Origin of the sequence: Paenibacillus xerothermodurans, from assembly GCF_002220865.2 — a bacterium.
Classification (GTDB): Bacteria; Bacillota; Bacilli; order Paenibacillales; family NBRC-103111; genus Paenibacillus_S; species Paenibacillus_S xerothermodurans.
The window spans coordinates 1-57,671 of record NZ_NHRJ02000007.1 but is presented as its reverse complement, the minus strand read 5'-3'; the positions used below and the strand labels follow the sequence as shown (position 1 = coordinate 57,671).

The following is a 57,671-nucleotide window of genomic DNA, read 5'->3' as shown; positions in this document are numbered from 1 at the left end:
CCTTTTTGGGATCATTCATCTCGCTAATGGTGGCGTCGTCCAAAGGAGTCGTCAATGAAATTGTTTTTTGGATGATGGGAAGCTTATCGCTGCGAGGCTGGACCTATTCACTCGTGCTGCTGCCGTATCTCGCGGTGGGAGTCGTGGTCCTGCTGACATTCGGCCGAGCAATGAACTTATTCGCCTTAGGAGAATCGCAGGCTGCTCATCTGGGCGTGCGCGTGGAGCGTACGAAACTGGTTGTACTCACCGCCGCCACGTTGATAACGGCTGCCGCCGTGTCGGTGTCCGGGGTGGTGGCTTTCGTTGGACTGATCGTTCCGCACCTGCTGAGAATATTGATGGGACCGGATTACCGACTGCTGCTGCCGCTGTCGCTGCTCGGTGGCGCTGTGTATGTGCTGTGGGCCGACACACTGGCACGCACAATGCTGGGCGCAGCGGAAATCCCTCTAGGCGTAGTAACGGCATTCTTGGGGGCGCCGTTTTTCGCTTACTTATTGCGTCGGAACAAGCGGGCGCTATGATTCGGCATCACCCATAGAGAGGGCGCAGGATGATGCGTGGCTTGGATTGCCTAGATAAAAGGTGGGGAAAGCGATTGACATTGATTGAACTGAAAGAAGCCGGCAAAGCGTATGGAGCGCAATCGGTGCTCGAGCAGGTCAGCTTCCGTGTGGACGCCGGTGAATGCTTTGGTATCATTGGCCCCAACGGCAGCGGTAAGTCCACGCTGCTGAAATTGATCTCCGGCGTCGAATCGCCCACCTTTGGCAGTGTGATGCTCCAAGGTCGTGAGGCGGCAGCCTATCCACGCAAACAGCTTGCCCGATGGACAGCTGTGCTGCAGCAGGATGCGCTGCCCCCGCTCAGCTTCACTGTGCGTGAGGTGATCGGCATGGGGCGTTACCCGTTTCAGAGCTGGCTTGGGGATGAACTGGGAGACGTGGATGCGGACGCATTGGTGGATGATATCATCGAACGTCTGCAATTACAGCCGTTACAGGATCGAGCCGTTGACCGGTTAAGCGGCGGGGAGCGCCAGCGGGTCGCTCTCGGAAAAGTGATGGTGCAGCAGCCGAAACTGCTGCTGTTGGATGAGCCGACCACGTTCTTGGACATTGGTTACCAGGTACAGATGATGGAATGGATTCGCAGTTGGCAGCGGGAATCTGGACTCACGGTAGTGGCAGTGCTGCACGATTTGAATCTGGCAGCGCAATATTGTGGGCGGCTCTTAATGCTTCAGCGCGGCCGGGTGGTGCGCTGCGGCAGGCCGGACGAGGTCGTCCGACCGGCTCTCCTCGAGCAGGTGTATGGCACGCGTCCAATTGTGGTGGAACATCCGTCTGCCGGCGTGCCGCAGATTTTGCTTGAGGCGAATGGGCTCGGGCGTATGGAGTGAGTAGTGGGTTCTACATTGGATTTATTGCAACATTCGCTTTTTCACAGGAGAGAGGGGGACGGCTATGCTGCAAGCTCTTGCTGAATTCATAACTGAAATTCAACCGCCGGACAAGGCCGCAATGGCAGCTGCGCGTAGGCATCTCGATCAACTGACTAAACCGCCCGGCAGCTTAGGCAAGCTGGAAGACATCGCTTGCCAACTGGCCGCCATCACAGGGGAAACTATGCCTGATCTGGGCAAAAAAGCCATCGTCGTCATGGCCGGCGATCATGGCGTGTGCGAAGAGGGAGTCAGTGCTTACCCGGCAGAGGTCACGCCACAGATGGTGCTGAATTTCCTGCACGGCGGAGCGGCGGTCAACGTGCTGGCCGGACAGGCGGGAGCGGACGTTATCTGCGTGGACATTGGCGTGAACGCGGATTTGGAGCATCCTCGGCTGTATGCGCGGAAGGTCCGCAAAGGCACGCGCAACATGATGCGGGAGGCGGCAATGACGAAGCAGGAAGCTGTCGATGCGATCGTAACCGGCATCCAACTGGTCGAGGAGCTGACTATGCAGGGCTATCGGCTGTTTGCCACGGGAGACATGGGCATCGGCAACACCACGGCCAGCTCGGCCGTGCTGGCTGTGTTGACCGGTGCGGACCTGGCGGGCACGGTAGGCCGAGGCACGGGCATCTGCGGCGAACTGCTTCTGCACAAACGCAGCGTGATTGAGCGAGCCATAGCGCTGAATAAACCTAATGCGAACGACCCGTTGGATGTGTTAGCCAAAGTCGGCGGTCTGGAAATCGCCGGCCTTACCGGTGTGATTTTGGGTGCTGCACGGCATCGTTGCCCCGTCGTCATCGACGGGTTTATCTCGTCTGCCGCAGCGCTAGTTGCAAGCCGGATGGCAGAGCTCAGTACCGCCTACATGCTGGCATCCCATCTCTCGCAGGAGCCGGGACATGCATTCATATTGCAGGCTTTGGAGCTGGCCCCGATGCTGCATATGGATATGCGGCTCGGAGAGGGCACGGGCGCAGCGTTGGCCTTGCCTTTGATAGACGCTTCAGGGCGCATCATGAAGGAGATGGCTACTTTCGCTGAAGCAGGGATATCTCAATCTGATAAATGAATGAGAAGGAAAGGAGCTGGCTTGATTGCTGACATTGGTAACTGGCGGTGCCCGTAGCGGCAAGAGCGGGTTTGCTGAAGCCTATTGCTCCCGACTGTCGGACCAAGGCGTGTACGTAGCAACAGCTCAAGCGCTCGATGCTGAAATGCAGGCAAGAATCGAGCATCATCGGCAGCAGCGGGATAGTCGGCAGTTTGCCTGGAAGACGTTAGAGGAGCCGTTGGAATTGGCCGGTCTGATAGAGGGGCTGCGAAACAAAATGCATCTCGGCCCGGATAGCGCCGATCAGACGGACCGTCACAGGGCTCGGCCAGTTGGCGTTGCAGCTGCTGGACAGGAGCGGACTGCAAACCGGCAACCGCCGGTGGGAGGCGGGGATAAGCACCCCGTCATACTGGTCGATTGTCTCACGCTTTGGCTTTCCAACTGGCTGCTTCAGTACGAGCAGGATCCGGACATAGAAGAACGTGTATCGGAAAAGCTCGATCAATTGGCAGTAGGCTGCAGTAAATTCGCCGGCGATTCAGCGAAGCATCTCGTACTCGTAACGAATGAGGTAGGTTATGGGCTTGTGCCGGAATATAAATTAGGAAGACACTTCCGTGATCTGTCAGGAGTTATGAATCAACGATTTGCTCACGCCGCAGATCACGTGTTTTTGGTAACGGCAGGTATTCCAATGGAGTTGAAAAGTCGACGCTATGATTTTTAGCATCAGAGCTCACAGCTGCCACTAGCAGCTTGCATTTGTGCTGCCACTAACAGCTTGCATTGATGCTGCCACCAACACGTGCTTACATAAACGTAATTACTACTATAGGCGGTGGGGATACGATTTGTTGTTCTATACATGGCAGGAAACGCTGCTCATGGTTGCTGCGGCCATCATGACGGATTTGTTGATCGGTGATCCCCGTTGGCCGACCCATCCGGTGATACGCATGGGGCAGTGGATCAATTGGGCTGTGAGCAAACTGTATGGGAAGCGAAGCCGGTTACGCTCGCGGTTCTCACTGCGCTGGCGGGGCATCGTGCTAACCGTGTCGACTCTTTTTCTCGTATTCGTCACCATGTGGCTGCTGCTGTGGTTGGCGGCGGAGATACATCCGTGGCTTGGCTATGCGGCGAATACGTGGTTTATTGCAACCACCATTGCTGTGAAGGGGTTAAAGGATGCAGCATTGCAGGTCTATCGGCCTCTCAGTGCGGGGAAATTAGACGAGGCGCGAAAATACGTCGGCTATATCGTTGGCAGAGATACCACGCAGCTGAATGAATCCGAGATCACCCGGGCTACTGTTGAAACTGTGGCTGAGAACACGGTGGATGCGGTGGTTTCCCCGTTATTTTACGCGCTGCTGGGCGCAGCTCCGCTGGCTTTGACTTACCGGGCGGCGAACACGCTGGACTCCATGGTAGGCTACAAAAACGATAAGTATCTGCATTTTGGGTGGGCCTCTGCGCGCTGGGACGATATTATGAACTGGCTTCCCGCCAGGATCACGGGCGTCTTGCTCGTCTCCGCCGCCGTGCTGCTGAGAGGCTGCTCGCCTGTTAAAGCGGTCACAGCGATATTCCGATTCGCGGCACTGCATCCGAGCCCCAACGGCGGCATTCCGGAATCGGCGGTCGCGGGTGCCTTGGGCATCGAGCTGGGCGGAGTGAATGTATACCATGGCCAGATCAGTGATCGCGCCAGGATGGGCTGGCCGCTGCGCGAACGGCAACCTGGAGACATCCTGCTCACCATTCGTTTGTTGTACACGGTTAGCTATCTGGTTGCAGGAGGGCTGCTATGCGCACTATGCTGGATTTGGCTGTAAAAGGCTTAGCTGCATGTGCGGCGGCCTTTCAATTTCTTACGCGGCTGCCGGTACCGGTGCAGCTCGTGTATAGTGATGCCTTGTTTCGGCGCAGCGTGGTATTTTATCCGCTGGTCGGCGTGGTACTGGGTCTGCTGCTGTCTGCCGCCGCAGCCTTACTCGAAGGGCGAATTTTTCTCGCAGCCTGGCTCGAAGGCATGGGCTCGGGTGTGACGGCAGCGCTGCTGCTGGCGGCTTGGATTGGCATGACCGGCGCGCTCCATCTCGACGGTCTGATGGATACAGCCGACGGCGTGCTCAGCCAGCGCTCCCGGGAGCGGATGCTGGAAATTATGAAAGACAGCAGCGTCGGAGCGATGGGGGTGGTGGCGTGCGCAATCATGCTTCTGTGCAAATGGGCACTGCTGGAACAGTGGCTAACGATGCCGTATCGAGCATCTGCATATGCACTGCCGCTTGTGCTGCTATGGAGTCGCTGGTTCATGGTTGTGGCGATCGCACTGTGGCCGTACGCTCGCACAGGAGAGCACCGGGGCAATGGCTCGCACGCAGACGCGCAGCGAGGGCTCGGCTCCTTTTTTCGGGGCTTGGGCGTGAGGCATTTGCTATTGCATACGATGCTGGCCGTGATGTTGTCTGTGGGGCTGCTGTGGCTGGCAGGGACGGGACCGGCGGTATGGGTTCGGGTGATCGGTGTCATTGCCACGGCAACTGTGGCTCTCGGCACATGGATGAGCTTCCGTTTAAGCCGCACATTGGGCGGGCTGACTGGAGATACATACGGCGCGATGAATGAGATATTGGAAGCGGCGTTGCTCTTGATTTTATATATCGTGCTTCAGCAATAATTGATAACTTTGAAAAGGGGGCGGCTGCATGCTGGAACGGTACGGTCATGGCGGTGATTTGTGGACTGCAGCGGAGACTTATGGCAAAAGCAAAGATTCGTTCCTCGATTTCAGTTCGAACATGAATCCGTTGGGCCCGCCAGCGGTGGTCGGACACATTTTGCGTGAAAGATGGCGGGATTTGGCTGCTTATCCGGACCCCGCGGTCAGGGAACTTCGGCGAAATCTCGCAAGTAAGTATGATATACCGGTGGAATCTATTCTCGTCGGCAACGGTGCGGCAGAGTTGATTGATTTGGCAGTGCGCGTGCTGAAACCGACTGTTACCGCACTAGCAAGGCCGTCATTTTCGGAATACGAGGAAGCTGCACTGAAAGCAGGCGGTGCCATCTACGATATTCCGCTCAGTCAGCGGCACGGTTTCGTCTTGCAGGAGTCTGCTGTACATCAAGCGATTGAACATTCCGACCTGGTGTTCCTCGGATCGCCGAACAATCCGACCGGCCGGATCATTCCATCGCCTGTGCTGAAGCTGCTGCCGGCTGCCGGAAAACCCGTCATTGTGGACGAGGCGTTCCTCGATTTCCATCCGGACCAGGCGAACATTACGCTGCTAAAACAGGCCGCACAATCACCGCACCTCATGGTTATTCGCTCGATGACAAAGTTTTACTCGATCCCCGGCGTGAGGCTCGGTTTCATCGTGGCGCATCCGGATCGCATCCAGCTAATGCAGAGACAGCAGGTGCAGTGGAGCGTGAATACGATGGCTCAGTTGATCGGTACTGCAGTGCTGGATGATGAAGAGTATGAACAGCGCTCACGAGCTTGGTTGGCAGAAGAAAGACCATGGTTAATCCGCCGTCTGCAGGAGTTGGGAGTCGCTGTTACACCGAGTGAGACGAACTACGTTTTGTTTTCATTGAAGCCGTTAGGGCAAAAGGTGCAAGATTTACAGGGAGAAATGGGGCGCAGGGGAGTTCTAATCAGGGATGCCTCACGATTTGCGGGGTTGGACGATTCATATGTACGGGTGGCCATTAAGCTGCGTGAACACAATATCCAGCTGATTAAGCATCTGCGAGACGCGTTCGAATCGATGAAATCGTGGGCGATCGGCCTCGCATTAAACTCTCCGCGTCCGGTAGTATCGGCTCCCACGTCGGAAAGGCGGGCCTGCGCTCGTAAATCCGCTGCCACACTGATGGTACAGGGTACTTCGTCAGATGCAGGGAAGAGCCTTGTGGTCACTGCTATCTGCCGCATTTTATCGCAGGATGGGCTGCGTGTCGCGCCGTTCAAATCTCAGAACATGTCACTGAATTCCTACGTTACGCCTGACGGAAAGGAGATAGGTCGTGCGCAAGGCATGCAGGCGGATGCGTGCCGCGTCCCGGCTACAACGGATATGAATCCGATCCTACTCAAGCCTACGAAGGACATGGTTTCACAAGTGGTAGTCCACGGCAGACCTTACCGTGACCTCGACGCCCGAACCTATCGCGAACAATACTTGCCTGAGGCGGAAACGATCGTAAAGGACGCATTAAACCGGCTGCGTGAGACATACCAGGTCGTTGTGCTGGAAGGCGCCGGAAGTCCTGCGGAAGTCAACCTGAAGCACCGGGACATCGTGAACATGCGACTTGCGGGCTGGGCGGATGCCCCGGTAGTGTTGGTCGCAGACATCGACCGTGGCGGAGTTTTCGCGTCACTGGTAGGCACGATGGAGATTTTCACACCGGAGGAACGTGCCCGCGTGAAAGGTTTCATCATCAACAAATTCCGTGGAGATGTCACACTGCTAACGCCGGGATTGGAGTGGCTGGAACAACGCACCGGTAAGCCCGTGCTTGGCGTCATACCTTATCTGCCTGACCTGGAGCTGGAGGATGAAGATTCCGCATCTTTGGACCACAGGCTCGTGCAAAGAACCGGCCACGGCACACGCGACAGCAGGCGGACTGGCACCAGCAGCATCAGCGGCACGAGCAGCACGGTGCACGTCACAGCAGACGTAGACAGCGTCGCAGAACAGCTGGATATTGTGGTGATCCGGCTGCCCCGTATATCCAACTTCACCGACGTCGACCCGCTTTTCTTCGAGCAGGACGTGGCCCTGCGTTTCGTAAGCACGCCGGAGGAGCTGGGCTGCCCGGACACCATCATCATACCGGGAAGCAAGAACACGGTCGAAGACTTGCGGTTTTTGCGTGAAACAGGCTTGGCTGAAGAGCTCATTAGGCATGCGGAGGCCGGCGGCCGAATAGTCGGAATCTGTGCTGGTTACCAAATGATGGGTGAACGGCTGCTCGATCCGCAACGAGTCGAATCTGAGTATCCTGTAACGGCAGGCCTGAGATTGTTTCCAACCGAAACCATGTTCACGGCAGAGAAGAGAACTGTGAGGGTGGAAGGGCACTCCACTGTGTACCACGAACTAGCAGAAGAAGCTCCCATCAGCGGATATGAAATTCATATGGGACGAACACGCTTTTTAGAGCAGGTCAAGCACCCTTTTTACATCCAAGAGGACGGCATCGCGCATTCCATTCATCCCGATGGTGTGGTGTCAGAGGACGGCAGGCTGTGGGGCACTTATGTGCACGGCATTTTGCATAACGACGATTTTCGCAGAGCTTGGTTGAATATAATTCGCCTCAGCCGTGGATGGAATCCGCTTCCAGCCGAGCTTCGATTTCAAGAACGGAGAGAAGCGGCGTTTGACCGGCTGGCGGACCATGTACGCGCTCATTTGGATATGAAGCGGTTGTATGAGATGATTGGTAATACGATTTAGGAGGCGATGGCGATGAGAATCTATACGCGAACCGGCGATGCCGGGCAGACTGGGGTCATCGGGGGCCGAGTGGACAAGGACGACGTGCGTGTGGAAGCGTATGGTACGGTAGATGAATTGAATTGTTTTGTCGGCCAGGCGATGGCGCTGTTGGACGGGGAACGCTTTCCCGACTTGCTCGCGGACCTGCTTGAAGTGCAAAATGAACTGTTCGATTGCGGCTCCGACCTCGCTTTGCTGAAGCAGGAGCTGCGCCCGTATAAGGTCACCTCCGACATGGTTGACCGGCTGGAGACATGGATTGATAAATACGATGGCGAGACCCCTGACATTAAAAGGTTTATTTTACCGGGAGGTACCCATGCCTCGTCCGTGCTGCATGTGTGCAGAACTGTTTGCCGGCGTGCTGAGCGTAGAGTTGTGACACTTGGGCGCGAGCAGCCGATCAATGAGCAAGTACGGCGTTATTTGAATCGGCTGTCGGATTTCTTTTTCACTGCCGCGCGTGCAGTCAACAGCCGCAGCAGCGTGCCGGATGTTGAATATGTACGCAGCGCCGAGGTGTTTCGCCGCAAATGAGCCTGTACTATGAGCCTTTAGTTTATACCGTTCCAGAGAAAGAAGACGGATTTTACCTGAAAACCATTTTGCAGAATCGGATGAACATTTCGCGTAAGCTGCTATCACGCTTAAAATTGACTGAGCAGGGAATTACCGTGAACGGAGAGCGGAAATACATCAGTGTGCGTGTTCATGCCGGAGACGTGGTCGAGGTTCGTATGCTGCAGGAGGAATCTGACGATATTTTACCACAGCCGCTTCCGCTGGACATTCTGTATGAAGATGAGCATCTGCTTGTGGTGAACAAGGCAGCAGGCATGATCGTACATCCGACGCATGGTCACTATGTGAACACGTTGGCAAACGGCGTCGTGTATTACTGGCGGCAGCAGGGCAAAACCTACCGATTTCGCCCGATCCACAGGCTCGATCAAGAAACGTCGGGTGCACTCGCAATCGCCAAAAATCCGTTCGTCCACCAGCAGGTGTCGGAGCAGATGCAGGCGCACCAGGTGAAAAAGGAGTACATCGCTCTAGTGCATGGTTTGCTGCCTATCGACGAGGGTACGATCAACGAGCCGATCGACCGAGATCCGGGCGATCCCCACGTTCGTATTGTCACACCGTCGGGATATCCGGCGGTGACACATTATAAGGTGGAACGGAGATTTCGAGAGGCCACGATGGTACGCTTGTGGCTGGAGACCGGGCGAACCCACCAGATACGCGTTCATATGAAGCACATAGGGCATCCTCTGCTGGGAGATAAGCTCTATCAGTTAGAGCAGTTTGTGCCTGCAGACAGTGAGAGCTGCATTGGCGCAGCGGCAGCCGCCTGTGGGTTGGAGCGGCATGCACTCCATGCTTGTACGCTAGGTTTTACTCATCCCGTAACGAAGCAGTGGATTGAGTTTAACGCCGCAATGCCTGCGGATTTGGAGCGGTGCGCGGCGCTTCTGCATAGTCTCGATTAACGGATCCTACGGACCACCGTGGGATCTTTTCTTTTGCATCCAAGCATCGGTCCGGTAATTGCAGATGCAGCTCAATTTTATATCGGAGTCAGATTCTGTATAATAAGATGGACATGTCACGCAGATAATAGTGCAGACTAGGATTTTTCTTTCATGTATAAATTACTAAGACGAGGAATGATTCAATGAGTTCACAGAAAACAGTAATATGTTACCAATATCCACAGTGCGGTACATGCCGGAACGCAATGAAGTGGCTGAAGCAAAAAGGTCTTAACGTAGAAGCCATTCATATTTTCGACAATCCCCCTAGTGCAGAGCAGCTTCAAAAGATGATTGAACAAAGCGGCCTGGAAATCAAAAAATGGTTTAACACTTCAGGCGAAGTGTATAAGGCAATGAACTTGAAAGACAAGCTCCCGGAGATGACCGACGAGCAAAAGATCGAACTCCTGGCCGCTAACGGCAGATTGATTAAACGGCCGATTGTGACGGATGGAACGAAGGTAACCGTCGGGTACAAAGAAGAGACGTTCGAGCAGGTATGGGGCAGCTGACGCCATTATTGAAGGAGAGTGAAAGTTGTTGCAGCAAAGAAAACGAACCAAAAAAAATCCGCTCTGGATTATCGGTGCTGCCGGAGCATTTCTGCTGACGCAAGGGAAGCTGTTGTTTTCCTTATTAAAGTTTGGTAAATTTGGCGGTTTGTTTATTTCGATGCTTGTATCAATCTGGGCCTACGCCATTGTGTTTCCATGGACGTTTGCTATTGGCTTCGTGCTGTTAATCCTCGTGCACGAGTTTGGCCATGTGTTCGCGGCGAGGCAAAAAGGACTGCCCGTGACAGCCCCTCTGTTTATACCGTTTTTGGGCGCGCTGATCAACCTGAAGCGTCATCCACGGGACGCTGCCACGGAGGCGTATGTGGCGATTGGCGGTCCCATGCTGGGGACCGTCGGCGCTTTGGTCGTGTTTGGCATAGCTGTTTATGTTGACCATCCAATGTGGTACAGCTTAGCTATGACAGGCTTTCTTATTAATCTGTTTAACTTGCTCCCGATTCACCCCTTAGACGGAGGCAGAATTGTCACCGCCGTATCGAGGTGGCTGTGGTTGGTCGGATTAATCGGCGGGTTGGTTTTGATTATTTACAATTTCAACGTGATTCTGCTGCTGATCTGGGCGATGTTCGCGTATGATTTGTATAAGAAATATGTGGTGCGTCGCAAGCTGGGGGCAGACAAACGCGCGTTGGCCGCGAGTTTTTTGGTGCCTGCTCAGCCTCTGATCGAGCAGGGCTACATCATTCCGGGACAGGAGCACAAAAGAGAGCTGGACTTTGTCACCTATTCCGATCTTGAAGGACAACAGTTTGTACGGGTGATGTGGGAAGGCCTGAACTTCCAAGGCACCATTCCGCTGACGCAGCAGGCGCTCATTCGCAGAGCACATGTGACCCGGCTGGATCGTATACAAAAGGAAGACGGGCTGCATCTGATGATACACTGTCAGGTGGATTACGACCCGTTCGAGAATGACCGATATTATGAAGTACCGACTGCCGCCCGCTGGAAGTATGGCATTGCTTATTTCGGGCTGGCTGGGTTCTTGTTCGGGATGATGGCGCTGGTGCGCAGAGTAGGAGAGTTGTGAATATAACTTCCGCCGCTCATTCACAGAATAGGTGATTTGTAATTATCACAATGGATGGTACACTTATGTTATTAAATTTTTTATCCTATAAGGCAGAAGAGGTTATCATCCTATGGAAAAATATAAATCCAAGCGGCTATCCTCACTGGGTTCCGCTATTTTTTCTGACATGGCACAATGGAAGGAAGAGGTGCGCCGCAGAGGTGTGGACGTGATCGATCTTGGTATCGGAAGTCCCGACCGTCCTCCATCCGAGCGTGTGATTAAAGCTATGGAGCAGGCTGTTCGTCAGCCGCATGTATACGGCTACCCGACATCCGAGGGCAGTCCGGCCTTTCGTGCCGCGGTGGCAAAATGGTATCAACATCGCTTCAGTGTGACGCTGGATCCCGCAAACGAGATTGTTACACTGATGGGATCTCAAGACGGCCTGGCCCATTTGGCGATGGCGATCACCGATCCAGGCGATGTCGTGATGGTGCCGGATCCCGGCTATCCGATTTATGGCGCGAGTCTCGTATTGGCAGGCGTGACTCCTTACTTCGTGCCTTTGCGGGAAGAAAACGGCTATCTTCCGAATTTGGCTGACATTCCGGAGCAAACTGCACGTGAGGCCAAGTTCATTTTACTCAATTATCCAAGCAATCCGCTGTCGACGGTGGCCTCAAAAAGCTTTTTTGAGCAATTGATAGCATATGCCAACAAGTACGATCTTCTCGTTGTCCACGATTTGGCCTATTCTGAGATGGCGTTCGACGGGTGCCGTCCGATGAGCATTTTAGAAGTCGCTGGTGCTAAAGACGTGGCAGTGGAGTTTCATTCGATGTCCAAAAGCTTCAACATGGCAGGATGCCGCTTAGCTTTCATGGTAGGGCAGCCGGAGGTGGTCAAAGCGCTGCGCGTGCTAAAGTCCAACATCGACTATGGGGTGTTCTTGGCGGTACAGGAGGCAGGCATTGCAGCGCTCGAGGAAGACATGGAGCAAGGACAATCCGTCGCGGCTTTGTATCAGAGGAGACGGGATGTTGTGATCGATGGCCTTGCCGCCGCCGGCTGGATTATTCCTAAACCGAAGGCCACCATGTTCATTTGGGCGTGTATACCGCACGGTTGGACGTCCCGCCAAATTTCCCGGGAAATTTTGTATGAAACTGGGGTAGTGGTAATACCGGGGGATGCCTTTGGCGAGGAGGGCGAGGGCTACATACGAATTGCGCTCGTACAGGAAGAGGAGAGGCTGCGTGAAGCCGTGAGCCGCATTGCCGGCTTTCTGCGCAGCCATGGTAAGTCTACCTCAGCCTGACGCTAGGAGAAGGCATCTGCACCATTTGGCGCGTCAAGCCGGAGCATATTTAGGTGTGATCGGGGCCACCGCCTGCTCGCTTATTGAGTTGTGTCAAGCCTCATGCTTATTCGCATAGGCTACCTTGTCTTCGTCCAGCTGGCTACGAATACCAGCGGGCGTACGACAGATATAGTCCAGAGCAGGTTGCGCTCGGCGATGCAGAAGCATGTGCACGCTGCGTTCACAGCTGAACGCAGGCAGAAGCGACAACCCGTCATTGTAGTCACCGAGAGCTGAATCCTAAACCATCACTGGACGGTCAGCGCTCCTCTGAGATTCCCGCTATCCATATCTTGCGCCATATTCTAGACAACGAAAGCCGATCCGCCATAGGATCGGCTTTCGCTTTAGTATCTTATATAACCGGCAAGGCCAGGGCTCGGGCTTTACCGCGCGTTCTTGTTACTGTTGTTTTGTTCCCCGCTCATCGCTGCCGTTGGCGCCGGGTGCGGCGGTCTTGGGCGCCGATGTGCTCGTAGGTTGCGCTGTCCCGGTTCCGCTGCTTTTTACCTCAGCGTCAACCCGCTTGTCGCCCTTTATTGTCGTATTGCCCGCCGGTGTGCTGGCGTTTGATTCGGTCGGCTTCACATCGTCTGCCGAACCGCCTGCGTCGGCCGCTCGCTTTCCTTGAGGCGTGGCGGCCGACGCCGGAGCGGATCCCTTGCTTGGCCGCCCTTCCACAGCTTTGCTGTCTGTGCCGTCAGGCTTATTGTCCGTCGGCGCTGCTCGCGAACCATCGTTTTTCGAATCAGGCGAGGTTTGTTCGTTGGCCGAAGTCCCCGCGGTCCGAGCATCACCGCTGTCATTAGGATCTGCGGGCTTGCTGGCATCACTGCCCGGCGCCGTGCCAGGCTTCGCACCTGCTTCTGCGACCCCTTCAGTGGCGGACGCTCCCGGAACAGCCTTTTGTTCAGACTCCTCGGGAGGTTTTTTGTTCCTGTTTACGTACGCAAGCCAGCTTTTTCTGTCGCTGTTGACGAACTTGTTCCCTCCGTACACGGGACGGTAAGCTTTAGGCTTTGCGAATGTCGTGACCGGCCGACCGGCCAAGGCGCGCGTGACGACTTCCTTAAACAATGTCGCAGGATATTTGCCTCCGGTAGTTGTCAGGTAATGATCCTTGTTCGTTTTCTCATAGCCCAGCCAGATGGCTGCAACGATTTCCGGAGTATAGCCCACAAACCAGGCGTCTTTAGAGCCATCAAGCGGCTTGCCGCGTTTATCTTGAAATTCGGGTATGTCGGGAAGCTCGGTCGTACCCGTTTTTCCCGCCACAGGCCTGTGCATACGGGCACCGCGCTCAGTGCCTTCGGTGACGACTTTTTCCAGCATTTTCGTCATGGTATAAGCCTGGCTTGCATCCATCATCGGTTGAACGTCGGGTACGGCTTCTGCCACCAGCTTGCCTTGCTGATCTACAATCTTCGTGATCGCATAAGCTTGAGCCATGTTTCCACCATTGGCAAACATGGTGTACGCCTGCGCCATCACAAGAGGGGACGTGCCCTGCTGCATACCTCCAAGCGCGATACCGAGTGTCCTGTCCGCGTCCTCCAGCGGCAAGCCTGCCTGTTTACCAAATTCGATCGCTTTGTCCATGCCGACTTCCTTCAGCAGAGCAACTGCAGGTATGTTATATGATTCGACTAATGATTTTTCCAGCGTCACCCAACCATTGAGTTTTTTCATGTAATTCATCGGCTTGTATCCGCCGCCGAAATCCGTCTCGACATCATGGATGTGATCGCGCGGGCCGAAACCCGCCAGCAGCGCAGGCGCGTACACCAAGACAGGCTTGATGGTGGAGCCGGGTTGACGTTTGTTTTGCGTAGCGTAATTGAAGCCGCGGAAATCCTTCACCGCATTTCTGGAGCCTACGATGCCCCACAGCGCCCCGGTCTTAGGATCCATTAAAACTATCCCGCTTTGCAGACCGCCTTTATCCTCCGGAAAAAACGAAGCATTCTTATATACTTCTTCCGCTGCGGCTTGAACTTTAGGATCCATATTGGTGTGTATGTGTAAACCCTGCGACAAAATCTGTTCTTCCGTCATTCCGAATTTGTCAATCGCCTCGTTGATGACATGGTCGATATAGGAGGAGGGGTAGCTGTCCGTTGTTTTCAGAGCCGTCTGGCCGACAATGCGGATTTCTTCCTGTTTGGCGGCATCCCTTGCTTCTGCCGTAATTTTCCCCTGTTCTGCCATCAGGTTCAGCACCAGGTTTCGGCGCGCCTTCGACTGTTCCGGCTTTTTCACGGGTGAGTAATTAATGGGAGACTTCGGAAGCCCGGCCATAAGGGCGCTTTCAGCCAGTGTTAATTCGGAAGCTTTTTTGCCAAAATAGACCTGCGCCGCCCGCTGTAGTCCCCAAGCTCCCTCGCCGAAGTAGATGTGATTTAAGTACAGCTCCAAAATTTGATCCTTGGTATAGGAATGTTCGATTTTAATTGAAGCGACTGCTTCATTTAATTTTCTGGAGTAGGTTTGTTCCTCGGAGAATAGCATAGTTTTGGCGAGCTGTTGGGTGATCGTGCTGCCGCCCTGTACGGTTTCGCCCGATTTCAGATTCGTGTAAAAAGCACGCGCTATGGCGTAAAAATCAATACCGTTGTGCTCATAAAATCGGGCATCCTCGACCGCGATCACCGCGTCAAGCAGCGTCTGCGGGAATTGGTCCAGCGTCGTATACTGCATACGGGCATTGGTCAACTCGGTAATCACGCCGCCGTTTCTGTCATAAAAAAACGCCGCACGAGGAGGCTCTTTGCTTAGCACGGTAATATCTAGATTGCGATACATCGACTGATACAGGGACCAACACCAGAGGCATCCAATGAGGCCTATGACAATCACGAAAGAAACGATGACGAGAAAATATAGCCTTTTTTTGGACGCCGCGACTGATTGTTGCTCAGTTTGATGTGAATTATCCATTTGGACACTCCCCCAAAATTTGCGGTTTTTTACATACTTACCCATAACGAAGCCACAATGAAACAACTATATTGTCGAAAGCCTGTCACCCTATCAAAAAATTCGCGGCATACGCACATTTTGTTGCCGTGGGGTTTGTGCAACAGCGGGGTGGGCGTCTTTGCCGCGCACGGTTACAATGTCCGCAGCGTGGCAGTTGTCCAGCTTGCCGCACACAGGAGTTTACACGATATTGGCAGTGTCAGGTGGGCAGTTGACTGGGGCGGTCGCCTCGTAAGAAGTCACGGAGACGCCCCGGTGTGTTGGCGTTGGGCTTGGCGTGCAGCGATAGGTTGGGCGGCAGGGCAGAGGGTGTGGTATAATAATGATAAAATTATTTTTTGGAGTGATCAACTGTAGTATGGAAAAGAAACCCACGTTGATGCTCGTTGACGGGATGGCACTGTTGTTTCGCGCTTATTACGCGAATTCATACGGCGGCTACATTCGCAGGACGGCTTCAGGTATACCGACCAACGCTATTTACGGCTTCATCAAATATTTTCTCGACGCGATTCGCACATTTGCCCCATCTCATGTTGTCTGCTGTTGGGACATGGGGAGCAAAACGTTCCGCTCAGATAAGCTGCCCAGCTACAAAGCCCACCGGCCGGAACCCCCTCTGGATCTCATTCCCCAGTTCTCGCTGATCAAAGAAGTCGTCGAAAGCTTCGGCGTTCCGAATATCGGTTTCGAAGGCTTCGAGGCAGATGACTGCATCGGCACGTTGGCCCACCGGTTCAGCACAGAGATGGATGTGTATGTACTCACCGGAGACCATGATATGCTGCAACTGGTGGCCGACCGAGTGAAGGTAATTATTATGAAAAAAGGCGCATCAAACTATGCTGTGTATGACCCGGAATTCCTCTTGTCCGAGAAGCAATTGACAGCCGCCCAATTCATTGATTTAAAAGGCTTAACCGGTGACACGAGCGACAATTATCCCGGAGTCAAGGGGATTGGCGAAAAGACGGCTGTCAAACTACTGCTCGAGTTTGAGTCCATCGAAGGTATATTGGCGAACCTGCCGGCCCTGCCGAGAGGTGTGAGAGCGAAGATCGAAGCCGATCTGGAGATGCTCCATCTATGTAGAGAGCTTGCTACGATAAGACTGGACGCTCCTATAGATTGTGTGCTCGATGATTGCCTGTGGTGTCCCGACCCTCAAGTATTGAGAAATCAGTTTGAACACCTGGAATTCCAAAGCTTATTGAAAGAAATAGCTAAAATCGCCAGCGCATCCTGACCGTGCGGTACGTTCATGGGTGCCGCGCATGATAAGACATGGCGTCGGATGGGGTAACTTCGCCGGTGCAACGTCTGCCCTGGCATCACGCGGCCTTGTCGGAACTCCTCCGGAAGGGCTTTTTTTTATGCGGAAAATGCCTGAGCTGCATAAAGCTGGCGTGGTAGAGCACATAATAGTTGCAGGACTGGGAGGCTGTTGCTGCGAAATCCTCGCACCGGATCACGGTACTAGGTTACCTTCTCACAGAAACGAGGTCTGAGATGATGGCACGATTTCTAGTAAAGCTGCTGCTGGGCAGTGTGGTGTTGATTCCGCTTTTGTATTATTTAACGGCGGCGGACGTATCGGAGATTGTTACAGCGGTCGTTTTGTTTCTTCTGATTGATTTTTTTGTCGGTGATCAATTCATTCTGAGGCTGACCAACAACATGGTGGCCACCGTGGCTGATGCCGGTGCGGCCGGTATATATTTTTGGCTGGTCGCATATTGGAATGAATGGGATTTAACGGCCTCAGAGCTGCTGGCTGTCGTTGTCGTCGTCGGACTGTTCGAGGCCATCTTTCACCGTATATTGGGTATGTGGGATGCCGGCCGCGGAGCGATTTAATCAGGTACCGGGTGTTTTCGGTTACACCGGGATGCGGCGGAAAGCCCGAGACTGACACCCGGACCCGGCGCTTGGTACACATGCAATTAACATCCGAACTCCTCATGTCAGCCTGTGTTTATAAGGGAGGACGAGCGCGAGAGGGCAAGCGGGTGTTATTTGTCGTCCAGCGGAGGATGATAGCGTTTCCGACCGGGATAATATATAATGAAATGTGCGTGAAAACGCAAACGGTAGGAGTTATCAAATTATTTTATATGCCGGGAGGAGCATTGCAAATGAGCAATATTGGAGTATGGGAAAATGCGGAGCCGGGTGTCAAGCGGAAGATTTTCGAGCCTGGGAAATCCATGATGATGATGGAGGTTCATTTCGAAGCAGACGCCGAAGGATATGAGCACAGCCATCCGCATGAACAAATGTCTTATGTGCTCAAAGGGAGATTCGAATTTACGATCGACGGGCAGACGCATGTGATCAGTCAGGGCGACACCATCTACATACCAAGCGGCGCGAAGCACGGGGCCAAAGCGCTTGAAGCAGGCGTATTATTGGATGCGTTTACACCTGTGAGAGAAGACTTGGTGAAACGGTAACTTCAACGTAGTTAGGCGGAATGAGCTGCAGTATCGGCGAACTGCCGCGCATTAGTTAGCATAAGTGATTGTCACAAAAAACAGAGATCATCCGGCCTGCGAAAGCGGACCTGCGAGATCTCTGTTTTTTTAGGAATGGTGAAATTTGAATTGCGGCTAGATATCGGTGAAATTGATTGCGCCGACTACCTGCTGCAGGAACGTGGTTAATTCAGCGGCCTCTTGCTCAGTGATCTTGTATACATGCTCGAGGTAGCCTTCCTCTTCCAGATCGTCCGGCCCGATTACCGCGGTCCGTCCCGACTGCAGATCCGTGACTAATTTTTTGCCATAAAAACGGTTCGTATTTGTGATCGCGAGATCAAAACGGCGAAGACTTTCGCCTACGAAACAGACGAAACGGGTGGTTGTTTCCTCGGTCGAATCATATAAATAATCGAAATCATGCATAAATGTCTTTCACTCCGTTCTTCTCATGATTAGCGCTGTAAAACCGATTATACATGAAGTGAGGTGTCGGGCGAAAGGCCGTGATACTATTTCACATCGGTCATTTTCATTTTGGGTTAAACATGATAGAATTTATAGAATACTAGTCATCTGCAAGAGAACTTATACATGAATCGGAGGCTGTGCCTTATATGTCCAAACCAAAAATGAGAAGCGATATGATAAAAAAAGGCTTCGACCGTGCGCCGCACCGCAGTTTGCTGCGCGCGACGGGCGTTAAAGAGGAAGATTTCGATAAACCGTTTATTGCTGTGTGTAATTCTTACGTTGACATCATCCCCGGTCACGTTCATTTGCAGGAATTTGGTAAAATCGTGAAGGAAGCAATCCGCGAAGCGGGCGGCGTACCTTTTGAATTTAATACGATCGGTGTGGATGACGGCATCGCGATGGGCCACATCGGAATGCGCTATTCGCTGCCCAGCCGCGAAATCATTGCGGATTCTTTGGAAACTGTAGTGTCTGCGCATTGGTTCGACGGTATGGTCTGTATTCCGAACTGCGACAAAATCACACCGGGCATGATGATGGGCGCACTTCGCGTGAATATTCCGACGGTGTTTGTGAGCGGCGGCCCGATGAAAGCCGGCAAGGACAAGAACGGCAGATCTATTTCGCTGTCATCCGTGTTTGAAGGCGTGGGCGCTTACCAAGCGGGTAAAATCGACGACGCGGGATTGGAAGAATTGGAGCAATTCGGTTGTCCTACTTGCGGCTCCTGTTCCGGTATGTTCACAGCTAACTCGATGAACTGTTTAGCTGAAGGCCTCGGTTTGGCTCTTCCGGGCAATGGCACAATTCTGGCGGTAGCGGAAGAGCGCAAAGAGTTTGTTAAACGCTCCGCGAAACAATTGATGGAGCTGATTCAAAAAGATATTAAGCCGCGTGATATCGTCACGATGGAAGCAATCGATAACGCGTTCGCACTGGATATGGCAATGGGCGGTTCTACGAACACAGTATTGCACACGTTGGCATTGGCTCATGAAGCGGGCTTTGAATATCCGATCGAACGCATCAATGAAGTAGCGAAGCGCGTTCCTCATCTGGCTAAAATTGCACCTGCGTCCGATTATCACATTGAGGACGTGCATAACGCGGGCGGCGTGAGCGCGATCATCAATGAGCTGCTCAAGAAACCGGGCGCTTTGAACGGTGACTGCATCACGGTAACAGGGAACACGCTGCGTGAAAATGTCGCAGGCTGCGAGATCGTCGACAAGAATGTCATCCGGCCGCTCGACAACCCACATAGCCAGGAAGGCGGTTTGGCCGTACTGTTTGGTAATCTCGCGCCCAACGGCAGCATTATCAAAGTCGGCGCGGTCGACAAAGAAGTGGGAGGATACCACAAGGGACCGGCGATTTGCTTCGATTCGCAAGAGGATGCCTTGTACGGTATTGCCAACGGCAAAGTCAAAGAAGGACACGTAGTTGTTATCCGGTACGAGGGTCCAAAGGGTGGTCCGGGTATGCCGGAAATGTTGGCACCGACTTCTCAAATTGTTGGTATGGGACTTGGGGCTAAAGTTGGTCTGATCACTGACGGCCGATTCTCCGGTGCTTCCCGCGGTATCAGTATTGGTCACATTTCACCGGAAGCAGCGGAGGGCGGTCCGATTGCATTCGTGGAAGACGGTGACATCATCGAACTGGATTTGAAAAACCGTACCATCCAGCTTCAGATCTCCGATGAAGAGATGGAGCGCCGTAAAGCGAATTGGAAAGGCTTCGAGCTCAAGGTAAAAACAGGCTACCTGGCCCGCTATTCCAAGTTAGTTACAAACGCGAGCACCGGCGGCGTGATGAAAGTATAAGTTTTTGCAGCGTTGTGCAGTTGCAAAATCAACCGAGTGCATGAGTATGTGCTCGTGCCCTGATGCATGTGGCAATGCCAGCACTGTGCTCGTGGCCTGATGCATGTGGCAATGCCGACACTGTGAGCGTGTCCTGAGCCGCTGGCAATGATGTGGCCTTACCGAGACTGTGCGCCGGCGCCGGCTGATAGATTCTATTGCAATGTGTGTGCAGCTATGATATTATGGTAATAATTTCAAATCATCTGAGGAAGCACCTCTCTTACCATGTGTAGGAGTGGTGCTTTTTTGCGTTTGAAAACACTAGAATGGAGGAATGCAGTTTGCAAATCATGTTCTTAAACAGCTTGGAGAAAAAAGTGGGAGAGGAGCAGCTACTAACTGCACAAGTCTCGATCAGCGGCAGCGAGGGCGAATGGATTGTATTGTGGCAGGAAAGCGAAGCCGCTGGGCAGTCATCAGTTAAAACCTGGTACGAAGGAGCGAGCGTGGAGGAGATGTTGTCAGCCTTCCGCACAAACATTTTTAATAAACAAACCGAAGGCTTCAAGCCAGTGCTGGATGTCTCCATACAGCCCGAGCCTTTGTCGCTGGATAAGCGTTCCGTACAAATTCGGCTGCTGCACTATTACAGTGAGCTCAATGTGAACCGTGAACTGTACGAGCAGCTTAGGCAGTGGCGATTGAAACAAGCGAACAAAGAGGCGAAAGCACCTTTCCTTGTCGCAACCAACCGTATGCTGCAAATGATCACCGCCTTCTTGCCACACACGCCTGAGGAGCTGCAGCAGCTGCCGGGCATGGGCGCAGGCAAGGTCGCGGCCTATGGCGGTGAGCTGCTGGCAATGGTGCAGAGCTATGAGCGCTCCACTTCGTTTCCGTTGAATTGGGTGGAAAGCATGATCAATCCTTCCGAGTTTCACGCTTGGCTGCAGTCGGAAAAAGACCGCAAAACGAGAGCTGAACAAAACAAGCAGGAGATCAAGCGCAAGCTGCTGGAAGCGATCACGCGCGGCGACGATCTGGAAGCAGTGCGCGAACAGATGCAGCTCCATCGCAGAGAGCTGCTGCTGCGGATTGAGGAGCTTGACCGCGATGGCTATGATCTGGAAGCATACGTTGAGCAAATGCTGCAGAACATACCTGACGATCAGCAAAGCCTGGCATGGTCTGCCTTCCAATTGCAAGGAGACCGTTATTTGAAGCCAATTTTGCACTCTCTGTACACTGAGGACGAGCTGGCGGGTAAAGAAGTGGATCGTATCTACGAATGGCTGAGGCTGCTGCGAATCAAATTCCGCCGTGCTCAGTCCTCCGATCAAGCTGCAGCAGTATAAACGCTTGATAGTTGTACTGTCGATTAAGGGCATGCTGGTCCGATTGGGCAGTGACTGAAAAGCGCCCACATGTCAATTGGGATCGGCACTGCTGCCGGTCTCTGAACTAATCATATTATCTACTCAGTCATACATAGCACATCAGTATCATAGACAACCCAATCCACGCATTCATTTTACAACTAGCACAGGTATGTTGGCACGCTGGACGATCTCGTGGCTCACACTGCCTAGGACAAGTTCTTTCAATGCTCCCATGCCCCGGCTGCCTATTACAACGAGATCAAATTGATGTTCGTCCGCATAATCTAAAATAACCGGTGCAGGCGCTCCACCGTCCAACAGTGTTGCTGTTGAGAACGGCAGATGCGAAATACGCTGCCTGGCTTGTTCTACAATTGCTTCAGATGCCTGATACAGCTCGGCTTGAACCGGCGCAGGACCTGTCACGATTGTATCGCTGATAACGAGGTTGGCTATCTGAAACACATGCACCACTTCCAACGTGGCTTGAGTAAATACTTGCTTCAAAGAGATTGCTTTATCTAAAGCGATCTTGGCAGTCTCCGATCCGTCATAAGCGACCAGAATTTTCTGAAACACCGCAATCACCCCATTTTTAAGTGCATATCAGGCCGCACCACCGTACCACAGGATCGGCTTCTGATATTGCAGTATTGCAAGGTATTACCCTGCACGGCTGAGATTGACCCATAGAAAAAGCCCCTGCCTGCGGCGGATGCCGAGCAGAGGCTGTGATGTGCGGCTGCTCAGAGCCAGTCTTTTTTGCGGAACAAAATTAACATCGAGATGCCGATTAACAGCATGAAAATAACAGTTGCTACACCGCCGTACTCCCACTCGAAGCCTGGTACATAGTCGAAATTCATACCATACATCCCGGTGATAAAAGTGAGCGGCATGAAAATTGTAGTTATCGCGGTGAATACCCGCATGATTTCATTCGCCCGATTGGCCACGCTGGATTGGTAAGCCTCCCGCAAGTTGCCCATCAAATCGCGGAACGTGTCGAACGTTTCGGAAATCTTGACCGCATTTTCGTAAATGTCGCCGAAATATTTCTTCAGCGGTTCACTAATCAGCTTAAGTTCACGTTTGCTCAAGGTAGCGATCACCTCTTTTTGCGGTACGAGCACTTTCTTAAGCCATAATATTTCACTGCGTAATCCAACGATTTCATTTAAATGTGACTTTTTGGTATGAAGTAGTATATCCTCTTCGAGCGTCTCGATTTTCGCTTCGATTCGATCGCCGACATTCGTGTAGTTATCAACGACCAAGTCGACCAAGTGGTACAAAAACCGGTCTGGAACAGCGACCTCCTCCTGCCATAGAATCGGCTTTAGCGCCCGAAGTTCATTGATCTTTTGCCGCGTGACGGTGATGATGTAATGTTTGCCGAGAAAAATATTCAAAGCACGCAGAAATATTTCTTCATCGTCGAAACGTATACTGTTAATCACAATGAAATAATTATTGTCATACAATTCAATCTTTGGCCGCTGTTCTTCTTCCATTAAGCAGTCTTCCACTGCCAATTCATGAAGATTAAATAATGGCTGCAAAATTTCCAGATCGTCCGTGCCGGCGTCAATCCAATAAAAACCGTGTTCGGGTGGTTCAGCCGCAACGGTTATATCATCAATTAATGTAAAAACGCCGTCCTGCACTAAGCGTGTCTTCATCTGTCTCACCTCGGGTCATAATGATGCATCGTGAGGAACACAGACGGAACTAACGTCGCCAATTCGAGCAAAACGGCTGTAGCCTGTTGTATGGGTTGCGTGGTCATGTCACGCGGTGTATGCTAGAGGCTGCTCGGCGCATGCGAATCGGTGGTTGCCCGCTGGCGTTCCCAACGAAGTTATTCGGTTGTTGAAGTTATTCGGTTGTTGTTGAACGTAGATGGTACTCCTCGGGTCTCCGTCCATTCGGCTGCTGCACCCCTTTGCTATTATTGTCGAATACTTGTCTAGTATAACGCGCCATTTTCCACACATCAAGGAGAAAACGCACGGTGCTGCGGCTGCGCCTGAGCGATTGGGGCACCAGCCGGGTTGCTGTCCATTTGTGATATTGTATGCGTACATGCGGCAGGTTGCGATGATTAATCCAAACTTTCAATCATGCTCGAAGCACGCTTCTTGACGGGGCCGAATTTTTCGTTTAAAGTATTGCTATATACACAACTGAATATAACTGGTTTTAAACTCTTATCAAGAGCAGGTGGAGGGACTAGCCCGATGACACCCGGCAACCGACAGACCTTATGCAGCGCAGCAGCGCGAAGTAAGGAACGCACGGTGCTAATTCTTGCGGAAGCGATGCGCTTCTGAGAGATGAGAGAGGACATTTGTTGATAACAAGGCCTTTCTCGTTTGCGCGATGAAGGCCTTTTTCATTTGCCTTTTTTGCGGGAACTGGATTTTTTCTACATACAAAAAGGAGTGATGATGCATGCCTATCAAGATTCCAGATCATCTGCCCGCCAGAGAAATACTTCAGAACGAGAACATATTTGTGATGGATGAAACCGTCGCGTTCCACCAAGACATTCGGCCGCTCCGAATCGCTATATTGAATTTGATGCCCACCAAAGAAACCACGGAGACGCAGATTTTGCGCGTTATCGGCAACACGCCGCTGCAGTTGGAGTTTGTACTCCTTCATCCGGGCACCCATACATCCAAGAATACCTCGGCCGAGCACCTTAATCAGTTTTACAAAACATTCGCGGATGTCAGGGATCAACGGTTTGACGGGCTCATTATCACCGGTGCTCCGGTAGAGCAGCTGGAATTCGAAGAAGTGAACTATTGGAATGAGCTGACTCAGATTCTGGACTGGAGCCGAACCAACGTCACATCCACTTTTCATATTTGTTGGGCGGCGCAGGCGGGCCTGTACCATCACTTTGGAATCCCGAAGTATCAGCTGGATGAGAAGGTATTCGGAGTATTCCCCCATTTGATCACTAAGCAAAATGTCAAGCTTCTGCGGGGCTTCGATGAAACGTTCACTGTACCGCAATCACGCCACACGGAGGTACGCAAGGAAGACATTGAGAAGGTTCAGGAGCTGGAGATCCTGTCCGACTCGCCTGAATCCGGAGTGTACATTGTCGCCACGAAGGATGGCAGGCAAATCTTCGTCACAGGGCATTCGGAGTACGATGCATGTACGTTGAAGGCCGAGTATGACCGCGATGTGCAGAAAGGCTTGGACGTTCCGGTGCCGAAAAACTATTATCCCAACGATGACCCGACCAAGCAGCCGCTCGTTTCATGGAGAGCTCATGCGAACCTGTTGTTTTCAAATTGGTTGAATTACTATGTGTATCAGGAAACCCCGTATGATCTTCACAAGGAGGAGTATTCCATATGAACGAGCAACACGCTCATCTAAGGATAGAGAGCCAGCTGGCACAAATCGGCTCTCTCGAGGAGCCCGTCACGGGTGCGATCAGCTTTCCGATTTATCAATCGACGGCGTTCCGCCATCCCAGGCTAGGGCAAAGCACGGGCTTCGATTATGCCCGCACGAAGAGTCCGACCCGTAAGGTACTGGAAGATGCGATCGCTGGACTGGAGTCCGGCGACGCCGGTTTCGCCTGTAGTTCCGGCATGGCGGCATTGCAGACCATCTTCGCCCTATTCAGCCAGGGTGATCATCTGATCGTTTCGCTGGACTTATACGGCGGGACCTACCGTCTGTTGGAAAAAATCATGTCCCGATTCGGGGTCACCGCGACTTACGTGGACACGAACGACCTCGACGCACTCGAATCGAGCTGCAACCCCAACACCAAGGCGGTACTAATTGAGACGCCGACGAACCCGCTCATGATGATAACCGATCTGGAGCTCGTGTGCGGCTGGGCGAAGAAGAAGGGCATCCTATCCATTGTTGACAACACGCTGCTCACGCCATTTTTCCAGCGTCCGATCGAACTGGGGGCCGATATCGTCATTCACAGCGCTACCAAATATTTAGGCGGACACAATGACGTGCTTGCCGGCTTAATCGTGACCAAAGGCAACGAGCTGTCCGAGCAGATGGCGTTTCTGCATAATTCCATTGGCGCCGTGCTTAGTCCGCAAGACAGTTGGCTTCTGGTGCGCGGTATGAAAACGCTCGCTATCCGTATGGAACGGCACCAGCACAATGCCGCCCAAGTGGCGAATTTCCTTTTGCAGCATCCGCAGGTTGAATCGGTCTATTATCCGGGACTCGAGAGCCACCCGGGCTATGAGATTCAGAAGCGCCAATCCTCGGGTAACACAGGCATCTTTTCTTTTAAGTTAAGGGATGCCCGATACGTTGAACCAATATTGCGGCACATCAAGTTAATTGCATTCGCAGAAAGCTTGGGCGGTGTTGAATCCCTGATGACGTATCCGGCGGTGCAAACTCATGCTGACATTCCTGAGGAAATACGACGCCAGATTGGCGTGGACCACCGGCTTCTGCGCTACTCGGTAGGCATTGAGCATGCCGATGACCTGATAGCGGACCTAGCGAGGGCGATTGATCTTGCGCATGCCGAAATCGAAGGAGCATAGCGGCCATTTTCAGCTGTCTGAGGCAGCTTCGATAGTTATATCATATCTACAGAGCCGATGGCATCTATTCCAGTGCTATCGGTTTTTGCTGCGGCCGACCAGCTTGTGCAGCCCTACTGCTCGTTTTACCGGCGCCGCCCAACTCGCCTTCCGCGCGCAGCAGAAGTCAGCGAATACTGGCGATTTGACACCCAACAAAGCACGCTTCGAGTGACTGTCGGCCCGTTTTTAATGACGTGGACTGTGGTTTATGGTACGATAGTTCAAATAAGAGTCTTTTTACATAACATAGAGCCTGACAAAAAGGAGTGAGCAGGATGAGTTCAGTTGACCGCATCCTTGATAGTGCATTAGCCGGTAACCGAATCAGTCTCGAAGACTGCATTGAACTATATGAATCAGACCAGATTGAAAAAATGGGGCATGTCGCGAATCAAATTATGCTTAAGCGTCATCCGGATCCTATTACTACGTTTGTTATTGGCCGCAACATCAATTACACGAATATATGCGATGTTTATTGCCGATTCTGCGCATTTTACCGCGCTCCTGGTTCCGCCGAAGGCTATGTGCTGCCGAATGAAACAATATTCACAAAAATACAGGAAACGTTGGACGTTGGCGGTACCGAAATTTTAATGCAGGGCGGGACGAACCCGAATCTGCCGTTCACCTATTATACAGACATTTTGCGTGAGATTAAGAAGCGCTTTTCTATCCAAATGCACTCTTTTTCCCCGGCTGAAATTATGAAAATGAAGGAAGTGTCGGACGGCCTCACTTTAGAGGAAGTAATGCGCGAGCTGCATGCTGCCGGACTGGATTCCTTGCCGGGCGGCGGCGCCGAGATTTTGGACGACCGCACACGCAAAAAGATCAGCCGCTTGAAAGGCTCGTGGCGCGATTGGATGGACGTTATGCAAACCGCGCACAAAATCGGCATGCACACAACCGCAACGATGGTTATTGGCTTCGGCGAGACGATGGAGGAGCGGGCCCTTCACCTTCTTCGAATCCGTGATGCGCAGGATGAATGCATCGCTAATGGATATAAAACTCCGGGTTTCCTTGCATTCATCTCATGGTTGTTTCAGCCCGACAACACCAATTTGAAAGCGGAGAAGCTGGGTCCTCAGGATTATTTGAAAAATGTCGCGATCAGCCGCATAATGCTTGACAACATTCCGAATTTCCAATCCTCGTGGGTGACAATGGGACCTGAGGTGGGGAAACAGTCGCTGCATTTCGGCTGCAACGATTTCGGCAGCACGATGATTGAAGAAAACGTCGTTTCCGCCGCAGGAACAACTCATAAGGTTAATATCTCTTCAACATTGGATATTATCCGTGGGGCTGGCAAAATTCCGGCGCAGCGGAATACCCGCTACGAAATTTTGCGAGTATTTGATAATGAAAATGAGAAGATTGAGAACGACTTTGTAATGCAAAACTAGTCGACAGTGTCCGGCGGCCGAAGCTCCACCGAGCTGCTCCCGGCAGCGCTTGTCTATCACGAATCCGTTAGCGTGGATTTGTGGTAGCAAGCGTTTTTTATTGAGACAACCGTTTGTGCATACCAAGCCTCGTAATTATTGTTGATCACGTTGTGGCATCTAATTTATTTTCGAAAAGGGAGCATTGGTTATGAATCAAGGAATCATTTACGGATTGCTGGCTTATTTGGCTTGGGGGCTGCTGCCGCTGTATTGGCGCCTATTCCAAACCATGCCGGCATGGGAAATCCTCGCGCACCGCATGGTTTGGTCGTTCGTGTTCGTTGCGCTGCTTGTTACTGTCGCCCGCAGATGGAGGCAGCTAATAGGTGTGATTTCTAGCGGGAAAAGTAAATTGGCTGTGTGTTTGTGCGCGTTTTTTATAAGTATCAACTGGTTTCTGTTCATTTGGGCGGTGAACAACGGTCACGTGATAGAAACAAGTTTGGGTTACTATATGAACCCGCTTATAAGCGTGTTCTTCGCGGTCATTTTTTTGAAAGAAAGATTGAGGCTGGGGCAATGGGCGGCCATTATTCTTGCAGCAGCGGGTGTTGTCATTATGGCGGTACAATATGGCCACATTCCGTGGGTGGCGATTGCCCTCGCAGTTTCGTTTGCATTCTACGGACTTGCGAAAAAAATGGCTAACTTAGATACGCTTCTCGGTTTAACTTGGGAGACTCTCGTGGTAGTACCCATTTCACTGTGCTACTTACTCTATTTGCAGACGCAGGGCACAGCTGCGGTGCTTCAGCTGTCGGGCTTTTCCTTGGTGCTGTTGCTTCTGTCTGGCGCGGCTACGGCTTTGCCTTTGTTTTGGTTTGCCCAAGCCGCGAAACTTCTGCCTCTCTCAATGGTAGGCTTCATTCAATATATCGCCCCGACAACAAGTTTATTGCTGGCGATTTTTGTCTTCCATGAGCCGTTCACCGAGGGGCAGTTGATTAGTTTTTCATTCATTTGGTTCGCACTGATCGTATACTCCATCGCTACATTCACCAAGACGAAGTCGCAGAAAAGTTTAAAAAAAGCCGCTTAGCGCAACACTCCCTAACCTTCACGATGGCGCGTTGCACTCATGCTATGATCGAGCGATGCCGCGGCCTCGACAGCGCGATATGCGGCATTAAGTTGGCACACACCCTCTGTGGCGTTGTAGGTGTGGGCGCTTCACTCTGGATCTACGCGGTAGCAGAGCCGAGGCGCTGTACGTGCCCGCTAGCCATCTGTTCGATTTAAAAAAACGAACGATCCGGTAACTTTCGTCCGGATCGTTCGTTTTTTCTGTTAATCAAGCATTCTCGCAGCCAGTGCTTGTGCGTAAGGGTGAATGGGCAATATGTGTGGATTCACGTCTACGTGCGTCAGGCGAGACAGCCGCCCGGCGTGAGTCACCGCGGCTTTCCGCGGGTTATAATACCTAACACGGTTTTGCTCTGACCACAGCGCACAGGCGATTTTTTGCACGGCTGGGAGTCGGATTACGCCAACATTACATGGGAAATTGTTGTTTGTATATATGCTCTGGGGCGACCATATACTTTAAAAGAGAAGCGGGTACGAAAGGAGTGAATCGGATGAAGCTGTTGACTTTAACGATCATGAGAGCTGCAGATGAAGCGGTGGAACGTTTTTATCAAGCGGTCGCCGCTGCAGTACATGAGGTTCACAAAAACCATGCTGTAACCGAGCTGCAGGATAATGCCGGTTATTCCGTAATTCAAGTCTCCGGGGTGTTGCCCCGTTTTCAATTGGACAAACGTATGGACGCAATGCATGTTAAGATTGCAGGAGCTGTGGCCGATTGGATTATCGCCAATGAGGAAGACGACCTGCTGGTTAGCCTGATAGCAAAGGAATTTCACTATGAACACCCGGACGACATCCGGTGCATTCTTAAATATTGTCATCAAAACAACAGAATTGACGCAGAGGAAGCACCACAAGTGCAGCAGAAGCCGGCGCACAACCGTAGATACAAAATTGTTCAGGCAATCTACTCGTACCTTCAGCAAAATGAGCATCTGAATATAGATGGTTTTCTCACTTTCCGACTGGATGACTATGTGGAAGAGCTGCATGATTTGGCGGAATACGCGGTTGATGAATTTGTCATGGATCAGCAATACCAGGAATTTATCTCACTGTTAAAATATTTTGTATATATCCAGGAAGCTAAAATCCCGTTTGCCCATTTGCTGCACAAAGGCGGCAGCGAGTTCACACTGTTGAACGATCGGATGGAGCCTATCGACACAACGGATTGCGACGCCACCTTGACCATTGAGATGCTGGAAAAGGACATTAACTTTGAGGATATCATTGTGAGCACTTTGATTTCCGTCTCCCCCGAAATCATCTACATTCACACTAGAGATCCGCACGTGCAGATCATTCAAACGATCATGCAGATCTTCGAAAACCGTGTTGAACTTTGCCAATATTGCAGATTGTGCCAAAATCTTGACCGAACGGTGGCGGCTGATTATAATGAATTGTAAGACTGAGATCAAAGACATGAATGATTGAAGTACTGCCCAGAGAGAGGAGCAACAGCTGCAAGCTCCTTCAGTTCAACGACGATCATTTACCCCTTTGTAGTCGGGATATGGAACACGGATCGATCCGTCAGTATATGTCTCCGGGCCATTCCCGTTATCGGATGCTATTGAGGATTCGCTCTCCTGTCTTTCCGCCGGCCCGGCCGGCACGGCTGTGAGTCGCGAATCGAATTAGGGTGGAACCACGAGACCAAGCGCACTCGTCCCTTCTGGGATGATGCGCTTTTTTTGTTTTCAAGAATAGGAGGTTGCAGCAATGGGAGTAAAAGTAACGTTTCCGGACGGCGCCGTAAGGGAATTTGAGCAGGGTACTACGATCGCAGAAGTGGCCGGTTCCATCAGTTCGGGGTTGAAGAAGAACGCGGTCGTCGGCAAGCTTAACGGCAAAGCTGTTGACCTGTCCACGCCGCTGGAGCAGGATGCGGCACTAGAAATTGTCACTCTTGACAGTGACACCGGCTTGGAAGTGTACCGGCACAGCACCGCTCATTTGATGGCGCAGGCGATTAAACGAATCTATGGAGAAAAAGAGGTAAAACTCGGTATCGGGCCGGTGATCGAGGATGGCTTCTACTACGATATTGATATAGATAGGCCACTGACCCCTGACGATCTCACGAAGATTGAGAAGGAAATGGAGAAGATTGTACAGGAAAACCTGCCCATCCGCCGCCGTGTGGTGAGCCGTGAGGAGGCGATCCGTATTTTCACCGAGCTCGAAGATCCGCTCAAGCTTGAATTGATCCGAGATCTGCCCCAGGATTCAGTGTTGACCATCTACGACCAGGGTGAATTTTTCGACCTGTGCCGCGGCCCTCATCTCCCGTCCACTGGCCGGATTAAGGCGTTCAAGCTGCTGAGCGTGGCTGGCGCATACTGGCGCGGCGATTCCAATAATAAAATGCTGCAGCGCATTTACGGCACGGCTTTTCCGAAAAAAGCGGAGCTCGAAGAACATCTGCGCTTGCTGGAAGAGGCGAAAAAGCGTGACCACCGTAAGCTTGGCAAAGAATTGCAGATGTTTACTTTTTCACGCGAAGTGGGACAAGGTCTGCCGATTTGGCTGCCAAACGGAGCAAAACTCCGCCGTACGATGGAGCGTTACATCGTTGATCTTGAGGAGCGCCTAGGCTACCAGCACGTGTATACGCCGGTATTGGCGAACGTGGAGCTGTACAAAACGTCCGGCCATTGGGAGCATTATCAGGAGGATATGTTCCCCAAGATGGTAATGGACAACGAGGAGCTGGTGCTCCGCCCGATGAACTGTCCCCATCATATGATGGTGTATAAGAGCGATATGCGAAGCTACCGTGATTTGCCGGTGCGTGTCGCGGAGCTGGGCATGATGCACCGCTATGAAATGTCGGGCGCGTTAACCGGTTTGCACAGGGTGCGGGCTATGACTCTCAATGATGCCCATATTTTTTGCCGGCCGGATCAAATCAAAGAGGAATTCGCGCGGGTCATCAGCCTAATCCGCCATGTCTACGAGGACTTCGGTATAACTGAGTACCGCTTCCGCCTCTCCTACCGGGATCCCAAGGATACCGAGAAATATTTCCCGGATGATGAAATGTGGGAGATGTCTCAGCGTATGCTGCGCGAAGTAGTGGAGGAGTTGGATCTGCCGTTCTATGAAGCGGAAGGTGAAGCCGCGTTCTATGGCCCTAAGCTTGACGTACAGATCAAGACTGCTCTGAAAAAAGAAGAGACACTGAGTACAGCTCAGCTTGACTTCTTACTGCCTGAGCGGTTCCAGCTGGAATATGTGGGCGAAGACGGACAGAAACACCGGCCTGTCGTTATCCATCGCGGCATCATTTCGACTATGGAACGAATGACCGCATTCTTGCTGGAGAACTTCGCAGGGGCGCTGCCGACATGGCTCAGCCCGGTACAGGCTAAAGTCATCCCTGTGTCGAGCGCATTCGAAGATTACGCCAAGCAGGTCGAGGAAAGGCTGCAGCTTGCTGGAATTCGGGTTGAATCCGATTTGCGCAACGAAAAACTCGGCTACAAGATCCGCGAGGCACAGCTCGAGAAAATACCCTATATGCTCGTCGTCGGAGAGAATGAAATGCAAAATAGCACGGTTTCGCTGCGCAAGCGCGGTGCAGGTGACCTTGGTGTTCAGAGCTTGGACAGTATGGTCGCGATGATCGACAATGCGATCCGAACCAAACAAATTGATTGAGCGTAGGTGCTTTAAATGAAATGGGATAAGTCCTCTAGTGTGGGATTTATCCCTTTTTTTTCATAGAACGGTGTATATATTAGTCTGCCCTTGGACAGCCTCTTTTATATAAGGGGTGGTATAAAGCATTATGTTAGCGAAAGCCGCAAGTCATGCGAAATGGATTTGTCTGATCTCCGTGTTAGTGGCGTTGTTCATGATATTGACACACGAGCAGCAGCCGCTGGTTGGGGCGACGACGGACACGCCGTCCGATGCCTCAGCAGGATCTCGTTCGAACCAAACGCAGTTGACAGCGTCGGTCCAGCCTCTGAGCAATCAGGGACAGCTTACAACCAAAGACACCAAGGGCGCCGTGAGTTATCGCATCGTGCCAAACTTAGATCAAGATCTGAGCAAGCTCGAAGCCGTGCAAGTCGTAGCCACAGGCTATTACGCTGGTCCTGAATCCACCGGCAAAAAGCCCGGCCATCCGGAATATGGTGTGACATTTTCCGGCATGAAGGTGCAGCGTGATAAACACTCATTTTCAACGATCGCCGCCGATCCGACAGTTTTTCCGCTTGGCACGGTATTGTACATTCCCGGCTACGGCTACGGTGTGGTAGCGGACACAGGCAGCGCAATCAAGGGAAACCGAATAGATTTATATTTTGATACGAAGGATCAGGTATACCAAGAGTGGGGCAAGAAGACCGTCAACGTGCTGGTTGTTAAAAAGGGCGACGGCAAGATCACGGAAGTCATGTGGAATCAGCTGGAGGACGAAATCTTGTTTTAATTACCAAACATAAAGGCAATGGGTGTGCCTCATACTGATTGTGTAGGAGGTGATTACCGTTGGCTAAAATAAACACAAGCAAGCAAATCGACAAGGAATATACCGAGGAAGATCCCGCCAAAAACATGAAGAAGTCTGCTGAGAACGCCCGCAAAGGGACAGAAGACCTTAAATAACATAGACCTAGCAGAAAAGCTGACGTTTGCGGAGCTCGCGAATGTCAGTTTTTTGTCGCTGGCAAATCTTTTATCTCGCTATGGCAGCCCGCCCTGTGCGCCGCTATCAGCCCTTGGGATTCTTTGATTTATATGACATAATTCGATATAATAGCTGATAGGCAGGCAAATGTAGGTATGGCAAATTTTCTCTGGTAACTCAGTCTAGCGGATGGAGGAGATTTGACGATGCAACGTTTCGCTATTTTACTTATCGCATTGATACTAGTGGGTACTGCGTGCAGCAAACCGGATGCCGCTACCGAACAACCGACACAACCGGGCACGCCGCCGAGCGGTACAGAGACACCTGCGCCCGCACCAAATACAGGTAATACGCCAGCCGCTCCGCCGGCAAATAATGCCGATCCTGCCAAACCTGACGCTACAGCGCCTGCGCCTGCCGCGCCGGCTCCCGTGCAAGCACCGAAGGGTGCAGCGGAACAACCTGTCGCGACCAAGAAACAATATGATGCCGTGGATTTTGGCATGACCTTTGAGGAAGTGCAGAAGCAGATGGGCCAAATGGGCAAGCTGGTGGCAGAGACCAAAGAGGAAGACGGCTCCAATGCTACGCAAACGTATCAGTACAAAACGAGTGCGGGCGGTACCCTCAATGTGACTTTTAAAAACGGCAAAGTACTGAATAAGTCGGAAAGCAGCAAATAACTAGTTATCACAGAACGATCGAATCGGGCGCGACTAATGCCCCGGTTCTTTTTTTGTTACACCTCCCGCCCATGCAAGTGCGCGAACTGTTGCACGCACATGACTTTACTTTGGGCAGCAATTAGGAGTATGATCATGCCTGCTTCGACCGTGGATTGGAGAGGCTGGCGTGCATACATTTGGTGCCATGATCGATCAGTTTTCGGCGCCGGCGAATAAAGACGCCCATGTCGAAGAAAAATGGGTGGAAAGGGCCAGGGAATAATGCGTCAGGTAGAGGCAGGGCGCTAACACGGTATGCCCGCCTTTTGTCATGCACCTGTGCGATGCGCAGGATTCGGCACTAAAAACGAAAGCTTTTAACTTCGTTTTATTTTATTTTAAGGTTATTTTAAGGTTGCAGGTCCAATATAGAAGTAAGAACAAAAGAAGATCTTAATTCACATTGATGCCTTATGGAACGGAGGTTGTGACAATGGATGACAATAAACGGGGATACGATGATTTCTTTCGCAAGCACGGTGAATCTAACGATAGCGTATCGCCTGAGGCGGGCAAGCGGGAAGTCAGCGAATCGAGCGAACAACGCCCATCCAACTATTATTCTTATGGACCTTATAAATCAGCTATGGGACAAGGAAACAGTGAAGTGCAGCCCGCAATGCCGGATAGTCAGCAGCTAGAGGCCACACAGGTCGAGATGACACCGCCGAAACCTGTGCGCCCATACTCGTACAATGGCGGGCAGCCTCCGCACGATCCGATGGCCGGGTGGCAGCATAGCCAGCAGAAGAAAAGAGGGTCGGTATTTAAAAGCGGATTCATTTCCTTTTTGGCCGGAGCTCTCTTGGTCGGGGGGCTGATGTATTCCTCCGATAAGGGGAACTGGTTTACGGGGACTGAAGGTGTATTGGGCAGCAATCCTTCCGCTTCCTCCGGCGCAGGCCAGCTTGCTGCCTCCAATGGCAGTAACGGGGCGGTAACACCGACGGCTATGGATCTGGGCAGACCGACCAACATCGCGCAAATCGCCGAGCAGTCGGGACCGGCCGTGGTGAAGATAGAGACTAAGGTAAAAGCGACAACCGGAGGCCGCAGCGGTTCCGTGTTCGATGATCCGTTCTTCCGCCATTTCTTCGGAGATGACCCGGGTGCGCGCCGGCCGGATGGCGGCGATAGTTCGGGACAGCTCCAGCCAGGCGGCATGGGGACCGGCTTTATTTTCGAGAAAACCGGGTATATCTTGACAAACGAGCATGTTATCGAAGGTGCGGACGAAATTTGGGTGACGGTAGAAGGCTATGAAAAACCGTTTAAAGCTGAACTGCTAGGCCATAGCTACGATCTGGATTTGGCCGCTTTGAAAATTCAAGGCGACAAAGATTTTCCTTTTCTGCCGCTCGGTTCTCCGGATAATGTTGCGGTAGGGGATTGGGTTGTGGCGATTGGTAACCCTCACGGTTTTGATCATACCGTCACCGTGGGTGTGCTGAGTGCCAAAGAACGTCCTATCGCCATCCCGGACAGCCAGGGCGTACGCGAGTACAAACACCTGCTGCAAACCGACGCTTCCATTAATCCGGGCAACTCCGGAGGTCCGCTGTTGAATATGAACGGTGAAGTTATCGGTATTAATACCGCAGTCAGCGCTCAGGCTCAGGGAATCGGATTCGCCATTCCGACGAGCACCATTTCCGGGGTTTTGGATAACTTGAAAAACAATGTGGAGATTCCGAAAGAGCCTGCTCCGTACGTTGGGGTTAAGCTAGCGGACATCGACCAAGACTGGTTGGCGGAATTGAAGCTTCAAAGCACGGACGGCGCGATCGTCTCCGAAGTGGAACGTAGAAGCCCAGCCTTTAAGGCGGGGATACGGCCATACGACGTCATAACTGCGGTTAATGGCGCTCCGGTAACGAATTCCGCAGAGTTGGTGGAAAAAATTAAATCTCTGAAGGTAAATGACAAGGCTGACCTGACGATTATGCGCGATGGCAAACAGGAAACTATCTCGGTCACCATAGGTGACCGCAACGCCGAGCAGTAAAGATGGTCCAGTAGAGCGAGACAATCTAGTCTCGCTCGTTTATAATGAGACTGATTGTTGTCTAATATATCGGCACGAATAGTAGAGCAGTTCACGTGGCTTGCGATAGACAGGTCAAGCAGCGGCAAGACAACCAAGAAGTAGGGCGGAGCACGGCTTTGCGTGTTGCTCTGCTTCTTTTTGTATGCAGCGCATTTTGCTACAATGGACAGTAAAAAAGGGCGGTGCTTTTATGAGAGATAAAATATTGGTAATAGATGACGACGAGAAAATCACATCCATGCTCAGGCGTTCGCTTGCTTTTGAAGGGTACACCGTGTTCACGGCGAATCATGGCATGGACGGCTTGAAGCAAATACTCGAGCACGATCCGGACACCGTTATACTGGATGTCATGATGCCGCAATTAGACGGGTGGGAGGTTGTCCGCCGTATCCGGGAAGGTGGCGCTACGGTGCCGGTGTTGATGCTCACTGCGAAAGATGAGATAGAAGACCGGGTGAAGGGACTCGATTTGGGCGCCGATGATTATTTGGTGAAGCCGTTCGCATTAGAGGAACTGCTAGCGCGAGTGCGCGTGCTCTTGCGCCGTAAAAATGCGCAGAAGGCGGAGGAATCAAGCAACCGGCTGCAATTTCAGGATATTTTTATGGATTTGGATACACGTGAAGTATTTCGCGGCGCGCAGTTGATTGAACTAACCACCAAAGAATTTGAGCTGTTGCACTTATTCATGCAAAATCCAAAACGGGTGCTGTCCCGTGATGTCATCATGGAAAAGATATGGGGCTACGATTATAGCGGTGAGTCTAACGTACTTGAGGTGTATATCGCACTGCTACGTCAGAAAACGGAGGAGCACGGGCACAAAAGAATGATCCAGACCGTTCGCGGCGCCGGTTACGTACTGAGAGGAGACAGCTGACGTGTCGATTCGTCTAAGACTGACCCTATGGTATACAGCCATTCTATCAGTCACATTGCTGCTGTTCGGCATTGGCTTGTATTGGCTGCTCAATGTTCTGTATTACGATTACATCGAGGATGACCTGCGAAAGCAGGGAGATGCGGTGTATAGACAGATTCAACCGCGCATTAATGTAACGCTGGGCGGAGACATAAGTTTTGATTTTGTACTCCAAGGACAAGATATAGTTAATAACACCAATAAATTTTATCAAATAACAAATTTTCAGACCGGCAAGCTGCGCGGGTCGGAAAATTTGGAGGACGCCGGGATCGTACTTCCCCCTGTGACCGACGCCCAGAAGCAAAAGCTGCTCGCCAATACTTCGTTTTTTTCGCGCACACAGGTTGGAAAATTGCAGTTTTTGATCTATCACATGCCCATACCGTTGGGCAATCAGCTGGCAGGCGTGTTCCAAGCCGCTGTACTGGTCGACAGCTCCGAGCGCTTGTTCGGCATCCTGAGGTTCATCCTCGTGTTCACGGCGTCAGTAACCGTGGTGTTGGCGGCATCCTTCGGCTGGTTTCTCGCACGCAAGGCGCTCAAGCCAATTGACCAAGTTATCGATGACGCCAATTCGATAGAAAAGGGTGCCGATCTAGGCAAGCGTATCAACTACACCGGACCAAACGATGAAATCGGACGATTGACAAGTACGATCAATGGCATGCTGGAGAGGCTGCAAATGGCCTACTCAGAGCTCGAAGAGTCATATCGCAGACAACGCCGTTTTGTCTCGGATGCCTCCCATGAGCTTCGCACGCCGCTTACGACAATTCGCGGTAACGTTGATTTGTTGGAAAAAATGTGGAAGCAAACTGCATCGGTAGGCTCGGTGCCAGAGCGGCAGCAGTTGGAGATGTCGCTCGAGGCCATGCATGATATCGCGGGCGAGTCTGAACGTATGAGCCGTCTGGTTAATGACATGCTGTCGCTTGCACGAGCGGACGCCGGCATTCAAATGCCTAAAATGGAGTTGCAGATGCTCCCGCTAGTCGCTGGTGTGGCGCGAAAAGCACAGCTGCTGCCGCGTTCCGTGGAATGGATCACCGGTGATTTGACACCTCTGCAGGGGGTGTATGTGCAGGGCAATCGGGATTACCTGCAGCAGTTGATTTACATCTTCGTGGAGAATGCGTTCAAGTACACCGATCAGGGCTTTGTCAAATTGGATGCGGTTCGTACGGAATCGCAGATCGGCCTGCGCATCGCGGATACCGGCATTGGCATGAACAGCGAAGAGGTGCCGATGATTTTCGAAAGGTTTTATCGTGTGGACGTATCCCGCGGTAAAACAGCCGGAACCGGATTGGGCTTATCTATAGCCAAATGGATTATAGATGAGCATCATGGATCGATTCAGGTAGAGTCGCGTCCTGGGGAGGGCAGTACGTTTATTATCTGGCTGCCAATTTCGAGCATTTCTGACAGCGAGCGCGAGCAGGCATTCCCTCCGCCCGAAGATTCCGGTATACTGGAAGAGTAAGTGACAGAAAGTGAATGTATCCACTTGCAATGAATAATAGGGTAGGTGCAGAAACATGGAAGTAATCAAAATTACGCCCCGCGGCTATTGTTACGGGGTGGTAGATGCTATGGCGCTGGCCATGCAAGCCGCAAAAAATCTTGATCTGCCAAGACCTGTATATATATTAGGGATGATTGTACACAATGCCCATGTGACGGAGTATTTTGATAATGAAGGCGTGATTACGCTGGACGGTCCCAACCGGTTGGAGATATTGGAGAGCATTGAATCGGGCACGGTTATTTTCACCGCGCATGGCGTGTCACCGGAGGTAAGGCGAAGGGCGCGGGAAAAGGGTCTCACCGTGGTGGATGCGACCTGTCCGGATGTCACTAAGACGCATGATCTGATCCGCGAAAAAACCGCTGAGGGCTACCATATCATATATATCGGCAAAAAGGGTCACCCGGAGCCGGAAGGAGCGCTTGGCGTCGCGCCGGGCCGCGTTCATTTGATTGAAAGGCTTGAGGAAGTAGATCACTTGAACCTGGACACTGACAAAATCACGATCACGAATCAAACCACGATGAGCCAATGGGACATCAAACACATTATGAGCGGGCTGCTGGAGAAATTCCCGCACGCTGAGATTCATAATGAGATTTGCCTTGCCACCCAAGTGCGTCAGGAGGCCGTAGCTGAGCAGGCGAAGGATACGGATCTGGTGCTGGTTGTGGGCGACCCGCGCAGCAACAATTCCAACCGGTTGGCACAAGTGTCGGAAGAAATCGCAGGCGTGAAGGCCTACCGGATTGCCGATGTCTCAGAGATACAGCTGGAATGGCTGAAGCCTGTCCGACGGGTTGGCGTGACTTCCGGAGCGTCTACGCCGACTCCCATCACCAAAGAAGTCATTAATTATTTAGAGCAGTTTGATTTGGACAATCCGGCGACATGGGAAATCAAACGGACACTTAACAAGAGCAAACTCATTCCTACTGCGAAACAAAAGGCCAGCAGCCACTGATAAATCAGCACAAAATGTCAGCACCGGCAGCGGTAGGCGTATTTCACAGGTGACCACACAGGGAACAGTGGAGCGAATCTGCCGCCGGCGGCTCCCTGACGACATGATCGACTCTGCGAGGCGAACAGTTTTGTGGGCATTCCCGACACTCTGGTCGACTCTGATGAGTCGATTTTTTTTGTGAAAACCCTGTCAAACATGCGGGTAGTACTGTTAACAGGCCCACGCGTAAAAGCCCGGATGTAATATAATGGGACAAAGCCACGCGGATGCTGCCGTGCAAATGAGGGGTGTGCCACGTTAGGCAGGCAGCGAAAGCGCTGGGTGACTCTGGCATCTGTTTATTGACGAATCTGGAGAGCCGTAGTATAGTTGCTTTATTGGTTAAAAGCATAGAAGCTTAAAAGCGTATAAGCGTTGAAGTAAGTGGGTAGTGAATTTACGAATACCATGACGGGGAGCGTTGCTATTATGATCGTAATTATTTCCAACAAGGTGTCCGAGGAGCGTATCGACGAAATCGTCCAGCACATTGAGAAACACGAGCTCCAGGCACATGTATCCAAAGGTGTGGACAGAACTGTTATCGGGATTATAGGCAACGCCCATCCCCAGCTGAGTGAACAGCTGCGCCAGCTATCGGACGTGGAACAGGTAGTGAAAATATCAAAGTCTTATAAACTCGCCAGCCGGGATTTCCATCCTTTGGACACGGTGATTAAGATCAAAGACGTTGAAATCGGTGGAGAGCAGCTTGTGATTATGGGCGGACCGTGCGCAGTGGAGTCTCCTCAGCAAATTGATGAAATCGCGCGTATCGTCAAGGCGGCTGGCGCTCAGGTATTGCGCGGAGGCGCGTTCAAACCGAGAACAGGCCCATACAGCTTCCAGGGAATTGGCGTGGAAGGCTTGGAGATGATGGCGGAGGCCGGCAAAAAGCATGGTTTGCTCACGATCACAGAGGTCATGACACCGGAATATGTGGATGTTTGTGCCGAGTATGCCGATATTCTTCAAGTAGGTACAAGAAATATGCAAAATTTCGATTTACTCCGCAAATTGGGAACAATCAAAACACCGGTTCTGCTCAAGCGCGGCTTCAGTTCCACCTACGATGAATTTTTGAATGCCGCTGAGTATATCCTGGCAGGAGGAAATCCGAACGTAATGCTGTGTGAGCGCGGAATCCGAACTTTCGAATCTTACACGAGAAACACGCTGGATTTGGCGGCTGTTCCCGCGTTGCAATCGCTGAGCCATTTGCCGGTGATCGCGGACCCAAGCCATGGAACAGGGCGAAGAGAGTTGGTCGAGCCGATGAGTAAAGCGGCCGTAGCAGCAGGAGCGAACGGGCTCATTGTCGAAATGCATACGGATCCGGACAACTCGATGACTGGGGACGGGGTGCAGTCACTGTTTCCACAGCAGTTCGCTAAACTGATGCAAGATCTAGAGCAGCTAGCCCCTCTCTGCGGTAAGAGTTTTGACACCAAGAAGGATACGATTGTTGTGTAACTTTGCCTGCCGCGGCTGGGACTCAAGCAGATCCAGTTTCGGCTCTCATACTGGCTGTGTTAGATATGATTTGGCTGTCCGCAACGGACAGCTTTTTTTTGTCTGAATTGTGAACGTCAGGCGTTGTTGTGTAAGCATACCTTACATATCTACAAAAAATACCTGACATAAGTATTGACGGTGCTCGCAGAATGGTCTTATAATATGAACATGGTTAATTAAAAAACTTGAACAATGAACGAACAACTCGGCATAAATGTTCGGATTCTAGGAGGTTAACTATTCAATGTCAGCTCAAGACGTGTTGAATATCATCAAAGAAAAAGGTATCGAATGGGTGGATTTCCGCTTCGTAGATCTCTCCGGCAGAGCGCACCACATCTCCCTACCGGCCTGTGAAGTAGAAGAAGAAACATTCACGAACGGCGTAGCTTTCGACGGTTCGTCAATTCCCGGCTTCAAAGGGATTGAAGAGTCCGACATGGTTATGATTCCTGACACGGAGTCAGCTTACGTAGATCCTTTCACCGCACATGCTACTTTGATCATTATGTGTGACATTCATACACCAGATGGCGAGCGCTACGATCGCGATCCGCGCGGTATCGCTCAGAAAGCGGAAGAGTATCTACAGACAGCTGGAGTGGGCACAACGGCATTCTTTGCTCCGGAATCCGAATTTTTTATTTTCGATGAAGTTCGCTTTGAAAGTGGTCAAAATAAATCTTCTTACTTTGTCGACTCGGAGGAGGCTCACTGGAACTCCAATCGCAAAGAAGAGGGCGGCAACCTGGGCTTCAAAGTCGGCCACAAGGGCGGTTATGTCCCTGTCGGCCCTACGGATACGCAGCAGGATATCCGCAGTGAAATGTGCCGTTTATTGATGGAAGCGGGGCTTCGAATCGAACGTCACCACCACGAGGTAGCAACAGCAGGTCAAGGTGAGATCAATTTCCGTTTTGACACTTTGACTAAAACAGCCGACAACCTGATGAAATACAAATATATCGTGCAAAACACAGCCAGACAATATGGCAAAGTGGCTACATTCATGCCAAAGCCGCTATTTGGCGATAACGGCAGCGGAATGCACGTTCACCAATCCATTTTCAACGGCAGCGAGCCGCTGTTCTATGAAAAAGGCGGATATGCCAACCTGAGTGAATTGGCTCTGAACTATATTGGCGGCATTCTGTACCATGCCCCTGCGTTGATAGCTCTGACTAACCCGTCGACCAACTCGTTTAAGCGTTTGGTGCCTGGTTATGAAGCGCCGGTGAACTTGGCATTCTCCAAAGCAAACCGTTCCGCGGCGGTACGTATTCCGGCTGCAGCAGTAACTCCGAAGGGCTGCCGCATCGAGTTCCGCACACCGGACTCTACTGCGAATCCTTACCTGGCATTTGCAGCGATGTTGATGGCTGGTTTGGACGGAATTAAGAAGAAAATCGATCCTCGCGCACTCGGCTACGGCCCGTTGGACAAAAACATCTACGATCTGTCCGATGCGGAAAGAGGCGAGATCCGCAGCGTGCCAGGTACGTTGGAGGAAGCGCTCAACGCCTTGGAAGCAGATTATGAGTTCTTGACCGAGGGCGGCGTATTCAATAAGGATTTCATCGACAACTATATTGGATTGAAGCGCGAAGAAGCGAAAGCTGTTTCCATTCGCATTCATCCACACGAGTATTCTTTGTACTTCGATCTGTAGGAGAAGAGAAGAAGCACTTATACTTATTCTTGTAAAACGAAAGAGTCCTGCTGCGCAGGGCTCTTTTGCACTATATCGTCGGGTTCATTCATCTGTTGCCGCTGCCCAGATCAAAATGATCAATTGCCTCGTACATTGGCTTTTTATGCAAATGGCTTCGGTACAAGACGATCCTATCTACAGTCCATGGCGCAGGAAGGGGCTCAATCGCCTGCTCTGCAGCACGCAGTGCGCTTGGCAACAACGCACTGGCCCCTTGGAATCTTCGCGCAAGCGTGACATGCGGGCTGTAAGTGCCATCTTCGCGTGTAAAGCCGAATGGCTCAACTGAGTGCTCCACTTGACTCTGAAGCTCGCCTAGAGCCGTTAAATCTCCTGACACACCTAACCACAAAATGCTTGGACTGGCCGACCTGCCAAAGGTACCGAGACCCTGCAACGACAGAGAAAACGGCGTGTGGCCGGCAGCCAGCTTGCGCGTGGCAGCTTTTACTTGCTCCGCGGTGTCCAACGGCGTATCGCCGAGAAATTTCAGCGTAACATGCAGGTCGTCCGGCTGGACCCACTTTTGAAAGGTGAGGGCGCGCTGCAGTATCTCCATGTTCCGTTCGATCTGCTCGCGCTGCTCCCTACCGATAGCAACAGCCAGAAATAATCGGTCTGAGCTCATACGGCCACTCCTTTTTGCTTTATTAACCATTTAATGGAAGACACCCCACACAATTAAGGCCGAATCGGACAGCCTCTGATAGAGGCAGCTGACCGGCTTTCGGCACTTGATAACAGGGTGTCCGATGAGTGGTGAAATATGTATCAATGCTGTGAAGAATGCGAGCAACTACTTGCCCGTTTGGGAGAAACTTTGCTATCATAAGCCTATCATATCAAACGATGCGATTAGAAAAATAGGTGAAGGTGTGAAACCATGTCAAAGCGAGCGTACAATTTCAATCCGGGTCCGGCGGCGCTTCCGTTGGAAGTACTGCAGCAAGCCCAGGAGGAGTTTGTGGACTATAAAGGCATCGGCATGTCTTTGATGGAGATTTCCCATCGAAGCAAAGAATATGAACAGATCAATGCCGAGACTCAGGAACTTATGTTGGATTTGTTGGGATTGGATTCCGGCTATCAAGTTTTGTTCCTTGGCGGCGGGGCCAGTACACAGTTCGCGACGATTCCTTTGAACTTTTTGAAGCCCGGCAAGGTTGGAAGTTATATTATTACCGGCAGCTTCTCCGACAAAGCGTACCAAGAAGGAAAAGTGGTGGGTGAGGCCGTCATCGCCGCATCGAATAAAGCGGAAAAATGGAGAAGCCTGCCGGCACAATCCGACATTCAAGTTGATCCGAACTCGGCTTATGTTCACATGACGACAAATAACACCATCGAGGGATCGCAATTCTCTTATGTTCCTGATACCGGCAATGTGCCTTTGATCGGCGATATGACGAGTGGGATCTTGAGCCGCCCCATTGATGCGAAGAAATTCGCGATGATTTACGCAGGCGCGCAAAAAAATCTCGGTCCATCCGGCGTGACGGTAGCGGTGATTCGCGATGATATGCTCACAGAAGAGCCAAAGCATATTCCGACTATGCTGCGTTATACGACTCACGCGAGCAACAGTTCCCTATATAACACCCCTCCAGTGCACTCTATCTACATGATGAACCTCGTGTTGAAGTGGGTGAAGGAGAACGGCGGGGTCGCTGCGATGGAGCAAAGAAACATGGAAAAAAGTAAGCTGATTTACGATGTTATTGACACCAGCGGCGGCTTTTATGAAGGGAATATCGATCCGGATAGCCGCTCCATTATGAACATCACTTTCCGTCTTCCAAGCGAGGAGCTCGAGAAGCAGTTTGTGAAGGAGTCCCTGCAGCAGAATTTTATAGGCTTGGCGGGACACCGCAGCGTTGGCGGCATCCGTGCCTCCGCGTACAATGCTGTGCCTTATGCAGCTTGTAAGGCATTGGCTAATTTTATGACCTATTTCCAAAAGCGTAACGGTTAAAACTGAAAAGACAGCCCTACAGTAACTGAACTGTCTCCCAACGAGGGTTACTTTTTTTCAAAGTGTCCATCCATCGGGCCGGTTCATAAGTCTCCGCGGGGCTGTTTTTTTGCGCAAAAAAGATGAGTACCGCGGGAGCTGGTGCGTCACTCATCTTATAGCTCGTTATAGTGGCTTATACGTTTAAGCGTAAGATTCTTTCATGGCCGGCTCCGTCAGTTTGTAACCAACATTGCGTATCGTTACAATGTATTCCGGTGATTTGGCGTTGCACTCTATTTTGTCCCGCAAATGGCTGATATGCACATCGACGATGCGAGTGTCGCCCAGAAAATGATAGTCCCATACGCCGTGCAGCAGCTGTTGACGGCTGAGCACTTTACCGCGATGCTTGCACAGGAACAACAGGAGATCAAACTCCTTCGGCGTTAATTCCACCGCTTGCCCTTTTAAGGTCACTTCACGTTGATCAGGCTGTATAACCAGTTGTCCAATGGTGATCGGCGTGTTATCTGCTGCGGATGGTAGAGCTTGGATACGACGCAAAATCGCTTGGATACGGGAAATGAGCTCCTGCGGACTGAATGGTTTTGTCATGTAGTCGTCAGCTCCGTTATCAAGCCCGGCGATTTTGTCGGACAAGTCCTGCATAGCCGTAAGCATGATGATAGGCACCAAATTACCTTGGCTGCGCAGCTGGCGGCATACCTGGATACCGTCCATTTTGGGGAGCATTAGATCAAGCACTATCACGTCCGGGCGGAAGTTGCGTATCGCTTGAAATACGGCTTCGCCGTCATACACACACTGCACCTCGAAGCCAACCAGCTTCAGGTTAAATTCTATAAGCATTGAAATGGACGGTTCGTCGTCAACAACAAGAATTTTCTTCTTCATCCATCTAATCTCCTTTGTGAACAGCACGTGATACAGTTATTATGGCAGGGCACTATCAACCGCAGATTAAGGATAAGTAAAGCGAGTGTTAAAATTTTTGCGTGATTTGTAGTATAATGGGACATACGCGAGTGAGGTGAATGGTAACGATGGCTTTTCATATTGTGCTGGTGGAACCGGAAATTCCGGCCAACACCGGTAACATTGCGAGGACTTGCGCAGCGACGGGCACCTGGTTGCATCTGGTAAGGCCGCTCGGCTTTCAGACGGACGATAAAACGTTAAAACGAGCAGGGCTCGACTATTGGCACGCCGTACATATTGAGTATCATGACTCCTTTCAGGAAGTAAAGGATAAATACAAGGACGGCCGCTTCTTCTTTGCTACGACGAAGGCGCAACGAATTTACACTGATTTAACATTCCAAGACGGTGATTTTTTGGTTTTTGGCAAGGAAACCAAGGGCTTGTCACCTGAAATTCTCGCGGAGCATCCGGAGCAGCTTATGCGGATGCCGATGACCGATGCTGTCAGGTCGCTGAATTTGTCGAACTCTGCAGCTATTATATTGTTTGAGGCTCTGCGCCAGACGGGATTCCAGGGCTTACGTTAGACCGGTATTAGCATTGAAAGCTGTGGGAACTTGTGTGACTTTTTATACCCGGTCTCACAGCTCTAATGCCGAACAAACTGCTAATAGGAGGACTAGTGAAAAATGGCACAAACAACACAGCAAGAGATACCAAAGGTGGACTTCGCTATCATCGGCGGGTCAAGCATGTTTTCGATACAGTTTCCTGAGGACTTACACCGCAGTGACGTAGAAGTGTTATCAACCGGATTGGTGTTTGACACACCGTATGGAGAAAGCCCTGCGTTTAAGCTCGTTCAGCTCGGCGATAAAAAGTTTCTCAACTGCCGTATGCACGGTTGGAGACCTAATGTCGTTACGCGCGGCGTTGCGTCACAGCAGGTGTTTTGGGTATTTCAGCAAGCTGGAGTGAAGAAAATATTCGCCGAGGGAGGCGTAGGCAGTATCAACCAGATGTTGGAGCTGCGTGACCTCGTTGTGCCGAATGATTACATCGACAACTCAATGCGCACGGATGTAGGTCTGGGCGGACCTTATCTGCTCGTCATGAGAGAGCCGATTTGTCCAACGCAGTCCAAGGCTTTGGTACGATCTGCGAGGGACCGCGTAAAGGACACATTTGAGGATGAGAGACCGCGCCATGTATTTAATCGCGGTGTGTACGTAAATACCGACGGACGGCATTTTGAGAGCCCTGCCGAAGTACAAATGTTTCGGTCCTGGCATGGTGATATCGTCGGGCAGAGCATTTGTCCGGAAGTGTACTTAGCGCGTGAAATCGGCGCTTGCTACGCTGGAATCTATATGGTCGTGAATTACGCGGAAGGCGTGATAAAGGACTGGGAGCACAAGGACTTATCGGATATCTTTTACCAGGAGTCGTACACAATCGGACACATCTTGTTGAATGCATTAGCTGCGGTGGACACAGACCAAACGGGCTGCAATTGTCTCAGCTTACGCAAACCTACGTTGCTAAAAGAAATTAAACAATAATTGGCTGCCAAGCGCCGAATCAACAAATCTAAACAACTATGGCAGGAATTCCAGCGGTACCAACGAATAGTATTATAGCAGGCGGCAACTTGTTAAAACTGGTTGCGCCTGTGTGCTGTTCGTTTTTTTCATGGCGAAAGTGAGGTGAATTTATAAATGAAGCCGGCAGGTGTCGTACGGAAGGTGGATCAACTAGGACGCATTGTACTCCCGAAATCGCTTCGCAAGAGATACCAGATGAATGAAGGGGATCCAGTAGAAATATTGGTAAGCGGAGATCATATTATTCTGGAACGGTATCGACCGCGTTGTGTATTTTGCAGTTCGATGGAGCAGGTCAGCGAATTCAAAGACCGGCATATATGCGCAGAATGTTTGACTGAAATGAACGCGCTGAAAGACAAAGTCGAGTAGAATGAAGAAAGCATCACTATTCCATTCAAAGGAACGGTGATGCTTTTTTAAATATTTGTTTCGTCTGACATGCGCACTGGTCATTAAAGACCTGCCGTTTTATCGTCATTGTAAGCTGCAGTAAGCATAGCCACGATAAACATTAAAAATACCAAATTCACAATCCAAAATGCTGCCGACATCGTCCGCACCCCCTGCCTAATATTATAACCAACCGCCTGGAAAAAGAAAACTTTGAAAAGTGAATAATTATTTAAAGTTTGCTGCTGCCGAACCTTCCGGGTAAAGCGAGAAACCGTTGGAAAAGCTACTAAAAATGGGGAAAGGCGGTTTGCCAGGTGCTTAGACATTATGAGTGTATCGTCGTCGGGGGCGGTATCGCGGGGCTCCAAGCATCGATTCAGCTGGGAAGATACAAACACAAAACGCTCGTGATCGACAAAGGGTATGGCCGGTCTACATTGTGCAGAAGTTACCATAACATCCTTGGGTGGCCGGGTGGCGTGTCAGGGGAAGAATTGCGCCGGCTGGGCAGGCATCAGGCGGAAGAGTTAGGAGTGGAGTTTCGAAGCGGTGAAGTGATCCGCCTCGCTCAAGCTGAGCCGGGATTCACGGTTGAGGTGAAAGACGGCAGTGATACTTATTCGGCAGATACGCTGCTGCTCGCCACAGGGTTGATCGATCGTTTTCCCAAGCTTCCGGGACTGGAGAAGTGCTTCGGTCACAGTGTATACGTGTGTCCGGATTGCGACGGTTACGAGACGAGCGGTCACCGGACGATCGTTATGGGGGCAGGGGATGTGGGTGCGGCGATGGCAATGACGCTGCTGTATTGGACACAGAAGCTGACATATGTAAACCACGAAGCGCAGGCGAATCCTGTGAGTCCCGGGATGAGGGAAAAATTGGAGAGTAATGGTATTCATTATCACACGGTCCCGATTCAAGAGGTCCTGTCTTCCGCGGATGGCATGCTGCGCGGCGTGCTTTTGTCCGATGGGCGGGAAGTCGCCGGTGCTAGGGGATTTATTGCTTTTGGCGGGAATCAAGTGCAAACGGAATTGGCGGCCCAGCTCCGCATAGAGCGGCTGGAGAATAAACACATTGTAACTGACCCGCGATCAAAAATGACTAGCGTGCACGGAGTTTGGGCGGCAGGAGATATCGGTGTTCACGCGGAGCAGCTCACTGTTGCAATGGGCGAGGGAGCATTGGCGGCCATTTGGATGCATAAAGAACTGATGGCACGGGGAAACCGTGACACAGGACGACATTAAATCGGTGGCAGTGCCCGATATCATACAACGCAGAGAAAACGACCGGTCGTATGTGAACGGCCGTTTTTGCCATACCCCGTTATAGCCTCTGCCCCGTAATACTCTCTGCGCGTAATACCCTCTACCCCATCATTGGGTTAACTTCGCAATCCACTTTTCTACCGTGTCTTTACCGTTCACAAAAATACGCCGAAGCAGCAGAGGTTTTTGTTCCGCCGTGGTCACGCCCTGCTCGATAGTAAATGCATAGCGGAACTTGAGCTCATTAAGCAGCCTGATCGTAGTTTGATTGCGTTCGCCGTACGGATAACAGAATACATCTGCGGAGGTGCCGAGCATCTGCTCGATTTGCGTTTTGGCCTCAGATATTTCGTGGGCCTGTTGTTTGGCCGTTAATTTGGGAAGATGGGGATGGCTCATCCCGTGCGGCTGAATATCCCAGCCGGCTGCATGCATTTCCTTCGCCTGATCCCAGTTGATGTAGTGGCCGTCATCCACCATACCGGGGGACATAAATACGGTCGCTTTAAAATTGAACTTTTTTAAGACGGGCATTGCGATTTCATAGTTATCCGCATAGCCATCGTCGAACGTAAGGAGCACTGGTTTATCCGGGGCAGCAGCTTTTTTTTCCATAATATCAGTGAACTGTTTCAGGGTAAGCGTGGTGTATCCATTGTCTGATAAATACTGCATGTGTGCGGTAAACTTCTCGGGAGTAATTGTGGCCGAATTGCCGGGATCGACAGCGATACTGTGGTAGTTCAGCACCGGCACCCGGATGAGGTGATCGGGTTTCGTCTGTGCATGGGCTGCAGCACTCTCCTCCGAACCGGCTGCCAGCAGCGTCCCGCCGTTTGGCAGCGCGTGCTCGGCGACCTCGCTGCGGCCGCTGGCGGGCTGCGCGGAAGCAGCAGCCTCGCCGCCAGCGTTGGCGGGCTGCGCGGAAGCGGCGGCCTCGCTGCGGCCGTTGGTGGGCTGCGCGGAAGCGGCGGCCTCGCTGTGGTCGTTGGTGGGCTGCGCGGAAGCGGCGGCCTCGCCACCGGCGTTGGCGGGCTGTACTGAGCCGGCAGCCACGCCAAACCGGCCGCCGGCATGCAAACCTTGCCTGCCGCCCGGAGCACCAAGGAGGTGGGCATGGGATTGTCCAGCAGACGTGCCAGCCTGCTGTGCGAATTGTTCGATGAGCTTGGGAGGTAATTCCAGCGTGAATCCGCTGGCAGCGGAGTCCGAGGCAGCTTTAGATTCGGACGGATGGGGTTGGCCGGCTTGAGGTGCCATCTGCCCGCCATAGAGCAGGCTGCTCGTATTCGTGAGCGCCATGCAGCCAACGGCTAGTATGAGGCCTGCCAAAGGTAAGCTCCACTTGAGTGGAGTTGGCAGTGATTTGATGAGTCGAAATAACACAAACGCCGGATGCTTCATAGGTGACAGACTCCTTCGCGGTAATCTATTACTCTATGCATATCCGGCGGCAGTTGGGAATATGACAGGGGACTGGCATGGCCAGCTTCGTGTGGAGGACACGTGGGAGTTCCGCTCGGCCAGTTTGCCGTGTGTGAGGCTTGGGGCTAGGTCGCGTGCCAGTGTTCAAGGGGGGCAGCGGCCGGACTGTGTGCGCTACATGGGTGGAGGCTCGGCCGCTATTCTCTCAGCTGCACACTGGGGGGCGAGCTGGGCGATCCGCGCATAAGGCAGCAGGTACAGGCCGCTATTCTCTCGGCTGCACACTGGGGAGCCCGCTGGGCGATCTCGCACATAAGGCAGCAGGTACAGGCCGCTGACTCCGCTGTCCAGCCGGCGAGACATTACGTCTGCGCTGGTGCGACAGTGACGGGCTGGGGCTGGTCCGGCTGCTCACGTGCTGCGGATACCGCCAAAGGCAGTTCGGCGACGACGTGTGCGTAGGTCAGCAGCGCTTCCTCCCCCAATGGCGTGACCCGATAGATGCCTCGCTCCACGCGCTGAAACCAGCGGTAGAAATTTTTCTGCAGCAGGCTTGCCGTTTTTAAATTTCCGGTCATCTCGCGAAGCTTGCGTGGGCTTAGAGGGCCGTGCTGCTGCAGCAGATAAGCCAAGTGCAGTGCCTTCTCGCGGTAGGATGTCATCAGCTTCAGCTTGGTGCTGCCTCCAACGTTATAATCGGCATGCCTTTCTTTGAATTCGGTCACTATCTGCTCGGCGGCCCGCTTGTTATGGCGCGGACGGACGGCTCGGACAGGCGCAGAGCCGACGGCTTCGGCAGGATGACATTCTATGTAGACGGATGGCTGCTTCCGTTGAAAAAATTGTACTGTTATCATGCCTATGCCGAGCATTTGGCAGAGGTTGCGAAGCTCCGGCCAGCTGGCTCCATGGGGAGCACGTCCCTTGTTCGGCAGTTCGAACGCTACATACACTCGCCGAGTGAGCTTCAGACGCTCGATGCCCTGGAGCAAGAGCGGGATGGAAAAATTTTTCTTCAATTCTACAATGACTGGAGGCTCTTCGCCGCGCATAGCGACGAGATCACAGTGATTCACTTCGCCTCTGACCGAATAGCCCAGCTGTTCGAAGTACGATTTCACCGGCGCGTACAGCTCAGTCTCCGTTTTGATTGCCACAGACGATTCGACTCCTTTTGAAAGTGTAGCTGGTCGTGATGCAAGCAATTGCAATTATAACATAGAAAAGCTGGAGGCAGACGCAAGGTGGTCTGTTTGCAGCAGACAAGGTTTGACCTTTACGCACGCCGAGATAGCGGTATGACGCTGTAATTGCTTCAATTTTTCGCGCAACTTATTTTGCCGCCGCGCATACTTATTAATTACACTTTGTTTTCTCACATCCAGTGAAGTGCACTGCACGGAGGAGGTAGCCTCATGGACATATTCAAGAAAATTTCGGATTACCGCACTGAAACCGAGAGATTGGCTTGGACGGGAACATTTGGCGAATATATCGAAATGGTTCGAAAGCAGCCTCATTTGGCGATGACAGCCCATGCTAGGGTATATCGAATGCTCGAGTCTCATGGCGTGGATAAAGAGAATGGAGCGCGAAAATACCACTTTTTTGAAAAGGAAATCTTCGGGCTGGATCAGGCTATCGAAAAGCTGGTGGAAGAGTATTTCCATTCTGCAGCCAGACGCCTCGACGTGCGAAAACGGATTCTCCTGCTGATGGGACCGGTGAGCGGCGGGAAATCAACTATCGTCACCCTGCTCAAACGAGGATTGGAGCAGTTCTCCCGGACGGAGGAGGGCGCGGTATATGCGATCAAAGGTTGTCCGATGCACGAAGAACCTCTGCATTTGGTGCCGCATGAGCTGAGGCCGGAAGTGGAGAATGAGCTTGGCGTGAAAATAGAGGGCAACCTGTGCCCATCCTGCCAAATGCGCTTGAAAACGGAATACAGCGGGCACATCGAAGACGTCCTCGTGGAGCGCGTGCTGCTATCGGAGGACAATCGTACAGGTATCGGTACGTTCAGTCCATCGGATCCGAAATCGCAAGACATTGCCGACCTCACAGGAAGCATCGACTTTTCAACCATTACCGAATTCGGATCGGAGTCCGATCCCCGCGCATATCGGTTTGATGGAGAGCTTAACAAGGCGAACCGCGGCATTATGGAGTTCCAGGAGATGCTCAAATGTGATGAAAAGTTCCTCTGGAATTTACTCTCACTCACACAGGAGGGTAACTTTAAAGCCGGCCGGTTCGCGCTGATTTCCGCGGATGAGCTCATAATTGCACATACTAACGAGTCGGAGTACAAATCATTTATCGCGAACAAGAAAAATGAAGCGCTTCAATCCAGGATGATCGTCATGCCGATTCCTTACAATCTGAAGGTGTCGGAGGAAGAAAAAATTTATACAAAGCTGATCTCGCAAAGCGATATGGCGCATGTTCATATTGCCCCGCACTCCTTGCGTGCAGCGGCGATTTTTTCTATCTTAACCAGGCTCAAGGAATCGAAGAAGCAGGGTATGGATTTGGTCAAAAAAATGCGTATGTATGATGGGGAAGAGGTGGAGGGTTACAAAGAGGCCGATTTAAAGGAGATGCAAAACGAGTATCTGGAAGAAGGCATGTCAGGGATTGATCCGCGATATGTCATCAACCGCATCTCAAGCGCGTTAATCCGACAAGGTTTGGAATTCATCACGGCACTGGATGTGCTGCGTGCACTGAAGGACGGCCTGGATCAGCATCCATCCATCACGAAAGAGGAGAGGGAGCGTTATCTAAACTTCATTTCCATCGCACGCAAGGAGTATGACGAGCTGGCCAAAAAAGAGGTCCAAAAGGCGTTCGTGTACTCATTCGAGGAGTCAGCTAAAACGCTGTTCAACAACTACCTGGATAACATCGAATCTTACTGCAACTGGGGTAAAGTGAAGGATCCCATCACGGGAGAGGAAATGGATCCCGATGAGCGGCTTATGCGTTCGATAGAAGAACAGATCGGTATTTCGGAAAATGCCAAAAAGGCGTTCCGCGAAGAGATTCTGATCCGCATGTCGTCCTACTCACGGAAAGGTCGCCGTTTTCAGTACAGCAGTCACGAGCGGCTGCGTGAGGCGATTGAGAAGAAGCTGTTCACTGACCTAAAAGATATTGTCAAAATAACAACCTCCACTAAAACGCCGGATGAAAATCAGTTAAAACGGATTAATGAGGTCATCAAACGGCTGGTCGACGAGCACGGTTACACCACAGCGTCAGCCAATGAACTGCTGCGGTATGTTGGCAGTCTGCTGAATCGTTAACGTCAAAGGCATTCGCCCATTTTTCCGGTAGGCAAACACCTCGTAGGCGATCACACATATAATTTTAGAAGAATCGCCAGCTATCACAAAAAAGGAGAAGTGTTATGCCGAACCAACAGGAACAATGGGCAGCCGACAGCAGCGGCAGGCTGATGCAATCGCATGAGACCGAGGGCGGGAGTCCAATCGGCGGACACCGCGCATATCAATACTACGATCCTTTGAGTGCACTGGTCGCGCTGACCGCGCTGCTGCTGCCGCCATACTATGCGCCTTACCCATATGTATACCCTTATGCGTATGGTTACCCGTATTCGTATCCGGGAGTGTATCCTTTTTATCCGTCGTACGGTTACGCCGCGTATTAGCGGTGCTGCATTTCGCAAGAGCACAGCAGCAGCAACAAATAAAGCACCTGTTGTTCACGTGCAACATCTCAGTGGGCAGAGAGGTGCTTTTCTGTGCTTAGCAGAGCAGGGCGGTCATTGCGCTGTCGGCAGCGTGATTTCTACAGTAGTTCCCTTGTTTACTTCACTGACAATCCGCGTCCGGCCGCCGTGGTTTTCAATTATTTTGAATGTAACCATCAGGCCTAAGCCCGTGCCTTTTTCCTTTGTAGTGTAGAACGGCTCACCCAGTCGGGGGATACGTTCCGCAGGAATGCCGCAGCCTTCGTCTGCAAAGCGGATCAGAATATGCCGCTCATCCTTTTTGCTTAATTCCATGGTGATTGTGCCGCCGTCCGGCATTGACTCGATCGAGTTGTTCAATATATTAATGAACACTTGTTTGATTTGGTTTTCATCGCAGCTGATTAATGGGAGGTTTGGTTCTGCTCTGGTGAGCAGTTCTACATTGTGGATCATGGCTTGTGAGCCAATGAGCAATATGGTGTTTTCCAAGATGTGCGTCACATCCCTCGGCTGGTAGCGGACCGATTGGGGTTTGGCAATGACCAGAAACTCGCTCACTATAAAATTAATCCGATCGAGTTCATTCTGCATGATATCGAAGTAGGAATCGTATCCGCTTACTTTGCTCTGCATGAGCTGGACGAAGCCTTTTAACGAGGTCAAAGGGTTTCTGATTTCATGGGCTACACCCGCGGCCAGCTGGCCGACAATTGACAGCTTTTCCGAGCGAATGATCATTTCCTCGGCGCGTTTGCGTTCGCTGATATCTTTCCCGATCATGTAGACGCCATCGATCTCGCCGTTTACGACAATCGGCACATTAAGAATGCTCAATTCCACAGAGCCCCCGTCTTTGTTGACCAACGTAATTTCATATTGCTGCGTCCGGCCAGACAGCGTCCCATCGAACTGCTCCCGCCACCGTTCCATATGATCGGGGATAATCAGCTTGTGGATCGATTCCCCCAGCAGTTCCTCCTCCACGTAACCGGTCATCCGGAAGATGGCGGGATTGGCGCTTGTGCACAGCCCGTGGCGATCAACCGAGCAGATTGGATCCGGATTATGCCGGAACAATGACTTGTAGCGCTGCTCGCTTTGTTCCAGCCTTTTTTCCGCCTTTTTCTTTTCGTAGATCGCTTGAATCATCGCATAAGAACGGGCGAATCGGCTGTCTTCCTCCTGTGCCAAAATTGATTGGAAGATGTCATCCTGAAAATCATCGGGGTTGCTGCTTTTATCGAGCTTTTTAAGCTCATCGAGCATACTCATAACGTTGGTGATATGGTTTTTATGTATCCAGGCGGCGGACGCCGTTTTGGAGTTGGTCTCATGCTCCGGGAGCAGTTCCACGATTCCTTTTTTGGAGTCATATCCCGTGACGTGATTCATATTTACCACATTCATTTGGTCGATCAAGCGAAAGCCTTCCTCGTACATCCATTCTTCGAAGGCTTCGAGCGATGCCGCCCAATGATATTTGTCCTGTGCGGTGTGAATGATATATTCTTTGTCTCGCACGCATTCGATTTTTACTACATCATCCGAATGAACGATCAAAATATCCGAACCTTTTTTACCATCTCGTGTGACTGGAATCTTCTGCATATTCTTGTTCACCTGCCTGCCTGCAATCAAGTTCAATACATAATCGGTGCTGCTCATGGTACAACTAATGTGCGTGTAAGCAACAAGTAGGACAGTCAATCCATTATATCGCCAGACGAATTCATAAGTAAATGAAATATTTTTAAGCGCAATTATATGTTTCGCAACATGCTGCAGTATTGCCATAAGAGCAAACTATAAGATCTTAGTAGAATGATTTTCATATTGAATAATTCAGGAGATTGTACTATGGTTTATTCGATAATGGTAAAAAGTCAGTGTCAATTCATAGTATTCCGCTGTAAAAAGGGTGCATAAACAGCTTATAATCTGTCTTTTTGTTTTATATCAAAAACGTTTATGTGTGAGTTTATATCAAAAAGATAAAAAGTCAGTTATAATGAAGATAAGAAATCATCAGGACAGGGGGAGTGGCGGATGAATAAAATGGCTGAACAGAAGATGGCAACGCTATGGCGAATCGGCTGGTCATTTTGCAAAATCAGTCCTCTCTCATTTGGCGGTGGATATGCCATGATTCCAATGATAGAAAAGGAAATCGTAGATAGACGCCGCTGGATGGATGCCGAAGAATTGAGTGACGTGTTATCTATAGCAGGCTCTGCACCTGGGGGCATAGCTGTTAATGCAGCCGCGTTAACAGGTTTTCGGTTGGCTGGAATACAGGGGCTGCTAGCTGCCGTGCTAGGCATCGCCCTGCCCAATTTTGTCGTCATACTGCTACTCGCTCTCGGTTATGCACTGGTCAGTGACGGGACAAAGGCGATGGCCGCATTAGCCGGGATTCACTCGGCGGTCGTAGCGTTTATTGCGGTAGCGGGATTCCGTATGTGGAAATCAACTCGCCATGATACTGTCACATCGCTGCTTATTATCGGTGCCCTGGCTGCGCTCCTGTTTTCACCGATACATCCGGCTTTGCTGCTGCTGGTCGGAACGCTGACAGGCTTGCTGTTGTTTAAATGGAAGGAAAAACTGAGTGGCCGGGCGTCAGCCGGGGAGACAAAGCACAACAACGTTCCGGGAGCCGATGCGGCTGCCGGAGGTCAATTTATATGGGGAGACGGCATTTGAGGGTACATCGGGGGGAGGGGGATTACGATGCTGCTCGCCTTATTTTGGACTTTTTTAAAAGTAGGATTGATCTCGTTCGGCGGCGGCTATGCGATCCTGGGTGTGGTCGAGCATGAAGTAATCGCCCAGCAGTGGATGACACCGCACGAATATGCCCACGCTGTAGCTTTGGCTGGAATGTCGCCGGGACCGATCGCCACGAATATCGCGGTGCTGATCGGATATTATACGTCCGGCATCGCCGGGGCGGCAGCCGCCATTGCCGGAATGATTTTGCCGTCTATTCTCGTTACCGTGGTACTCGCTTTTGTTCTATATCGTGCGAGGAGTCAGCGTTGGTTGGAAGTGGTGCTTCACGGCTTGAAGCCGATGGTGTGCGCATTAATTCTATACGCTGCCGTTCGTGTAGCCGCGAACGGACAACCTATGCCCGGCCTCAATGCGCACACCGTCGCGTCCGTGGCGATTTTCATTTTCGCTGTGGTCGCGTCCGTCAAGTACCGGCTCCACCCGATGGCCGTGTTAGCTGTATCGGGCTTGATGGGCATTGCATTTTATACGTAATAGCGGAAAAAAGCAGGCAACCGTGTACACTGATATGCTCCCCTTTAAGTAGACAGGTTTAATAAATAAACCGCTGCTTGGAGGGGAGTTTTTTTGTCAAGAAAGAATGAATATAACGCTACTGAGAAATTCACGATCATAGAAGAGTGGGAAACGGGTGGCGGTACCCGGGCGGCAG

50 protein-coding genes and 1 riboswitch (1 of these 51 running past the window's edge) are annotated in these 57,671 nt (G+C 51.5%); of the genes, 41 read left to right on the top strand and 9 right to left on the bottom strand.

Annotation, left to right across the window (positions count from 1 at the left end; genetic code table 11):
• From CBW46_RS13130 to CBW46_RS13075, 12 genes are all read left to right on the top strand, one after another.
• Nucleotides 1–527, top strand: the 3' portion of a protein-coding gene (locus CBW46_RS13130) for a FecCD family ABC transporter permease (RefSeq protein ID WP_089200458.1). 505 nt of this gene lie to the left of the window's left edge; 527 of the gene's 1,032 nt are visible here — the last part of the coding sequence; its start codon lies off the left edge, out of view; it ends in the stop codon at nucleotides 525–527.
• Between the two features lie 80 nt (nucleotides 528–607).
• Nucleotides 608–1,405 (top strand): ABC transporter ATP-binding protein, encoded by a 798-nt coding sequence (locus tag CBW46_RS13125; protein ID WP_424446429.1) that lies wholly within the window; start codon nucleotides 608–610, stop codon nucleotides 1,403–1,405.
• A gap of 64 nt (nucleotides 1,406–1,469) precedes the next feature.
• Complete coding sequence (gene cobT, locus CBW46_RS13120; protein ID WP_089200457.1) at nucleotides 1,470–2,528, top strand: nicotinate-nucleotide--dimethylbenzimidazole phosphoribosyltransferase; 1,059 nt, start codon at nucleotides 1,470–1,472, stop codon at nucleotides 2,526–2,528.
• 25 nt (nucleotides 2,529–2,553) lie between these two features.
• Entirely contained in the window at nucleotides 2,554–3,240 is a 687-nt protein-coding gene (locus CBW46_RS13115; protein WP_089200456.1) for a bifunctional adenosylcobinamide kinase/adenosylcobinamide-phosphate guanylyltransferase, read from the top strand.
• Between the two features lie 124 nt (nucleotides 3,241–3,364).
• Entirely contained in the window at nucleotides 3,365–4,351 is a 987-nt protein-coding gene (cbiB, locus tag CBW46_RS13110; RefSeq protein WP_089200455.1) for an adenosylcobinamide-phosphate synthase CbiB, read from the top strand.
• On the top strand, nucleotides 4,324–5,199 hold the full coding sequence (gene cobS / locus CBW46_RS13105; RefSeq protein WP_089200454.1) for an adenosylcobinamide-GDP ribazoletransferase: 876 nt from the start codon (nucleotides 4,324–4,326) through the stop codon (nucleotides 5,197–5,199). The genes cbiB and cobS overlap by 28 nt, the downstream gene beginning before the upstream one ends.
• A 28-nt stretch (nucleotides 5,200–5,227) precedes the next feature.
• Nucleotides 5,228–7,999 (top strand): cobyric acid synthase, encoded by a 2,772-nt coding sequence (locus CBW46_RS22180; protein ID WP_089200453.1) that lies wholly within the window; start codon nucleotides 5,228–5,230, stop codon nucleotides 7,997–7,999.
• Between the two features lie 12 nt (nucleotides 8,000–8,011).
• Nucleotides 8,012–8,578 carry a cob(I)yrinic acid a,c-diamide adenosyltransferase gene (locus CBW46_RS13095; RefSeq protein ID WP_089200452.1) on the top strand — a complete coding sequence of 189 codons (567 nt, stop codon included), beginning with the start codon at nucleotides 8,012–8,014 and terminating at the stop codon, nucleotides 8,576–8,578.
• A complete protein-coding gene (locus CBW46_RS13090; protein ID WP_089200451.1) occupies nucleotides 8,575–9,534 on the top strand; it encodes an RluA family pseudouridine synthase in 960 nt (319 codons plus the stop codon). The genes CBW46_RS13095 and CBW46_RS13090 overlap by 4 nt, the downstream gene beginning before the upstream one ends.
• A gap of 185 nt (nucleotides 9,535–9,719) precedes the next feature.
• On the top strand, nucleotides 9,720–10,091 hold the full coding sequence (locus tag CBW46_RS13085; protein WP_089200450.1) for an arsenate reductase family protein: 372 nt from the start codon (nucleotides 9,720–9,722) through the stop codon (nucleotides 10,089–10,091).
• A 28-nt stretch (nucleotides 10,092–10,119) separates the two neighbouring features.
• Complete coding sequence (locus tag CBW46_RS13080; protein ID WP_089200569.1) at nucleotides 10,120–11,187, top strand: site-2 protease family protein; 1,068 nt, start codon at nucleotides 10,120–10,122, stop codon at nucleotides 11,185–11,187.
• Between the two features lie 112 nt (nucleotides 11,188–11,299).
• Entirely contained in the window at nucleotides 11,300–12,490 is a 1,191-nt protein-coding gene (locus tag CBW46_RS13075) for an aminotransferase class I/II-fold pyridoxal phosphate-dependent enzyme (RefSeq protein WP_089200449.1), read from the top strand.
• Between the two features lie 444 nt (nucleotides 12,491–12,934).
• Here the strand turns inward: CBW46_RS13075 and CBW46_RS13070 are convergent, their stop codons facing one another.
• Nucleotides 12,935–15,469, bottom strand: coding sequence for a transglycosylase domain-containing protein (locus CBW46_RS13070; RefSeq protein WP_089200448.1), 2,535 nt, complete (start codon nucleotides 15,467–15,469; stop codon nucleotides 12,935–12,937).
• A gap of 364 nt (nucleotides 15,470–15,833) precedes the next feature.
• Between CBW46_RS13070 and CBW46_RS13065 the strand changes: the two genes are divergently transcribed.
• The 3 genes from CBW46_RS13065 (at nucleotide 15,834) to CBW46_RS13055 (ending at nucleotide 17,964) form a co-directional block, all read left to right on the top strand.
• Nucleotides 15,834–16,757 (top strand): 5'-3' exonuclease, encoded by a 924-nt coding sequence (locus tag CBW46_RS13065; protein ID WP_243633301.1) that lies wholly within the window; start codon nucleotides 15,834–15,836, stop codon nucleotides 16,755–16,757.
• Between the two features lie 263 nt (nucleotides 16,758–17,020).
• Nucleotides 17,021–17,368 (top strand): DUF2512 family protein, encoded by a 348-nt coding sequence (locus CBW46_RS13060; protein ID WP_089200446.1) that lies wholly within the window; start codon nucleotides 17,021–17,023, stop codon nucleotides 17,366–17,368.
• A gap of 278 nt (nucleotides 17,369–17,646) precedes the next feature.
• On the top strand, nucleotides 17,647–17,964 hold the full coding sequence (locus CBW46_RS13055; RefSeq protein ID WP_089200568.1) for a cupin domain-containing protein: 318 nt from the start codon (nucleotides 17,647–17,649) through the stop codon (nucleotides 17,962–17,964).
• Between the two features lie 156 nt (nucleotides 17,965–18,120).
• Here CBW46_RS13055 and CBW46_RS13050 read toward each other — a convergent pair whose 3' ends face one another.
• On the bottom strand, nucleotides 18,121–18,414 hold the full coding sequence (locus tag CBW46_RS13050; RefSeq protein ID WP_089200445.1) for a DUF3055 domain-containing protein: 294 nt from the start codon (nucleotides 18,412–18,414) through the stop codon (nucleotides 18,121–18,123).
• Between the two features lie 191 nt (nucleotides 18,415–18,605).
• Between CBW46_RS13050 and ilvD the strand changes: the two genes are divergently transcribed.
• Both ilvD and CBW46_RS13040 read left to right on the top strand, forming a co-directional pair.
• On the top strand, nucleotides 18,606–20,291 hold the full coding sequence (ilvD, locus tag CBW46_RS13045) for a dihydroxy-acid dehydratase (protein ID WP_089200444.1): 1,686 nt from the start codon (nucleotides 18,606–18,608) through the stop codon (nucleotides 20,289–20,291).
• A gap of 332 nt (nucleotides 20,292–20,623) precedes the next feature.
• The gene (locus CBW46_RS13040) at nucleotides 20,624–21,628 is read left to right on the top strand and encodes an HRDC domain-containing protein (RefSeq protein WP_243633308.1); all 1,005 of its coding nucleotides are present in this window, start codon (nucleotides 20,624–20,626) and stop codon (nucleotides 21,626–21,628) included.
• A gap of 171 nt (nucleotides 21,629–21,799) precedes the next feature.
• Here CBW46_RS13040 and CBW46_RS13035 read toward each other — a convergent pair whose 3' ends face one another.
• Together CBW46_RS13035 and corA are read right to left on the bottom strand one after the other, a co-directional pair.
• The gene (locus CBW46_RS13035; protein ID WP_165842291.1) at nucleotides 21,800–22,231 is read right to left on the bottom strand and encodes a universal stress protein; all 432 of its coding nucleotides are present in this window, start codon (nucleotides 22,229–22,231) and stop codon (nucleotides 21,800–21,802) included.
• Between the two features lie 167 nt (nucleotides 22,232–22,398).
• The gene (gene corA, locus CBW46_RS13030) at nucleotides 22,399–23,334 is read right to left on the bottom strand and encodes a magnesium/cobalt transporter CorA (RefSeq protein ID WP_089200441.1); all 936 of its coding nucleotides are present in this window, start codon (nucleotides 23,332–23,334) and stop codon (nucleotides 22,399–22,401) included.
• Between the two features lie 525 nt (nucleotides 23,335–23,859).
• A riboswitch (SAM riboswitch) is annotated at nucleotides 23,860–23,995 on the top strand.
• Between the two features lie 111 nt (nucleotides 23,996–24,106).
• Between corA and metA the strand changes: the two genes are divergently transcribed.
• The 15 genes from metA (at nucleotide 24,107) to glnA (ending at nucleotide 42,865) form a co-directional block, all read left to right on the top strand.
• A complete protein-coding gene (metA, locus tag CBW46_RS13025; protein ID WP_089200440.1) occupies nucleotides 24,107–25,033 on the top strand; it encodes a homoserine O-acetyltransferase MetA in 927 nt (308 codons plus the stop codon).
• Nucleotides 25,030–26,211 (top strand): PLP-dependent transferase, encoded by a 1,182-nt coding sequence (locus CBW46_RS13020; RefSeq protein ID WP_089200439.1) that lies wholly within the window; start codon nucleotides 25,030–25,032, stop codon nucleotides 26,209–26,211. The genes metA and CBW46_RS13020 overlap by 4 nt, the downstream gene beginning before the upstream one ends.
• A gap of 317 nt (nucleotides 26,212–26,528) precedes the next feature.
• A complete protein-coding gene (gene mqnC / locus CBW46_RS13015) occupies nucleotides 26,529–27,665 on the top strand; it encodes a cyclic dehypoxanthinyl futalosine synthase (RefSeq protein ID WP_089200438.1) in 1,137 nt (378 codons plus the stop codon).
• A gap of 190 nt (nucleotides 27,666–27,855) precedes the next feature.
• Complete coding sequence (gene rarD, locus CBW46_RS13010) at nucleotides 27,856–28,746, top strand: EamA family transporter RarD (RefSeq protein ID WP_089200437.1); 891 nt, start codon at nucleotides 27,856–27,858, stop codon at nucleotides 28,744–28,746.
• 538 nt (nucleotides 28,747–29,284) lie between these two features.
• Complete coding sequence (gene ytxC / locus CBW46_RS13005; protein ID WP_089200436.1) at nucleotides 29,285–30,208, top strand: putative sporulation protein YtxC; 924 nt, start codon at nucleotides 29,285–29,287, stop codon at nucleotides 30,206–30,208.
• A gap of 316 nt (nucleotides 30,209–30,524) precedes the next feature.
• The gene (thrS, locus tag CBW46_RS13000) at nucleotides 30,525–32,465 is read left to right on the top strand and encodes a threonine--tRNA ligase (protein ID WP_089200435.1); all 1,941 of its coding nucleotides are present in this window, start codon (nucleotides 30,525–30,527) and stop codon (nucleotides 32,463–32,465) included.
• A 130-nt stretch (nucleotides 32,466–32,595) separates the two neighbouring features.
• A complete protein-coding gene (locus CBW46_RS22075) occupies nucleotides 32,596–33,246 on the top strand; it encodes a 3D domain-containing protein (RefSeq protein ID WP_089200434.1) in 651 nt (216 codons plus the stop codon).
• Between the two features lie 404 nt (nucleotides 33,247–33,650).
• On the top strand, nucleotides 33,651–34,130 hold the full coding sequence (locus CBW46_RS12990) for a hypothetical protein (RefSeq protein WP_089200433.1): 480 nt from the start codon (nucleotides 33,651–33,653) through the stop codon (nucleotides 34,128–34,130).
• A 169-nt stretch (nucleotides 34,131–34,299) separates the two neighbouring features.
• Nucleotides 34,300–34,395, top strand: a complete 96-nt coding sequence (locus CBW46_RS21830; RefSeq protein WP_243633300.1) for a YugN family protein — start codon at nucleotides 34,300–34,302, stop codon at nucleotides 34,393–34,395.
• 210 nt (nucleotides 34,396–34,605) lie between these two features.
• Nucleotides 34,606–36,177 carry a S1C family serine protease gene (locus CBW46_RS12980; protein ID WP_089200432.1) on the top strand — a complete coding sequence of 524 codons (1,572 nt, stop codon included), beginning with the start codon at nucleotides 34,606–34,608 and terminating at the stop codon, nucleotides 36,175–36,177.
• Nucleotides 36,178–36,409: 232 nt separating this feature from the next.
• Nucleotides 36,410–37,102: a response regulator transcription factor gene (locus tag CBW46_RS12975; RefSeq protein WP_089200567.1), complete on the top strand. Its 693-nt coding sequence runs from the start codon at nucleotides 36,410–36,412 to the stop codon at nucleotides 37,100–37,102.
• Nucleotide 37,103: 1 nt separating this feature from the next.
• Nucleotides 37,104–38,630 carry a sensor histidine kinase gene (locus tag CBW46_RS12970; RefSeq protein WP_089200431.1) on the top strand — a complete coding sequence of 509 codons (1,527 nt, stop codon included), beginning with the start codon at nucleotides 37,104–37,106 and terminating at the stop codon, nucleotides 38,628–38,630.
• Nucleotides 38,631–38,685: 55 nt separating this feature from the next.
• Nucleotides 38,686–39,639, top strand: a complete 954-nt coding sequence (locus CBW46_RS12965; protein WP_089200430.1) for a 4-hydroxy-3-methylbut-2-enyl diphosphate reductase — start codon at nucleotides 38,686–38,688, stop codon at nucleotides 39,637–39,639.
• Between the two features lie 471 nt (nucleotides 39,640–40,110).
• Nucleotides 40,111–41,154 carry a 3-deoxy-7-phosphoheptulonate synthase gene (aroF, locus tag CBW46_RS12960; RefSeq protein ID WP_089200429.1) on the top strand — a complete coding sequence of 348 codons (1,044 nt, stop codon included), beginning with the start codon at nucleotides 40,111–40,113 and terminating at the stop codon, nucleotides 41,152–41,154.
• Nucleotides 41,155–41,440: 286 nt separating this feature from the next.
• Nucleotides 41,441–42,865: a type I glutamate--ammonia ligase gene (gene glnA, locus CBW46_RS12955; RefSeq protein WP_089200428.1), complete on the top strand. Its 1,425-nt coding sequence runs from the start codon at nucleotides 41,441–41,443 to the stop codon at nucleotides 42,863–42,865.
• 88 nt (nucleotides 42,866–42,953) lie between these two features.
• Here glnA and thpR read toward each other — a convergent pair whose 3' ends face one another.
• The gene (gene thpR / locus CBW46_RS12950; RefSeq protein ID WP_165842290.1) at nucleotides 42,954–43,535 is read right to left on the bottom strand and encodes an RNA 2',3'-cyclic phosphodiesterase; all 582 of its coding nucleotides are present in this window, start codon (nucleotides 43,533–43,535) and stop codon (nucleotides 42,954–42,956) included.
• 255 nt (nucleotides 43,536–43,790) lie between these two features.
• Between thpR and serC the strand changes: the two genes are divergently transcribed.
• Nucleotides 43,791–44,879 carry a 3-phosphoserine/phosphohydroxythreonine transaminase gene (gene serC / locus CBW46_RS12945; protein WP_089200426.1) on the top strand — a complete coding sequence of 363 codons (1,089 nt, stop codon included), beginning with the start codon at nucleotides 43,791–43,793 and terminating at the stop codon, nucleotides 44,877–44,879.
• 183 nt (nucleotides 44,880–45,062) lie between these two features.
• Here the strand turns inward: serC and CBW46_RS12940 are convergent, their stop codons facing one another.
• On the bottom strand, nucleotides 45,063–45,776 hold the full coding sequence (locus CBW46_RS12940) for a response regulator transcription factor (RefSeq protein WP_089200425.1): 714 nt from the start codon (nucleotides 45,774–45,776) through the stop codon (nucleotides 45,063–45,065).
• Nucleotides 45,777–45,925: 149 nt separating this feature from the next.
• Here CBW46_RS12940 and trmL point away from each other — a divergent pair, with 149 nt between their 5' ends.
• The 4 genes from trmL (at nucleotide 45,926) to CBW46_RS12920 (ending at nucleotide 49,056) form a co-directional block, all read left to right on the top strand.
• Entirely contained in the window at nucleotides 45,926–46,390 is a 465-nt protein-coding gene (trmL, locus tag CBW46_RS12935; protein ID WP_089200424.1) for a tRNA (uridine(34)/cytosine(34)/5-carboxymethylaminomethyluridine(34)-2'-O)-methyltransferase TrmL, read from the top strand.
• A 102-nt stretch (nucleotides 46,391–46,492) separates the two neighbouring features.
• Complete coding sequence (locus CBW46_RS12930; RefSeq protein ID WP_089200423.1) at nucleotides 46,493–47,365, top strand: MTAP family purine nucleoside phosphorylase; 873 nt, start codon at nucleotides 46,493–46,495, stop codon at nucleotides 47,363–47,365.
• Between the two features lie 156 nt (nucleotides 47,366–47,521).
• Nucleotides 47,522–47,779, top strand: a complete 258-nt coding sequence (locus tag CBW46_RS12925) for an AbrB/MazE/SpoVT family DNA-binding domain-containing protein (RefSeq protein ID WP_089200422.1) — start codon at nucleotides 47,522–47,524, stop codon at nucleotides 47,777–47,779.
• A gap of 338 nt (nucleotides 47,780–48,117) precedes the next feature.
• A complete protein-coding gene (locus tag CBW46_RS12920; protein WP_089200421.1) occupies nucleotides 48,118–49,056 on the top strand; it encodes an NAD(P)/FAD-dependent oxidoreductase in 939 nt (312 codons plus the stop codon).
• Nucleotides 49,057–49,185: 129 nt separating this feature from the next.
• Here the strand turns inward: CBW46_RS12920 and CBW46_RS21825 are convergent, their stop codons facing one another.
• Complete coding sequence (locus CBW46_RS21825) at nucleotides 49,186–50,481, bottom strand: polysaccharide deacetylase family protein (RefSeq protein WP_243633299.1); 1,296 nt, start codon at nucleotides 50,479–50,481, stop codon at nucleotides 49,186–49,188.
• A gap of 383 nt (nucleotides 50,482–50,864) precedes the next feature.
• Complete coding sequence (locus tag CBW46_RS12910; RefSeq protein ID WP_089200420.1) at nucleotides 50,865–51,659, bottom strand: DUF2161 domain-containing phosphodiesterase; 795 nt, start codon at nucleotides 51,657–51,659, stop codon at nucleotides 50,865–50,867.
• Nucleotides 51,660–51,917: 258 nt separating this feature from the next.
• Between CBW46_RS12910 and CBW46_RS12905 the strand changes: the two genes are divergently transcribed.
• Entirely contained in the window at nucleotides 51,918–53,813 is a 1,896-nt protein-coding gene (locus CBW46_RS12905) for a PrkA family serine protein kinase (protein ID WP_089200419.1), read from the top strand.
• A 104-nt stretch (nucleotides 53,814–53,917) separates the two neighbouring features.
• Nucleotides 53,918–54,181, top strand: a complete 264-nt coding sequence (locus CBW46_RS12900) for a hypothetical protein (protein WP_089200418.1) — start codon at nucleotides 53,918–53,920, stop codon at nucleotides 54,179–54,181.
• A gap of 114 nt (nucleotides 54,182–54,295) precedes the next feature.
• Here the strand turns inward: CBW46_RS12900 and CBW46_RS12895 are convergent, their stop codons facing one another.
• The gene (locus tag CBW46_RS12895) at nucleotides 54,296–55,834 is read right to left on the bottom strand and encodes a PAS domain-containing sensor histidine kinase (RefSeq protein WP_089200417.1); all 1,539 of its coding nucleotides are present in this window, start codon (nucleotides 55,832–55,834) and stop codon (nucleotides 54,296–54,298) included.
• A gap of 438 nt (nucleotides 55,835–56,272) precedes the next feature.
• Between CBW46_RS12895 and CBW46_RS12890 the strand changes: the two genes are divergently transcribed.
• Nucleotides 56,273–56,929, top strand: coding sequence for a chromate transporter (locus CBW46_RS12890; protein WP_089200416.1), 657 nt, complete (start codon nucleotides 56,273–56,275; stop codon nucleotides 56,927–56,929).
• 27 nt (nucleotides 56,930–56,956) lie between these two features.
• The gene (locus CBW46_RS12885) at nucleotides 56,957–57,493 is read left to right on the top strand and encodes a chromate transporter (protein ID WP_089200415.1); all 537 of its coding nucleotides are present in this window, start codon (nucleotides 56,957–56,959) and stop codon (nucleotides 57,491–57,493) included.
• The last annotated feature ends 178 nt before the right edge of the window (nucleotides 57,494–57,671 follow it).

Excerpts from the sequence above, each read along its gene's own strand:
- cobT (WP_089200457.1), top strand. The coding sequence starts at position 1,470 with ATGCTGCAAGCTCTTGCTGAATTCATAACTGAAATTCAACCGCCGGAC.
- cobS (WP_089200454.1), top strand. The coding sequence starts at position 4,324 with ATGCGCACTATGCTGGATTTGGCTGTAAAAGGCTTAGCTGCATGTGCG.
- CBW46_RS22180 (WP_089200453.1), top strand. The coding sequence starts at position 5,228 with ATGCTGGAACGGTACGGTCATGGCGGTGATTTGTGGACTGCAGCGGAG.
- CBW46_RS13095 (WP_089200452.1), top strand. The coding sequence starts at position 8,012 with ATGAGAATCTATACGCGAACCGGCGATGCCGGGCAGACTGGGGTCATC.
- CBW46_RS13090 (WP_089200451.1), top strand. The coding sequence starts at position 8,575 with ATGAGCCTGTACTATGAGCCTTTAGTTTATACCGTTCCAGAGAAAGAA.
- CBW46_RS13085 (WP_089200450.1), top strand. The coding sequence starts at position 9,720 with ATGAGTTCACAGAAAACAGTAATATGTTACCAATATCCACAGTGCGGT.
- CBW46_RS13075 (WP_089200449.1), top strand. The coding sequence starts at position 11,300 with ATGGAAAAATATAAATCCAAGCGGCTATCCTCACTGGGTTCCGCTATT.
- CBW46_RS13070 (WP_089200448.1), bottom strand. The coding sequence starts at position 15,469 with ATGGATAATTCACATCAAACTGAGCAACAATCAGTCGCGGCGTCCAAA.
- CBW46_RS13065 (WP_243633301.1), top strand. The coding sequence starts at position 15,834 with ATGATAAAATTATTTTTTGGAGTGATCAACTGTAGTATGGAAAAGAAA.
- CBW46_RS13060 (WP_089200446.1), top strand. The coding sequence starts at position 17,021 with ATGATGGCACGATTTCTAGTAAAGCTGCTGCTGGGCAGTGTGGTGTTG.
- CBW46_RS13055 (WP_089200568.1), top strand. The coding sequence starts at position 17,647 with ATGAGCAATATTGGAGTATGGGAAAATGCGGAGCCGGGTGTCAAGCGG.
- CBW46_RS13050 (WP_089200445.1), bottom strand. The coding sequence starts at position 18,414 with ATGCATGATTTCGATTATTTATATGATTCGACCGAGGAAACAACCACC.
- ilvD (WP_089200444.1), top strand. The coding sequence starts at position 18,606 with ATGTCCAAACCAAAAATGAGAAGCGATATGATAAAAAAAGGCTTCGAC.
- CBW46_RS13040 (WP_243633308.1), top strand. The coding sequence starts at position 20,624 with ATGTTCTTAAACAGCTTGGAGAAAAAAGTGGGAGAGGAGCAGCTACTA.
- corA (WP_089200441.1), bottom strand. The coding sequence starts at position 23,334 with ATGAAGACACGCTTAGTGCAGGACGGCGTTTTTACATTAATTGATGAT.
- metA (WP_089200440.1), top strand. The coding sequence starts at position 24,107 with ATGCCTATCAAGATTCCAGATCATCTGCCCGCCAGAGAAATACTTCAG.
- CBW46_RS13020 (WP_089200439.1), top strand. The coding sequence starts at position 25,030 with ATGAACGAGCAACACGCTCATCTAAGGATAGAGAGCCAGCTGGCACAA.
- mqnC (WP_089200438.1), top strand. The coding sequence starts at position 26,529 with ATGAGTTCAGTTGACCGCATCCTTGATAGTGCATTAGCCGGTAACCGA.
- rarD (WP_089200437.1), top strand. The coding sequence starts at position 27,856 with ATGAATCAAGGAATCATTTACGGATTGCTGGCTTATTTGGCTTGGGGG.
- ytxC (WP_089200436.1), top strand. The coding sequence starts at position 29,285 with ATGAAGCTGTTGACTTTAACGATCATGAGAGCTGCAGATGAAGCGGTG.
- thrS (WP_089200435.1), top strand. The coding sequence starts at position 30,525 with ATGGGAGTAAAAGTAACGTTTCCGGACGGCGCCGTAAGGGAATTTGAG.
- CBW46_RS22075 (WP_089200434.1), top strand. The coding sequence starts at position 32,596 with ATGTTAGCGAAAGCCGCAAGTCATGCGAAATGGATTTGTCTGATCTCC.
- CBW46_RS12990 (WP_089200433.1), top strand. The coding sequence starts at position 33,651 with ATGCAACGTTTCGCTATTTTACTTATCGCATTGATACTAGTGGGTACT.
- CBW46_RS12980 (WP_089200432.1), top strand. The coding sequence starts at position 34,606 with ATGGATGACAATAAACGGGGATACGATGATTTCTTTCGCAAGCACGGT.
- CBW46_RS12975 (WP_089200567.1), top strand. The coding sequence starts at position 36,410 with ATGAGAGATAAAATATTGGTAATAGATGACGACGAGAAAATCACATCC.
- CBW46_RS12965 (WP_089200430.1), top strand. The coding sequence starts at position 38,686 with ATGGAAGTAATCAAAATTACGCCCCGCGGCTATTGTTACGGGGTGGTA.
- aroF (WP_089200429.1), top strand. The coding sequence starts at position 40,111 with ATGATCGTAATTATTTCCAACAAGGTGTCCGAGGAGCGTATCGACGAA.
- glnA (WP_089200428.1), top strand. The coding sequence starts at position 41,441 with ATGTCAGCTCAAGACGTGTTGAATATCATCAAAGAAAAAGGTATCGAA.
- thpR (WP_165842290.1), bottom strand. The coding sequence starts at position 43,535 with ATGAGCTCAGACCGATTATTTCTGGCTGTTGCTATCGGTAGGGAGCAG.
- serC (WP_089200426.1), top strand. The coding sequence starts at position 43,791 with ATGTCAAAGCGAGCGTACAATTTCAATCCGGGTCCGGCGGCGCTTCCG.
- CBW46_RS12940 (WP_089200425.1), bottom strand. The coding sequence starts at position 45,776 with ATGAAGAAGAAAATTCTTGTTGTTGACGACGAACCGTCCATTTCAATG.
- trmL (WP_089200424.1), top strand. The coding sequence starts at position 45,926 with ATGGCTTTTCATATTGTGCTGGTGGAACCGGAAATTCCGGCCAACACC.
- CBW46_RS12930 (WP_089200423.1), top strand. The coding sequence starts at position 46,493 with ATGGCACAAACAACACAGCAAGAGATACCAAAGGTGGACTTCGCTATC.
- CBW46_RS12925 (WP_089200422.1), top strand. The coding sequence starts at position 47,522 with ATGAAGCCGGCAGGTGTCGTACGGAAGGTGGATCAACTAGGACGCATT.
- CBW46_RS21825 (WP_243633299.1), bottom strand. The coding sequence starts at position 50,481 with ATGAAGCATCCGGCGTTTGTGTTATTTCGACTCATCAAATCACTGCCA.
- CBW46_RS12905 (WP_089200419.1), top strand. The coding sequence starts at position 51,918 with ATGGACATATTCAAGAAAATTTCGGATTACCGCACTGAAACCGAGAGA.
- CBW46_RS12900 (WP_089200418.1), top strand. The coding sequence starts at position 53,918 with ATGCCGAACCAACAGGAACAATGGGCAGCCGACAGCAGCGGCAGGCTG.
- CBW46_RS12895 (WP_089200417.1), bottom strand. The coding sequence starts at position 55,834 with ATGCAGAAGATTCCAGTCACACGAGATGGTAAAAAAGGTTCGGATATT.
- CBW46_RS12890 (WP_089200416.1), top strand. The coding sequence starts at position 56,273 with ATGAATAAAATGGCTGAACAGAAGATGGCAACGCTATGGCGAATCGGC.
- CBW46_RS12885 (WP_089200415.1), top strand. The coding sequence starts at position 56,957 with ATGCTGCTCGCCTTATTTTGGACTTTTTTAAAAGTAGGATTGATCTCG.